A 57,330-nucleotide genomic window follows, 5' to 3' on the forward strand; every position below is an offset into this window, starting at 1 on the left:
CTCAGGCTGTCACTTTCCTGCAGGCGCACCTGGCCGATGGCTTGGCTCCAGGTGTCGGCGTACTCACTGAAATAACGCTGCTCGAGCTCCAGCATCAATTGGCGCAAATCCAGGCTGCTGAGGTCTGCGTCCTCCCCAAGTACCCAGTTGTCCTGAGCAATGGCATTCACCAGCCGAGAGCCCTGCCTTTCGAAATACTGCACATACCGCCGGGTATAGAAGCCGGGGATGGGCTGCTCGATCGCTGCGAACCCCCTCCCCTCGGCCAGGCGCAAGGGCTCAAGGTCACGCGCCTGGTCACGCAGCGCCCGATAGACCACGCCCGCCAACGATTCGCCGCGCAATTCCTGGCGGGCCTCGGCGACCAGCTCAACGTTCAAGGGCATCGCAAAGGGGCGCTCAAGCAGCCGTGCAAAATGTGCATTCAATCGTTTCTGCACCGAAGCATCACCGGCATAGCGCACAGCCCAATGAACGGCCACGCGTTGCGCCAGCCAAACCTTATCGCGCCGCTCGCGAAGACTGAGCATCAGGTAAGCCCGCAGGATGTCCAAAAGCCCCTCGCGGTCGCCAAGGCTGGCCCGTACCTGTTCTTCAAGCATCGTAGATACCAGCGGCAACAACTGCTGGTGCAGCAAGTCTTCATAGGCACTGACCAACAGTGGCCGACTCGCCTCCCCTTGATACAAGCCGCCCCGCTCCACCGCACGGGCATCCGCCAACGCTGGAAACACTTGGGTCGCAGCCAGGCGGTCGTCCAGCACACGCAGGAGCACCAGGGTATCGTCCAGACCGGGTGACGCGGGCGGCTGTGGCTTGAGCAGTTGCGCCAGTTGCACCAGCCGCTGGTGATTGATCGAATAACTGTGTGCCCACAGCCACCCCGCCGCGACAATGACCACGGAGGCGGCCAACGCCAGCAACCCTTGGTGTCGACGGATACGCTGTCGTTCCGGAGTCTGCAGCCCGGCGAGATTGGCCTCGGCAAAAATCACCCGGTTGAACAGGCCCTGGACGAAGTAGGAACGCCTGTCGGCAGTCTGCGCACTCGTCAGGTAAAAGCCACGCAATCCGTTAATACGCTGAAAGCGATGAGAGGAGAACGCAGACTCCACAAACAGGCACAAACGTTCACCGATTTGCGCAGCCTGCCGAGGAAAATCGAGCATCAGCCCGCGACGTTCGATATCGCGTTCCTGATGCAAACGCGCAATCAGCTCTGCTCCAAGGCGTTGCAGAAACGCCTCAAACGCTTCGCGAACCTGGGTGATCGCGGTACCGGCCGGACCTGTTGCCACGGGTTCTCCGAGCAGGGCTTCGGCGCCGTCGCCCTGGGACGCATCAAAGAATTCGACAAAGCCCGGCAACCGGTCAGCCTGGGTCAATACCAGATAGATCGGCACATCCACATGCAGCATCTGCTGTACGTCCTGCAACCGGGTGTGCACGTGGCGCGCATACAGGTCCAGGTCGCGATCATTGCTGCCAAGCAGCGTCTCCACCGCCAGCGTCACCACCACGCCATTGAGCGGGCGAACCCTGCGCCGCAATCTGAGCTGGCCCAGAAACGTCGCCCAGCCGGCCCCATCCACGGCACTGTCGGGTTGGGCCAGGTAGCGCCCTGCACTCTCGACAAGGACAGCTTCGTCGGCGAGATACCAATCAAAATACTGGGTTGCGCCCGGTGCCATCGCTTCCTCCCGATCCAGTGGGAACTGCGATCCGCAGGCGGCCAGCAGACAGGTTCTGCCGCTGCCCTGCTGGCCGAGCAACAGATACCACGGCAAGTCGTTGCGCCAGCGCTCATTGCGCTCGCCATAACGACGGGAGGTTTTCAGTGTGTGCAACGCCTCCTTGAAACGGCCCCGCACCTGCCTCCGCTCTTCGTCAATCAACCCCTTGCGTTGGTGGCGCTCCTGGTGCTCGCGCCGATTCAATCGTGCGGTACGGCGTGAGTCGACCATGACCATCGCTAACCCCCACAGCAGGAATAACCCGCTTATGGTCAACAGACGAGCTGGGGCGCCCTGCCAGAAACGGTGGTCGTCCACCGCCAGCAATGGCCCGAAAAACCACACCAGCAACGCGCTGGCGAACACCACAAACAGGCTCCAGACCCAAGTCTTGCGCAGCGCCGTGCCCACGCCCTTGAAGAATGCGTTCATTCATTGCTCCCAGCGTTACAACGGCGACCGTGTCTGATCCGACGCCAAAGATTGAAAAGGTTGCAGCACCGCCATGCGTTCATTGCCCAATGCCCAGGCAAAGCCCAGGTACATGGCCAGCAAACAGGCGAGCGTGAAGACGACGACCCCGGCAGGGGAAAAGATGCGCAGCCCGGCACCCGGTGCCTGTGCTGCGGCAGCGGGTACAGGCATCGGCGGGCGCTCACCGCGCACATGCCGGATCTGTCGATACAAGCCATCTCGTACCGCTTCCAACTGCGGCCCGCCCCGCTCCATGACGCGGTATTTACCTTCAAACCCCAGTGACAGGCACAGGTACATCAACTCCAGCATTGCCAGGTGCTTGACGGGGTCGCGGGATAAGCGCTCCAGCAGTTGGAAGAATTTTTCGCCACCGAAGGTTTCGTTGTGAAAGCGGCTCAACAGGCTGGATTTCGACCAGTCACTGCGACTGCCCCACGGGGTAGTGACCACGGCTTCGTCAATAACGCTGCACAGCACATAGCGCGCCGACATGACCTGCCTGTCCTCTGCACCCTGGTGCAAGGCATACGCTTCAAACGCCGTGATCCCCGACGACAACCGATCATTGAGGGCCTGCAAGCTTTCCCGGCCGGAACTGCGCTTGAGTCGAACGACCTGCGACAGGAGTTCCCAGGCGGCGGCCACCAGGACGTTGGGCCCGATCTTGAAACTCTGTGCCCCTTGCAGGCTGGCGGTGTAGATCATCCGGTCTTCCAACCGTTCGAAGCGCGGTGGCGATGGGAAGTCCGTCACCGGCGTCCCTGCGGGCGCGCGACCATCGAGGTCAAGCAGGATAGTTTTTTCGTCCTGCGGGTATTCGCTGTCCATTGTCATGGCATTCAGTTCCTGATGGCCCAGAAATTGAGTTTGAGTTCGGCAAACTCGCCACTGGCGTGGAAGGCAAAACCGCCCGATTGCTCCAGCTGCGTAATATCACGAGCACTGAGTTCGAGCATGAAATAGGTCTTGCCGGCATGGAACGGGATCTGTCGGGGCGCCACCGGCAATGGCTTGACCTTGATGCCGGCCAGATGCAGATTGACCAGCTCGCGGATGCGCTCCACGGAGCCGATTTTCAAGTGCGCCGGAAGACGGTGGCGCAGCTCCTCCGAATCGCACTGGGCAGTTGCCGCCAGAATGAATGTTGCGCTACCCAGCAGTTTGAGATCACTCACCGGACAGACCAGCACACCATACTGTCGCGGCTCCAATGGGAGCTCAGTGGCGTGTTGTTCCAGCACCAACGACAGCACGGTGCGAATGCCTTCCATCAACCCACGAAAACTCGCCCCCTGCTCACCATGCTGGTAACGAGTCTCCAGTTGCGCGCGTTTGTTGTCGGTGGCGAACGTCGACAACTCGCCGAGGATCGACAACAACTGCCTGTACAACACCTCCGGACGTACCTGGCTCTGACTCAGGAAGTGACGCAACACCAGCTCGGTTCGATTGATCAGCTGCAGCATCAGGAAATCGCCGACCTGGGCCCCCTCCGATCCACCACCTCCCCGGATCCTCGCGGCAATCGCATCGCCTCGGGTGCCTAGCAGACTCAGCACTTCCTTGATACATGACGCGACATAGCCTGAGCCCTGCACATGGATAAACGCCGGTACGAAATCCGCGTCCAGCCGCACGCCGCCCTCGCGAGTCGAATCCAGCACCCGGGCAACCTGGAGTTTCACCTGCAACGTGTCACTGGTTTGCTCCCCTAACAGCAATCGCAGGTCCGGGCGTGCACAGTTGATCCGGCAAAGGGAATCAAAGCCAGCATTCGAATCAGTGATCTCCGCTTCGCAGCTTACGTAGCGCGCCAGCACATCACTGTGCTCCTGCTGGCGCACTTCAACCTGATTGCCGATGGCCAACGGCAACGCCAGGTAAATGGCTTGCCCACTGGTGTGGGCAGGAACCTGCAACACCAGTGGCTCCATTACGCTGCTCAGCTCGAACAAGCTGCCATCGGGAAATACACCGCTGGCCTGGTTGACGACTACCTTACCCAGGTTGAGGTACTGCACGTCGACGTCAAGGGTCAGGAATCCCCAACCATCAATGCCCAGCAAACGGGTACGGTTGAGTTGCTGGTGGTAGTAACGGTCGTTGTGCTGCAAGTGTTGGGGGCGCAGCAGCATGCCCTCCTGCCACACGACTTTATGAACCTGCATGTCTATCCTCCGACCTCCGGGCTTGAGGGGTAACGACGCGAACCCCGGACTCGTCGAGCATCAGCTCGACACGCGTCAGGCGCTGCCGGGCGACGGGCAGCACAAGCCGCCATTGCACATGGGGCAGGTCCCGGTAGGCAGCCACCACCCCGACATAACGACTCTGTGGTTCGACACTGAGCTTCAGCGCCAACCGCTCACCGGGGCGCAGCTCCAACTCCTCGCTGTTGACCCAGTCCTTGGGCAGCGCCTGCTCCGCGCGGCTATAGAGGGTGAAGAAATCAGCGTTTTCGAAAGCCACCGGGTGCCGCAGCTCCAGCAGGCGCACCACGATGGGAGACGGGCGACCGTGAAGATCGCGGTTGACGCCTTCGCTGGCGCTCAACGCCAGGTCCAGCTTGGTCAGGGTTGAATACGGTGAGACGCTGGCACACCCGGTCAGCAAGCCGAGTACAAACAGCATTGACAGAACGGCAGCTCGATACATGACAGTCATCCCGGATAAGCCGCATGCAGCGTGGCGACCAGGCGCACCTGCTCCGCGTAGGCTTTGGAAAATTCGTTACGCAACAGCTGCTCGCCCAAGGGTTGCTCGTCGATAAGGTGTCGGTAATGGCGCTGGTAGGCCCGCCAGTGGGCTCCATCGGTAGAGAACCTGGCCGGCATGTCCTGGCGCTCGAAGCACAGCAATAGATGGCTTGGTGCAAATGCCTCCACAGCGCCACGTATTGCAGCACGGCAAGCCACGACCAAGGCCAGCTGGTGGATTTGCATTTCCCGGAATGCCTGGGCGACCGCTACCTCTGCAGGCAGCGGGCCCGGCTCAGCGAGGCCCAACAGTGAGGCCAGGGCAGACGGGGTATCGGTGCAATCCTTCAAAGGGTTGTGACTCTTAATGGCAGGCACGGTCCAACCGAGGTTCAACTCGCCGTTCAGCTCATCGCGAGTACGCAGACTCTGCTGCAGCCCTTCGATGGTTTGCCTGAACAGGCCAGCCACCTTGATCGCCAGGGCTTCACATGCCTGGGTATCGAGCGTATCCAGGGGCACGCCCATCGCGTCCGCGAACTGCGACCAGAATGGGGCACGACTGGCTGCAGTCACCTGGGCGGGTTGAGTCGAGGCCTCTTCCGTTACTGGCTCGGCCCATCTCGGCACGATCAAGTGATCCCGTTCCAGGGGGCAGTGGGACAGTGCGCAGGCCGCCCTCGCAGCCGAGAGTTTCAGCGCCTCCGGATCCCCGGGTGAGCTGCCATGCACCTGCTCGGTATCGAGTGCGTGCAAGGGGTCAAGCACCAAAAACGCGTCATCCGGAATCGTATCGTTGCCGAAAAACATCTGCCGGCCATTTTGTCTCCCGGGCGCCACAAGTCGTGCACGGATATCCACTGGCCCCAGTTGGTAGACATCACCCTCGCTGATCAGTCGTGCCTGCCCCTTGCACAAACGCTCCGCGCTGCCCGACACGCCAATGCCATTGCTGCTGATGTCGGTAAAAAAATACTGGTCATCCCGGTAACTGACCAGGCCATGATGACTGGAGAGCAAGCGACTGGCGTCGGGGATGACCCAGTCACAGCCGATCCCGCGGCCGATCACGCCGCCGACGCCGTCGAATGTCTTACAGGATGCAGGCTCACCGCTTCCGGTATTGCACACCTCTAACACTAGTTGCATGACAAGGCTCCGCTGTTCAATCGCTGCGACGTGTCGCCTGGGGGTCACCCAGCGGACGGTAGTCAGCGTCATCAAAAACGTAATTGGCGTTGCAGCCGCTCAACAAGCACAGGACAAGCCCCCAGGCTTTCCAAGTACGAAGTGGCATCAGGTATCTCCAATGAAAGTAAGGCCGGCGGCGAAGAGTGGAAGCCATACGTGCACCATTCAGCATCCCCCTCGGACATCGCCGCCAGGGATGTTCAAGCGTGTAAGTCGGTAAAGCAGGGTGCGGCGTGCGAGCCCCAACTCACGTGCCGTACGGGTCCGGTTGCCACGGTTCTTGTGCAGGCAGTCGATCAGGAATACCCGTTCAACCCGCTCCAGGCGCTGGCGCAACGTCGCGCCGACGGCTGCAGGGGTCGACCCGGGCGCCAGGGACAGGTGTTCAGGCAGCACCACTGCGTCGTCACACAGCAGTACCGCGCGCTCCACCAGACATTTGAGTTCACGGACATTCCCGGGAAAAGCGTGGCACGACAGTTGATCCAAGGCCGCAGCAGACCACTCCACCGGCGAGAGCCCCAGCGCAGCGCAGGCCGATTGCGAGAACTGTCGCGCCAACAGCAGCACATCTGCGTCGCGTTCGCGCAAGGCCGGCAATTCGATCGGGAACTGCGCCAGTCGGTAGTACAGGTCCTCGCGAAAACTACCCTCCGCCACCATTGCAGCCAGATCACGATGGGTCGCTGCGATAATTCGCACATCGACCTTATGGGCCGCATCGGCTCCCAACGGGCGAACCTCGCCTTCCTGCAACACCCGCAGCAGCTTGGCCTGGAGTGACAGCGGCATATCGCCGATTTCGTCGAGGAGCAACGTGCCGCCATCGGCGGCGTCAAATAGCCCCGCATGGTTACGTTCGGCGCCTGTAAAGGCGCCCCTGCGATAACCGAATAGCTCACTCTCCAGCAGACCCTCGGGAAAGGCCGCACAGTTCTGCACCACAAAGGCTTTGCTACGGCGCGCCCCGGCAGCATGGATGGCCCGTGCCACCACCTCCTTGCCGGTTCCGGTCTCCCCGCGCAGCAGCACCGTGCAGGGCGCATTCAGCACCTTGCCGATCAGCCGGTAGGTTTCTTCCATGGCTGCGCTGTTGCCGATCAGCCCATACTTCATACGCGCCGAGGGTAGACAAGGCCTGGCCTGGGAGCCGTTGTGCGGCGGACGCACACGTCGCAACAGCGCCAGTTGACTCAAGGCGAAGCTTGCCAGTTGGCTTAACGATGGTCCGTAGTCCAGGAGCAATTTCGGCCGCTGGCTGGCGCACAGCAATAGACCGGCAACGGCCTTGTGGCGACCGAACAGCGGCAGGCATATCAACGAGTGCCAGGGCGTAGCTGTCGCGGGTAGAAAACCGCTTTCGTACACACTGTCGTCCAGGTTCTCCACGCTCAGGATGCTGGGATGGCCGAGCACGTGACGCAACAGTTGCTGATGCTGAAAGTCGGCGCCGCAAGCACCCTCGCCGAGGGGCAATGCGCCAGGCAAATACTGGGCAATCAAGTCCAGCCGACCCGTGACCTCGTCCCGCCAATATAACTGGCCGAGTTCGCATTCACTCAGTTGCGCAGCCGCGGCAACACACAGGCCTGGCAGCGTTGTCTCGTCACCCTCGATGCCCATTCGGGTGAACCAGGCCAACAACGTCTCGGCGTATGCCAGGGGCTGGGGTAAAGGGGCAAGCACATCGTTCATCATTGGCTGAACTCACAGATCGGCAGCCCGTCACCATCCAGGCAGGCGTGGGCCCGCGACAGCGGCTCACCCGTCGCCACCGCCCCAAGCAGTCGATCGACCATCTGCGGCAACAGGTGGATCTCGATCCATTGGTCGATGTACCGCGCTCCGCTGTCGCTATGGACGCACCGCTCAGCCATATGCGTGACCAGTTCGGTCGTATAGCTCAAGGCCAGCTTGCGTGACTGCAACCTTCGCCCAAGACGGTCAAGCTTGAGTCTTGCCAGGTCATGCAACACAGCGCCCATCAACGGGTAATAGGGCACGACTCGCATCCGGGCGAGCAGTGCCGGTTTGAAATAGTCGCGCAGCAGAGGGTGAATTGCGTCCTGCAGCACCTGGGTGCCAGGTCGTCGGCCGCCTGCACATAAGTCGATAATGCAATCGCTGCCCAGGTTGGAAGTCATCAGGATCAGCGTATTGCGAAAATCGATTTCCCGGCCTTCGCCATCATTGACCAGCCCCTTGTCGAAGATCTGATAGAACAGGTTCAACACCTCCGGGTCGGCCTTTTCGACTTCGTCGAGCAGCACCACCGAATAGGGGCGCCGGCGCACGGCTTCCGTCAGCACCCCGCCCTCTCCATAGCCGACATAACCGGGAGGTGCGCCAATCAGCCGAGACAGGGCGTGTTTTTCCTGAAACTCCGACATGTTGAGGGTGGTGACAAAACGTTCGCCGCCATACAGCAAATCACCCAGGGCCAGCGCCGTTTCGGTCTTGCCCACACCACTTGGGCCCACCAACAGAAACACACCGACCGGCGCATCGGCCTTGTTCAGTCCGGCAGCCACCGCGCGCAGGTTGCGGTCAAGCGCCTGTATGGCAGGTTCCTGGCCGAGAATGCGCGACCGCAGCGCATCGGCAACCCCCAGCACCGATGCACTGTGCTCAAGGGACAGTTGTTCAACCGGAATGCCGGTCCAGGCGCTGATGACCTGTGCCACCAGGCGCGGGCATACGCGCACCGGCTCCTCCAGTGCGCGCTGTGCAAGCCAGCGCTGCTGCCGATGTTGACGTTCGCTCTCGACAGCCGCCAAGCGCAGGCCCAGCGCTTGCGCAGACTGCTCATCAACTGGCAGCCCCGCATCCCTGTCTCGATTCAGTGCCTCGCGCTGGCGCGAGCCTTCAGCCTGTTCGGTACACAGGCGTTCCAATGCCTCGGGCACCGTCAACTGGTTGATGCGCGCACGTGCGCAGGCGGTGTCCAGCACATCCACGGCCTTATCGGGCAACTGACGCCCTGCCAGGTAGCGGGCGCTCATCTGCGCCGCCGCGACGACGGCATCGTCACGTATATGCACGCCATGGCTGGATTCGTAGGCCGGGACCAGCCCGCGCAGGATCGAAGTCGCCTGTTCAACGCTGGGCTCGCCAACCAGCACAGGCTGGAAACGCCGCGCCAAGGCCGGGTCTTTTTCAAAGTATTTCTTGTATTCGCCCCAAGTCGTAGCCGCGACGGTCCGCAACTCACCGCGGGCCAGGGCCGGCTTGAGCAGGTTGGCGGCATCGCCGGCCCCCGCCCCCACCAGGGTATGCGCTTCATCGATAAACAGAATCACCGGTGTCGGCGCGGCATTCACCTCGTCAATCACGCCGTTGAGACGCCGCTCGAACTCGCCCTTGATGCTGGCACCGGCTTGCAGCAGTGCCATGTCCAGGGTCAGCACACGCACACCCTTGAGTGGCTCCGGCACCTGCGTGCTGGCGATGCGCAGGGCAAGGCCTTCGACAACCGCGGTCTTGCCCACCCCGGCCTCGCCGACAAGGATCGGATTGTTCTTGCGCCGCCGCATAAGGATGTCGATCAGTTGGCGGATCTCACCCTCGCGACACAGCACCGGGTCGATACGCCCTTCCTGGGCCTGGCGTGTCAGATCATGGGTAAAGCGCGCCAGCAGTGACTCGCCGCCTGCTGCCGGGCAGATGTCAGGCCCCTGGTCCAGCACAAACCCGTGTATACGCTGTGCATCCAAACGGCTCAACAACGCGTGATAGCCGGTGCCTGCGTGCTGCAGCGGGTGGCGCAACAACGCCAGTAACAGTGCACCGTGGTCCACGACGCTCTGGCGCAACTCCAGATGGGCAACCATCAACGCCTGTTGTAACCACTGCACGAGGGCCGGGGCGAACACCGGATTACGCGTGGCACTTGCCTGCCCCTTGGGCTGCAGCGTTGCTTGCAGCGTCTGCGCCTCGATCCCGGCGTCGGCCAAGGCTCGTATCAAAAGCCCCCTGGGACGTTCCAGCTGGGTCAGTAGCAGGTCTTCCACCAGGACCTCCCTGCCACCTCGCGTCACGCAACGTTCGGCCGAGCGCTCCAGGTCCTGACGGACTGCGGGCGTCAATGTCAGGATCAGCTGTTGCAGGTCTACATTCATCATGATCATTGTTCCCTAGTGAGCATTGCTGGCCACGATGACCGCACCATCGGCGCACTCGTGTGCCAGCCAAGTGGTCCACCCCAGCCTGCAGACATTGTGTTCACCCACGTGCAACGGCCTGATCGCCTCCTTGGCCAGCACCAGCCGCAGGTCATGCTCCAGCGGGTCTCGTGCAGCCAGTCGCACCAACGAACACAGCAGTGGATACTCCGACCCCGTCGGCAAGAAACCATGGAAGCGCTGCCAATCCAGATCCTGTATATGCACCCGGAACTTACCGTTGCAGTCGGTGATCCGGCTTCCCAGTACCTGGTCGAAGCCCAACAGGCTGTTGGCACAGCCAAGCTGGTTCAACTGCGGGGGAGCAATGGCAACCGTGCGTTCCACCCATTGCTCTATAAACACGCGCTCATGCTCGAAGTAGTAGCGCAGCACTGTCTCGATCACCGCCGCCGAGTGCGCCCGCAGGCCAAGCAACCCCAGGTAGGGCAACAGTCGCTTGCAGTCCAACTGCGCAGCGGTACGGATGCGCTGGCCCCTCAACCCGATCAACGCAAACATCTGCTCGGAAAAAGCATCACGCGCCTGCGCCTGGAAACACGCCTGGTAGCGGTATTTGCGCCAGATCGGCAGCATCAGCCGTTGCAGACGATGGTGAAACAGGTCCAGGAAGTCTCGGGTCGCGTGGCCGCCCGCTCCATCGGCACACGCCTGCTCACCGTAAAAGGCCGGCAAGGGTGAACCTGCGCCACAGAGGCCCAGGACATTGAGGCGAAGACGCGCACGCAATTGATCGTGTTCAACAAAAAACTCCAACCGGTCAATATCGTGACCGGGAAAACCAAGACCCGGGTTGGCCTGAAACTCCAGCCGCTCATAGAGTGCGTTGTCATCCAGTAGCGGATGGGCATCGCGCAGGCGCTTGATCACCTGCGAAATCGCCTGGAACAGCGAATATTCACGGATGGCACGGCACAGTTGCTTCAAAGCAGGGGCTGCTGCCCCATTTGAGGTGGCCATAGGTACACATCTCCTTGTGTGCTGATGACACGCAGCTCGTGGTAGGCATTAAGGCTGGCATAAAGCGCGAAGAACTCGTTGAGCACCGAGGCGAACAAAAACGCTTCGCCCGCCCCCAGAAAACCTTGGGAATCAATGCTCAGGTCGACCCGCAACCCTCGACGCGGCATGCCCCGGTGCAAGCGGTCGACGGCCGTATGGCTGATGGATCGCAAGGCCCCCAGCCTTCTCTGGCTGACCTTTTTCGCTTGCAGATCGTGGTAACGCGGCACGTCATAGGTTTCGAGGACCACCTTCAAGACATTGATGTCGCTCAGTGACAAATAGTTGAGCGACATGTTGCTGATAAGTCGCCAGAGAAAGTCCTGGTCCAGGGGCGGTGCAAAACTCGCAGTCGGCGCGCAGATATTGCGAAATGACAAGCCCTCCGGTGTCTGCTCACAGGGCTGATTGATCTCCCCTGCCTGCAATTGCCGAGGCAGGTTGTGATTGGTGCATGTCAGTTCGATCGACAGCGTTTCCTGGGTATGCCCCCGCCCGTTTCCGAACCCCAGCCAGGTATCGAGCCCGGCATGATGCGCCGAAGCACGCTGACGAATGCTGTAGCTGGTGGGCGCTGCCGATGCATCGATAACGCCGTCGTGCTCAAAGGATTCAAATGGTACGTACGCCTGATACCCCAGCCCGCCAGGGCGCCAGCCCGTGACCTTGTCGACGGAAAATACACAGGCGTTTGCGCGCGCATATTCCCCAGGAATCAACAGGTATTCGTCCTGCTTGCCATCCAGGCGAATCGGCACCGCATCATGTTTGAACAGGTTGACGATGGGCGTGCAGTACAGCCTCACGTTGTCCAGCGTGGGGCATCCGGTTGCCTGGCACCGGGTGCGTAACTTGAAGCACAGCCTGACGCTGCAGATTTGCTTGAGTACGTCCTGGGGCAACCGCTGCAACGCATCCAGGCCACGCACATCGACGAACAGGTACTTTTCAGGAAAGGCGAAATACTCCTGCAGATGGCGGTATCCACGAAAGGTATTCTGCGGGTAAGGCATCAGCGCATGCTCCTCCGCGAACCCCACCGGACTGACCTGATCGCCACCCAATTGCAACAGCAGGGGCTGGCCATCAGCCCCGCTGACCGCAAGCCCATCACCGCCCAATGGCAGCAACTCGATACCCTCAACCTCGCGCAACAGGCTCAGGTACAACGCTTGACTGATGTAGCGGTCTCCCGACAAATGCAGGCGCAATTGATCGAACGCACATTCGCTGAAATTGCCTTCGCCGCCCATGTCCAGGCGCAGGCTCAGCAACGCCTGCTCTCCCTGGACGCAGTACTCCAGCGCGCTCAGTTGCAGCGGCAAGATGCAGGTGGCGTAGCAGGTTCGAAAACGACAGCGTTCACCATTGACCGCAGCGCTTTCGACCGGTGTATCCCGTGCGACCATCACACCGGGCCCCGCATGTTTCAACGGATCGAACTGCAGGATACTGAACGCCGGTATGGGCCGCATGTAGTTGGGCCACAGCAGATGCATCAAGGAATGAGTCAGCTCAGGCAACTCGTCATCCAGCTTCTGGCGCAGGCGACCGGTGAGGAAAGCAAAGCCTTCCAGCAGTCTTTCCACATCCGGATCCTGACCGGCCTCCCCTAAAAAGGGCGCGAGAGCAGGATTGCGCTCGGAAAAGCGCCGCCCGAGCTGTCGCAACGCACTGAGTTCGCTCTGGTAATAGTGGTTAAAGGACATCAGGCAAGACCTCAACCTGTCCAGCATCCTGCAGGCGCGCGGTGAACACCACGGGCTGCGTCACACCGTCGACGCAGAGCGTGGCGTCAATGGCAAACGCCAGCGCCAGAGGATCGTCACCACAAGGCAACGCCCTCACGTGCGTATCCTTCAAGCGGGGCTCATAGGCCCGGATAAACCGCTCGATCAACAAGCGCGACTGGCTCAATGACTCATGCAGACTCTGGCTCGTGTCATTGAGATCCGGCATACCGTAATCCTCCAGTGTCTGCACACTGCCAGCGCGGATGCTGAGCATCTTTCCCAGATGAGCTGCGACGGACGTCACTGCACATGATGATTTCGCGGCCGGACTTTCAAGTCGCTCGAAGAGGCTTTGGTTACGGGTCATCCCTTGGCCCCTGCTCATTCTTTGTCGAGCTTGCCAACCAGGGACAGGGTGAAATCCGCCCCCATGTATTTGAAGTGCGGTCGCACACTCAGGTTGACGCGGTACCAGCCAGGCTCGCCCTCGACATCACTGACAACGATACGTGCCGCCCGCAATGGCCGCCGCCCACGCACTTCGGCACTGGGGTTTTCCTGGTCTGCCACGTACTGGCGAATCCACTTGTTGAGCTCCAGCTCCAGGTCAGTACGCTCCTTCCACGAGCCCAGTTGCTCCCGTTGCAGAACCTTGAGGTAATGGGCCAGGCGGTTGACCACCATCATGTAGGGCAACTGAGTGCCCAGGCGGTAATTCAGCTCGGCCTCCTTGCCCTCGGCACTGATGCCGAAACGCTTGGGCTGTTGCACCGAGCTGGCGGAGAAAAACGCGGCATTGTCACTGCCCTTGCGCATCGTCAAGGCAATGAAACCCTCTTGCGCCAGTTCGTATTCGCGACGGTCGGATACCAGCACTTCAGTGGGAATCTTGGTTTCGATTTCACCCATGCTGTGGAAGTGATGCAAGGGCAAGTCCTCCACTGCGCCGCCGCTTTGCGGACCGATAATGTTCGGGCACCAACGAAACCGCGCAAAACTGTCGGTCAATCGTGTGGCAAAGGCGTAGGCGGTATTACCCCAAAGGTAGTTCTCGTGGCTGTTCACCACGGTTTCCCGGTAGGCGAAGGTCTTGACCGGACATTCAAGGGGATCGTAAGGCGTGCGCAGCAGGAATCGCGGCACCGTCAGCCCGATATAACGGGCATCTTCGCTCTGGCGAAAGCTATGCCATTTGGCGAACTGCGGACCTTCGAAATGATCCCTGAGATCCTTCAAGTCAGGTAGATCGGTGAAGCTTTCCAAGCCGAAAAAAGTCGGCCCGGCGGCCGCGATAAACGGTGCATGGGCCATGCAGGCGACCTTGGAAGCGTATTGCATCAGCTTCACATCGGGGGCGCTGGGGGAAAGAAAGAAGTCAGCGATGATTGCGCCCACAGGTTGACCGCCGAACTGACCGTACTCCGCACTGTAGACGTGCTTATAGAGCCCGGACTGGGTCACCTCGGGTGAGTCTTCGAAGTCATCCAACAGGTCTTGCCGAGAGACATTCAGCAGTTCGATCTTGATGTTTTCTCTAAAGTTGGTGCGCTCGACCAACAACTGCAGGCCTTTCCATGAGGATTCCAGGGCCTGGAAGCGCGGGTGGTGCAGAATCTCATCCATTTGCCGACCGAGCTTCTCGTCAATCTCCGCAATCATCCGGTCAACCAGGTGTTTCTTGACCGGTTCCCCGCTGTTCTGCGGCTTGATCAGCTCTTCGATAAATGCCGAGACGCCACGCCTGGCTATGCCGTAGGCCTCATCATCCGCACTCAACAGAGTCTGGGCGATGATGTTGTCGAGAATGCTGTGCTCGTCAGTGATGAGTACGGGTATCGAGGTGTGTTGAGTCGTCATGGCGCCAGTGTCCTTTTACTGAAAAATGTCAGGCGGTCCGGCCGCTCAGGCCCAGCTCCGCCAATACTCGGGCACGGGATTCGTCGTCGGCCAGGGCCTGTTCGATGGCTTTGCGAAAGCTCGGCGTATTTCCCAGTGGTCCCTTGAGCGCCATCAGCGCCTCACGCAGGGCCATCAGCTTGTGCAACTCGGGGATCTGCTCCACCAGGTTCGCCGGGTTGAAATCCCTCATCGAATTGATTCGTAACTGGATGGCCAGGTCTTCGACCTCGGCGCCGTCCTGGAGGCGATTGGGGACATTCAGCGTCAGGCTCAGCGCCTGTTTGGCCAACACCTCATCGAGGGTGTTCTGGTTGAGGGTGATGGGCTTGCGATCTTCAAGCTTGCGCAGGTCCTCACGCTGGGTGAAGTCCCCCAGCACGAGGAGTTTCAACGGAAGCTCGACTTCTTCCCGCGCACCGCCGATGGCGGGTTTGAAGGTGATATTGATGCGTTCCTTGGGTGCTACCGAACATTCTTTGGCCATGGTAAATCTCCTTTTCAAGCGGCTCGTAAGCCTATTCAAGTACCGCTTCCAGATCGAAGAGGCACAGCCTGCGGTGGGTGTCTTCCTTGCGCTCGCGCACGGCATGGTTTTGTGGCAGCAGGTCGCAGCAGCGGTGCAAGAGGCGTGTCACTTGAAACGCCAGCTCCGGCTCCCAGCGCTCCAGGCCCGAGCGCTGCAGCTCGAGGTCCAGTTGTTCGAGCTGGATCTTCGCCAGTTCATGTTTGCCAGCGTGTGCACACAAGCGCGCCAGGGCCAACCGCCAATAAAAGCGGGCGCGATCGCTGCGAGCGGCATGCAGACCTTGATTGAGCTCATGTACCGCGGCTTTGAGCCCATCCTTGCGCAGCCGCGGTAGCACATCCTGCAAGGCGATCTCCCAGGGCTCGGCATCGCCCCCCACGCGGGGCGCCTCAGGGGTTTGCAGGTGATGGGAAACATGCAATGCGATCCAGCCGCGAGTGGCGTCGTCGGCAAAAGGAGCGCCCCCTTGAAAGCGAAACGCCGGCAAGTCCGGCAATCGTTGCAACAGCAGGGCGAAACTCACTTCCAACTCGCTCACGGCCAGTTCCGCCTGCTGGGCTTCCAGGCATTGCCAGAGCATGTACAGCCCGTCGAACCAGAACATCGCACCTGAGAGGCCGGCCTCAAGTTCAGGCAGCAGCTCGGCGTGATGGCCTTGGGCAAAACGTTGCTGGTAGTACTTGAGTCTGTCGGGGGCAGGCCCGCACAACGCGGTGACTCGCTCACCGTTGGCATCCGGATAGCGGACGATGGACAGCCAGGCCAGCGTTCGACTCAGGTGCAAGGCCCGTAGGTCGGCGGCGTCCTGGCGTAACCACCAGGCACACAACGGACGAGCTTGTTCCTGCAAGGCAAACAGCAAGTCATGCGCATCTTTTTCGTTGTTTACCGTCGGTTTGGCCGTTGAGGATGGCGTAGCAGCGGGTTGCACTTGCGCAACGGCGGCGTTCAACCCGGCGATAGGGGGATGGCCTTGCACAGCAAGCGCCAACCACTGCTCCAATTGTTTGCGAATCGGCAGCAACAGCGGCGCGTCGCCTCCCAAATGTGCAGTCCAGAGTTCATCAAGGCGCGTGAGGTGTTCAAGCATAGATTGGAACAAGGGTTGCGGGCCTTGAACCGAAAGGTCTTGGACAAGCAGTGTCTCAAGGCGCAGGACCAGCCAGCCGAACGCTGCGCTGCGGGTGCGCAGCTTTCCAGGGTATACCGCCGACCAATGGTGCTCACACAGATGGCGCAGCAACCCGAGGCCAGCCAGCAGTCCGGCAAAGGACTCGCGGTGGTAAAGCGCCCAGGTCAGCCAGACGGCCACGCGCAGATCCTTGGACTGCTCACGCAACAGGCATTCGCTGATTTCCAGGAGCTTTTGCCAGTCCGGCTGGCCGGCGCCATGCATGGACTGCAACTTTGCCAGTTCGGACTCCAGGGTTTCATATTCATTTGAATAGCGCATATCACTGCCGGCAAAGTTCGCTGGCAAACAGGGCTGCCGGGCAACCTCGAGGTAATAAGCGCAGAGTTTTTCTGAATGGACCATTTAGGAGCGCACTCGACTATCCAAGGCACGAGCGACAAACTAAGTGCATTTAACTTTCACACTAGATTGCCATCAACCTTCGCTTGAATCGCCGCGAAGTTCGTAAACCTTAGCCACGACAATAACATCCAGCAAGCAACAGACTCACACTTAAGACATTTCCTACACCACCCGTAAACCAAGGCATATGCAGGCTTTTGCGCAGCTACAGAGATATATTTCACCTAACCCCAGCGGAAAACCAACTACTGAGCGACGTTTCAACATGAGCAACTAAATGCGCACTTATGCGCAAACATTTTCCGCAAAACAGCAAAAAAAACCATAACACCCGTTTAAATCCAACGCCTATATCCACAGCATGCCAAGTCCGTATTGGTTCCCACACTTTCCGGCACGCTTCTTGTAATAGCCACATTCCCAACCGGTACGATTAACCGTTGGAACTACCTCATCAATCAGACAAGGAAACCCGTCATGCCAACACCCGCGTATCTTTCCGTCACTGGCTCCAAGCAAGGCTTGATTACGGCAGGCACATTTACCAAGGACTCGGTGGGCAATATTTACCAGGAAGGCCATGAAGACCAGATTCTGGTCCAGGCCTTCTCCCATCAGGTGATTGTTCCACGCGACCCGCAGTCCGGCCAGCCGACGGGCCAGAGGGTCCATAAGCCGCTGATGATCAGCAAGGTCTTCGATAAGTCATCGCCATTGCTGTTCAGCGCCTTGACCAGCGGTGAAGACGTCACCTGCCGACTCGAGTGGTTCCGTACGTCGCCAGCCGGCACCCAAGAGCACTACTTCACGATTGAACTGGAGAGGGCGAAGATCGTGGACATACAGTCACGCATGCCCCACTGCCAGGATCCGGACAATGCCCATTTCACTCACCTGGAGGACGTGCACTTCACCTATGGCAAGATCGTGTGGACCCACGAAGTGTCCGGCACATCCGGGTCCGATGACTGGCGCAGCCCGGTAGCGGGTTAGGTCGGACCTGAGCAGGAACAGGTGCCAGGGACGGCACCGTTTCTGCCAGGCAACTACACCATCGCCAAGGGATGCTTGCGCTTGGGTGCGCCGAACACCCGATCGATGGCATCCAGGTCGTGCTCATCGAGCACCATCTTGGCGGCGGCCGCATTGAGCCGTACATGCTCCGGGGTGACCGCCTTGGGGATGGCGATCACACCGTCCTGGCGCAGCACCCAGGCCAGGGCAACCTGGGCGGGCGTGACCTCGTGGCGGCGGGCGATCTGCTTGAGGGTCTGACTGGACAGCAACGCCCCACCCTGGGCAATCGGGCAGTACGCCATCAGCGGCAAATGGTGTTGTTGCCACCAGGGCAACAGGTCGAATTCGATCCCGCGTTCTTCGATGTTGTACAGCACCTGGTTAGTCGCGCAGGCCGGGGATGCGAGTTCCTGCAGGTCGGCCACATCGAAATTCGAGACGCCCCAGCGGCCGATCTTGCCAGCCTCACGCAGGCGCTCGAACGCTTCGACGGTTTCTTCAAGGGGGTACTGGCCACGCCAATGCAGCAGATACAGATCAATGTAGTCCGTGCCCAGGCGCCGGAGGCTGGCTTCACACGCACGGGGCACGCCCTTTTGGCTGGCGTTGTGCGGGTAGACCTTGCTCACCAGGAACACCTGGTCGCGCCTGCCGCTGATGGCTTCGCCGACGACTTCCTCGGCGCCACCCTCGCCATACATCTCGGCGGTGTCGATGAGGGTCATGCCCTCGTCGATCCCCAGTTGCAATGCCGCGACTTCGGCGCGACGCCGGTCCGGGTCTTCGCCCATGCGCCAGGTTCCCTGGCCGATGACAGGGACGGGAACGCCCGCCAGATCAATGGTGCGCATGACAACCTCCTGATGAGTTCGCGAATTAACAGTGTGGCATTGACCGGACAAAAGGGTTCAATCGAAGTATGGTTGCCCTTTGCCAAGTCGCCAGGAAGGACCTGCAATGCTGTTTGTCGTGATGCTCGGGGGCAAGCACCCACGAGCAAGAATTGAAGTGCACGATGTGGTGTTCGCCGTAGCAGACACCCTGGAAGACACCTACCCGCAACTGCGCGAGAGCTGGTTTGGCAGCCCAAAGGGCGTGCATATAGATTCGTGGATGGCGGTGGACGGCGTCGACGGCTGGAAAGTCGAACTCAGCCACCTGGCCCCCGCTGCCGACGCCCATCACCTGTACTTCATCAACCTTGGCGGTTATGAAGCCAACAGCTTTGGCGAAGCCCACCACTACCTGCTGGTGGTCGCCCGCAACAAACGGGAGGCGACCAGCAAGGGCAAGCAACAAATGCTGCGCCACTGGTCCCAGGCCCACACCGACGGCGTGATGGATATCGACGACTGCCTGCCCATCGACCTGGTGGACGGCCGCTACCTGCACCTGGTGCAAGGCGCCCATCGGCCGATCATTCAGCAGAATGACTATATCGTCTTGAATTGATGGGGGCTTATTCGACCTGACATCAGATGACTCCGGCAACGTCAGACGTAACACTGCTTTTGCTGTGGCTGTGGCTTTTGCTCTTGATCTCAGGCGCCCCGTCAAACACGCTGGCCGAACGCAGGCTTGAATCCGTGGGTAACCCGGCAGGACGCCGGGTTAGCCGTCCTGGGCCAGGGATGGCCCATGACGGCGGCCCACGGATTCAAGCCTGCGTTCGGGCACACCGAGCCTAGGCGAGGTGCCGAGTGTTGGGGCGAGGACCTTTGCTTTTGGGTCCCTCCAAAAGTGAGCCGCTGTAAGAGCGGAACCATAGGTGGCCGTTACCGCAGCAACGGATATGTACTCGATCTGATCCAACATCCTGGTCGGCTGTCAGGCCGCCATCGGGAGCAAGTCGAATCGTCGCACCGCCCCTCCCACATGTGATCTCTATACATCAGGTAGATACCAGCCTGCTCTGGATCTCACTCCATCACGCCAATACCCAAGCTCAGCGCCCCAACCTGACTGCCAGCGGAACTTTGCCAGGAAATAACCGCCTGAATCCGGTACGCTCACCGTTTTTACTCAAGGAGTTAATCCCCATGGCCAAAGCCACCGCCCGTCACATCCTCGTTGCCACCGAAGACAAGTGCAACGAACTCAAGGCCCAAATCGAAGGCGGCGCCGATTTCGCAGAAATCGCCAAAGCCAACTCCAGCTGCCCATCCAGCCGCCAGGGCGGTGACTTGGGTTCGTTCGGTCCAGGCCAGATGGTCAAGGAATTCGACACCGTCGTCTTCAGCGCCCCGGTCAACACCGTGCAAGGCCCGGTAAAAACCCAGTTCGGCTACCACCTGCTGGAAGTCACCAGCCGCCAGGACTGATCCCGTCCGCGCTGCTGCTTGAAACAACGGCCCGCCTCTTGGTGGGCCGTTGTGCATGTGACGACTGGCGACGCTGATGCCGTTAGCGTACAAATCCTTATTCTTCTCCACCCGGCGTTCAAGGCTGACAATGCGATTGGCTTTTTCCAGACTGTTCAGTACCTCCTTGGCCCTGCTGCTGGCCAGCAGCGCCGTGATCGCGGCGCCCCAACCGTCCATGACCGTGTACGGCGAACCGGCCAAGTATCCAGCCGGTTTCAGCCATTTCGACTACGCCAACCCCAACGCCCCCAAGGGCGGCAGCCTGCGGCGCTCGGCGCTGGAGATCGGGCGTTTCGACCATGTGCTGCCGTATATCGACAAAGGCATCGGCGTCTCCCAGGTCGACGGCTGGTTGTATGCGCCCCTGGCCCTGCGTTCCCTGGACGAGCCCTACACGGTGTATGGCCTGGTGGCCGAGAAGATGGAACGCGCGGAGGACGGCCTGTCCCTGCGTTTCTTCCTCAACCCCAAGGCGCGCTTTGCCGATGGCAAGCCGATCACCGCCGAAGACGTGCGCTACAGCTTCAACCTGCTGATGACCCAAGGCAGCCTGCGCTTTCGCACGCTGTTCGCCGACGTCAAGCACGTCGAAGTCGAAGGCCAGCGCCAGGTACGTTTTGATTTCTCCAGCAATGAAAACCGCACCCTGCCCCTGGATATCGCCACCCTGCCGGTGTTTCCCGAGCACTGGTGGAAAACTCGCGACTTCGCCAACGGCGGTGGCTACGAAGCCCCCCTGGGCAGCGGCCCGTACAAGGTCGGCAAGATTGACTCGGGCAGCACTATCACCTTTACCCGCGACCCCGACTGGTGGGGCAAGGACCTGCCCGTCAGCCGCGGCCTGTACAACTTCGATCACCTGAGCCTGGAGTACTTCGGTGACACCGAAGTGGCCCGCCAGGTACTGCGCGGTGGCGCCTACGACTTCAACCGTGAGTTTTCCGCCACCGGCTATTCCATCGGCTACAACGGCCCGGCCCTGGACGATGGCCGCCTGCAACGTGCGCACCTGGCCAAGGACATGCCGCAACCGGCCCAGGGTTATGTGTTCAACGTGCAAAAACCGATGTTCAAGGACCGTCGCGTGCGCCAGGCCCTGGCGATGCTGTGGGACTTCGAATGGGCCAACCGGCAGATGATGCGCAACCTGTACATCCGCCAGCAAAGCTACTTCTCCAACAGCCCGTTGGCCGCCACCCAGCTGCCCACCCCGGAAGAACTGGCGATTCTCGAACCCTTGCGCGGGCAGATTCCCGACGAGGTATTCACCCAGGTGTTCAAGGCCCCGGTCACCGATGGCAGCGGCATGATCCGCGACAAACAGTTGCAAGCCCTGGCCCTGCTGGAAGAAGCCGGCTGGAAGCCAGACGGCGACAAACTGGTCAATGCCGAGGGCGAGCCGCTGGAGTTCACCTTCCTCAATGCCCAGAACGGCCTGGAACGCCTGTTGTTGCCGTACAAACGCAACCTCGCACAGATCGGCATTACCTTGAACATCCGCCGCATCGACTCTTCGCAATACGTCAACCGCCTGATGGCCCGCGACTACGACATGATCGTCACCGGCTTCCCGGTGACCACCTCGCCCGGCATGGAGCTGTACAACTACTTCGGCTCGACCGCCGCATTCGATCCGGGCGCCAACAACTACATGGTGCTCAAGGACCCGGCCGTCGACAGCCTGATCAAGGGCCTGGTCAAGGCCGACACCCAGGCGCAGATGCTCACCTATGCCCATGCCCTGGATCGGGTGCTGCAATGGAATTACCTGTGGATCCCCAATTACTACCCGCCCGGCACCTCCGCTGCGTGGTGGAACCGCTTCGGCCGTCCGGCCATCGAGGCCAGGAATGATGAGGCCCTGGAAACCTGGTGGGAAATCAGCCCTACCCCGCTGACCAATGAACAAATGAATGCCGAGTTGAAAAAACGCGCGGGAGCTCGCTGATGTTTGCCTATATCGTGCGGCGCCTGCTGCTGATCATCCCGACGCTGGTGATCATCCTGCTGGTCAACTTCGTGATCGTCCAGGCCGCCCCCGGCGGGCCGGTGGAACAAGCCATCGCCCACTTGCAGGGCATCGGCGGCGGCGCGGTCGGCGGCTCATCCGGCGACGCTGTCAGCAGCGGCTCCCGTGCCAGCCGCGGGCTGGACCCGAAACTGATCAAGGACATCGAAAAACAATACGGCTTCGACAAGCCCGCGCCGGAACGCCTGTGGCTGATGCTCAAGAGCTACGCCCAGCTGGATTTCGGCAACAGCTTCTTTCGCGGCGCCACCGTGACCGACCTGATCCTGGAAAAAATGCCGGTGACCATTTCCCTCGGCCTGTGGGCCACGCTGATCACTTACCTGGTGTCGATCCCCCTGGGCATTCGCAAGGCGGTGCGCCATGGCAGCAGCTTTGATGTGTGGAGCAGCACCGCCATTGTGATTGGCTACGCGATGCCGGCGTTTCTGTTCGCGATGTTCCTGATCGTGATGTTCGCCGGAGGCACGTCATTGAACTGGTTCCCGGTGCGCGGGCTGGTCTCGGAAAACTTCGCCGAACTGAGCACCGTGGGCAAGATCGCCGACTACTTCTGGCACCTGGTGCTGCCGGTCAGCGCGCTGGTAATCGGCGGTTTCGCCACCCTGACCATCCTGACCAAAAACTCGTTCCTCAATGAAATCACGCGCCAGTACGTAGTGACCGCCCGCGCCAAGGGCCTGAGCGAACGCCGGGTGCTGTACGGCCATGTGTTTCGCAACGCCATGCTGCTGGTGATCTCGGGGATTCCCCAGGCGTTCATCAGTGTGTTCTTTGCCGGTTCGCTGTTGATCGAGGTGATCTTTTCCCTCGATGGCCTCGGCCGCATGAGCTACGAAGCGGCCGTGTCCCGGGACTACCCGGTGGTGTTTGGCTCGCTGTTTATCTTCACCTTGTTTGGCCTGCTGATAAAACTGATCGGCGACCTCTGCTACACCCTGGTGGACCCGCGTATCGACTTCGCCGCGAGGAACGCCTGATGCTTAACCTGTCTCCCGTGGCCCGTCGGCGTTTCGAACGCTTCAAGAAAAACCGGCGCGGCTGGTGGTCGCTGTGGTTGTTTATCGGCCTGTTTATCCTGACCCTGGGCGGCGAGTTGATCGCCAATGACAAACCCTTGGTGCTCAGTTACAAGAACGAGCTGTATTTCCCCGTCTTCAAGCGCTACACCGAGCAGCAGTTCGGCGGGCAACTGCCGTTCCAGGCCGATTACCGCAGTGACTACGTGCAAAAGCTGATCAAGCAGGACGGCGGCTGGATGCTGTTCCCGCCGATCCCGTTCAGCGACGACACGCCCAACTACGAACTGACCCGCCCGGCCCCCAGCCCGCCCTCGACGGTGAACTGGCTGGGTACCGATGACCAGTCGCGGGATGTGCTGGCGCGGGTGATCTTCGGCGCGCGGGTGTCGATCCTGTTTGCCCTGGCACTCACCGCGATCAGCGCCACCATCGGCATCGCCGCCGGGGCCTTGCAGGGCTATTACGGCGGCTGGGTGGATCTGCTCGGCCAACGCATCCTTGAAGTGTGGTCCGGGCTGCCGGTGCTGTACCTGCTGATCATCCTGTCGGGGTTTGTCGAGCCGAACTTCTGGTGGTTGCTGGGGATCATGGCGCTGTTTTCCTGGCTGGCCCTGGTGGATGTGGTGCGCGCCGAGTTCCTGCGCGGGCGCAACCTGGAGTACGTCAAGGCCGCACGGGCCCTGGGCCTGGGCGACGGCAAGATCATTCGCCGGCACATCCTGCCCAACGCCATGACCGCCACCTTGAGCTACCTGCCGTTTATCCTCACCGGGGCGATTTCCACCCTGAGCGCCCTGGATTTCCTCGGTTTCGGCATGCCTGCGGGCAGTGCGTCACTGGGCGAGTTGATTGCCCAGGGCAAGCAGAACCTGCAAGCGCCGTGGCTGGGCCTGACGGCGTTTTTCACCTTGGCGCTGATCCTGTCGCTGCTGGTCTTTATCGGCGAGGCATTGCGTGATGCCTTCGACCCACGCTCATGAGTGACTGCGTATGAACCTGATCGAAATCCGCGACCTCAGCGTCGCCTTCAGCGGCCAGACCGTGGTACGCAACCTGAGCCTGGATGTACGCCCCGGCGAGTGCCTGGCGCTGGTGGGTGAGTCCGGCTCCGGCAAGTCGGTGACCGCCCATTCGATTCTGCAACTGCTGCCCGAAGCCGGTACTGAAACCCGTGGCTCCGTGAAATATCGCGGCCAGGAACTGGTCGGCGCCTCGGCGTCGACCTTGCAGAAACTGCGCGGCAACCGCATTGCGATGATCTTCCAGGAGCCGATGACCTCCCTCAACCCGCTGCACAGCATCGAAAAACAGATCGGCGAAACCTTGCTGCTGCACAAGGGCCTGGGCGGCAAGGCGGCGCAGGCGCGCATCCTCGAGTTGCTGCAGTTGGTGGGCATCCAGAAACCCCAGGAACGCCTCAAGGCCTATCCGCACCAACTCTCCGGGGGCCAACGCCAACGGGTGATGATCGCCATGGCCCTGGCCTGTGAGCCGGAACTGCTGATCGCCGACGAGCCCACCACCGCCCTTGACGTGACCGTGCAGCGCAAGATCCTGCTGCTGCTCAAGTCCCTGCAACACCGCCTGGGCATGTCGCTGCTGCTGATCAGCCATGACCTCAACCTGGTGCGCAGCATCGCCCAGCGGGTGTGCGTGATGCACGCCGGCGAGATTGTCGAGCAGGCTGACTGCGAGACCTTGTTCACGGCACCACAACATCCCTACAGCCGCCTGTTGCTGGACGCCGAGCCGTCCGGCGATGTGCTGTGCAGCGAGCCACGGGAGACCGTGCTGGACGTGCACGACCTGAGCGTGCAATTCCCCCTGGGCGGCGGTCTGTTCCGGCGCAAGACCTACCTGCGCGCGGTGGATGGCATCAGCCTCAGCGTGCAGCGCGGCAAGACCCTGGGGATTGTCGGCGAGTCCGGTTCGGGCAAGTCCACCCTTGGCCAGGCGATCCTGCGCCTGCTGGATTCCACCGGCAGCATCCGCTTCCAGGGCAAGGCCCTCGACCCGCTCAACCACAAGCAGATGCGCCCGTGGCGCAAGCAGATGCAAGTGGTCTTCCAAGACCCCTACGGCAGCCTCAGCCCGCGCATGTCGGTGCAGCAGATCATCAGCGAAGGCCTGGAGGTGCATGCGCCGTGCAGCCTGGCCGACCGCGATGCGCAAGTGATCCAGGTGCTCAAGGACGTGGGCCTCGACCCCGCCAGCCGCCATCGCTTCCCCCATGAATTCTCCGGCGGCCAGCGCCAACGCATCGCCATCGCCCGCGCGCTGGTGCTCAAGCCGGCGCTGATGCTGCTGGATGAACCGACCTCGGCACTGGACCGTACGGTGCAGAAGCAGGTCGTAGCGTTGCTGCGTGAATTGCAGGAAAAGTACGGCCTGACCTACCTGTTTATCAGCCATGACCTCGCCGTGGTACGCGCCATGGCCCATGACATGATCGTGATCAAGGACGGCAAGGTGGTCGAGCGCGGGCCGAGCCATGACGTTTTCGAAGCGCCGCAGCACCCGTATACCAAAGAACTCCTGGCGGCGGCCGGCGGGCTGTCGTCATGAGTACCAGCCTGACGGACTACCAACAGGTTCGCGGCCTGGCGATCCAGTCGCTGTTCGAGATCATCGAGCAGTCCAGCGAAGGCACGGTGATTGTCGACCGCGACGCCAATATCGTCTGGATGAATGAGCGCTACGCCAAGCGCTTCGGCCTCAAGAGTGCCGATGAAGCCATCGGCCAGCCGTGCGAGCGGGTGATTTCCAACAGCCTGTTGCGCCAGGTGGTGCGCACCGACCGGCCGATTCTGCTGGACATCCAGGACACCCCCAAAGGCCCTTTGGTGGTGATGCGCCTGCCGATCCACAACGACGCCGGTGCAGTGATCGGTGCGATTGGCTTTGCCTTGTTCGATGAGCTGCGCAACCTGTCGCCGCTGATCGAACGCTACCTGAGCATGCAGCAGGAACTGGCCTCCACCCGCTCGTTGCTGCGCTCACGCCAGAGCAAGTACAACTTCGCGCACTTTATCGGCACCAGCGCCGCCAGCCTGGAAGTCAAACGCCGTGCACGACGCAGCGCAAGCGCCGAATCGCCGGTGCTGCTGCTGGGCGAGACCGGTACCGGCAAGGAATTGCTCGCCCAGGCGATCCACGGTGCCTCACCGCGTGCGCACAAGGCGTTTGTCAGCATCAACAGTGCGGCGATTCCCCATGACCTGCTGGAAGCCGAGTTCTTCGGCACCGCGCCGGGCGCCTTTACCGGTGCCGATCGCAAGGGCCGTCCAGGCAAGTTCCAGATTGCCCAGGGCGGCACGCTGTTCCTCGATGAAATCGGCGATATGCCGCTGCCGCTGCAAAGCAAGCTGCTGCGGGTGTTGCAGGAAAAGGAATTCGAACCGGTGGGTTCCAACGAAATGCTGCACAGCGATGTACGGGTGATCGCGGCCACCTCCATGGACCTGGAAGCGGCGATCAAGCGCGGTGAGTTCCGTGCGGACCTGTATTACCGCCTGAACGTATTGCCGATCCAGGTGCCGCAGCTGCGTGAACGGCTGGAGGACATTCCGGCGCTGAGCGAAGCGATCCTCGAGGAACTGCGCAGCCAGCATGAACTGGACCGCGAGGCCCTGGCGCTGTTGGCGCAGCATGCGTGGCCGGGGAACATCCGCGAACTGCGCAACGTGCTGGAGCGCGCGGCGTTGCTGAGCGATGACCTGGTGCTGAACGCTAGGGACATTCGCGCGGCGATTGGCACGTTCAGCCCGGTGACGCGCGGCGCAGTGGACACGGTTGAGGGTGAGACGTTTGCGGCGGCGCGGGAGCGGTTTGATCGGCAGGTGATTGCGGCGGCACTCCAGGCGTGTGACGGGAATGTGGTGGAGGCGGCCAGGCGATTGGGGCTGGGGCGGTCGACGTTGTACAAGAAGATGGTGGCACTTGGAATCGCCTGATCTCCAAACAGAGACAAAATTCTCCATAGAAAGACACTCCCTGTGGGAGGGGGCTTGCTTCCGATAGAATCAGGCCAGTCAACACATTTACTGGCTGATGCACCGCTATCGGGGCAAGCCCCCTCCCACATTTTGTCTTCATTTGTCTCAAAATCGAGACAGCAGTCAAAAACACTCGAAAGAATTTAAAAAATATCCATATATTTCAATAGCTTGAAAATATGGCACACATCTCGCTATAGCCCTCCCCACTGCTTCACCCACAACAATAACAATCCGATGGAGACACACCATGAGTGTGATCATTGCCCTGGCAGCGCTCGCGTTGCTGATGCTGGCTGCCTACCGTGGCTATAGCGTTATCCTGTTTGCCCCCATCGCCGCCCTCGGCGCCGTGCTACTCACCGACCCGTCCGCCGTCGCCCCTGCCTTTACCGGGGTGTTCATGGAGAAAATGGTCGGCTTTATCAAACTGTATTTCCCGGTATTCCTGCTCGGTGCGGTGTTCGGCAAGCTGATCGAGCTGTCGGGTTTCTCGCGCTCTATCGTGGCGGCGGCGATCCGTTTGCTCGGCACGCGCCAGGCGATGCTGGTGATCGTGCTGGTCTGCGCCCTGCTCACCTATGGTGGCGTGTCGCTGTTTGTGGTGGTGTTTGCGGTGTACCCGTTTGCGGCGGAGATGTTCCGCCAAAGCAATATCCCCAAGCGCCTGATCCCGGCGACCATCGCCCTCGGTGCGTTTTCGTTCACCATGGACGCCCTGCCCGGCACGCCGCAGATCCAGAACATCATCCCCAGCACCTTCTTCAACACCACCGCCTGGGCAGCGCCGTGGCTGGGGCTGATCGGCACGATTTTCGTGTTCTGCGCCGGCATGCTCTACCTGGCGCGCCAGCGCAACAGGGCCCAGCGCGCCGGTGAAGGCTACGGCACCGAGCTGCGCAACGAGCCGGAAACCGCCGAGAACCTCACGCTGCCCAACCCGTGGATCGCACTGTCGCCGCTGATCCTGGTGGGCGTGATGAACCTGCTGTTCACCCATTGGATCCCACAATGGTATGGCAAGACCCACAGCCTCAGCCTGCCGGGCATGAGCGCACCGGTGACCACCGAAATCGCCAAGCTCACGGCGATCTGGGCGGTGCAGGCGGCGTTGCTGGTGGGCATCATCATGGTGCTGGTATTCGGCTGGTCGGCGATCAAAAGTAAGCTCGCCGACGGCAGCAAGAGCGCGGTCAGCGGCGCATTGCTGGCGGCGATGAACACCGCTTCCGAATATGGTTTCGGCGCGGTGATCGCTTCGCTGCCGGGCTTCCTGGTGCTGGCGGACTGGCTCAAGGGCATCCCCAACCCGCTGGTCAACGAAGCGATTACCGTGACCCTGCTGGCCGGTATCACCGGATCCGCGTCCGGTGGCATGAGCATCGCCCTGGCGGCCATGTCCGAGAGCTTTATTGCGGCGGCCCATGCGGCCAATATTCCCCTTGAAGTGCTGCACCGGGTCGCGGCCATGGCCAGCGGCGGCATGGACACCCTGCCCCACAACGGCGCGGTGATCACCCTGCTGGCGGTGACCGGCCTGACCCACCGCGAAGCCTACAAGGACATTTTCGGCATCACGATCATCAAGACCCTCGCGGTGTTCGTGGTGATCGGTACTTTCTACGCCACCGGCATTGTGTGAGGTTTTCATGACGAGATTGAACGGCAAGACCGCCCTGGTCACCGGTTCCACCAGCGGCATCGGCCTGGGTATCGCCCTGAGCCTGGCCAAGGCCGGTGCCAACCTGATCCTCAACGGCTTCGGCGACGCCAGCGCGGTGGTCGCCCAGGTGCAGGCGTTTGGCGGCAAGGTCGGCCACCACCCGGCGGACGTCAGCGACCCGGCGCAGATCGCCGACATGCTGGCCTACGCCGAGCGTGAGTTCGGCGGTGTCGACATCCTGGTCAACAACGCTGGCATCCAGCATGTGGCGGCGGTGGAGGACTTCCCGGTGGAACGCTGGGACGCGATCATCGCGATCAACCTGTCCTCGGTGTTCCACAGCACGCGCTTGAGCCTGCCGGGCATGAAGGCCAAGGGCTGGGGGCGTATCGTCAACATCGCCTCGGTGCACGGCCAGGTCGGCTCGGTGGGCAAGGCCGCTTATGTGGCAGCCAAGCACGGCGTGATCGGCTTGACCAAGGTGGTGGGCCTGGAGACCGCCACCAGCAACGTGACCTGCAACGCGATCTGCCCCGGCTGGGTGCTGACGCCGCTGGTGCAGAAGCAGATTGATGATCGCGTGGCCAACGGCGTCGATCCGCAGCAGGCGCAACATGATCTGCTGGCGGAGAAACAGCCGTCCCTGGAGTTCGTGACGCCGTCGCAGCTGGGAGAGCTGGTGCTGTTCTTGTGCAGCGAGGCCGGTGCCCAGGTGCGGGGGGCGGCGTGGAACATTGATGGCGGCTGGCTGGCCCAATAAGGCCAGACACATTAGAACGCTATAGTTTGGAAAACCTGCATAAGAACAAGAGACCGTGCTGATGTCCGAAATCCTCTGGCAACCTTCCCCCGAACGCATCCGCACCACGCGAATGGACCAGTTCCGGCGCTTTATCAATGATCGCCACGGCGTGCAGCTCAGCGACTATCCGGCCCTGCACCAGTGGAGCATCGACCAGCGCCCGGACTTCTGGCAGGCGATCGTCACGTTCTTCGATGTGCAGTTTCGCAGCCCGCCCAGTGCAGTGCTGATCGAAGACGTCGAGATGCCCAGCGCCCAGTGGTTTCCCGGCGCGACCCTGAATTTTGCCGAACACCTGTTGCGCCGCCGCGACGATCACCCGGCGGTGGTCGCGATCAGCGAAGACGGCCAGCGCGAACAACTGACCTACGCCGAACTGGCCGCCCACGTCGCCGGCCTGCAGGACAGCCTGCGGGCGGCCGGTGTCGGCCGCGGTGACCGGGTCGCCGCGTGCATGCCCAATACCTGGCAAACCCTGGTCGGCATGCTGGCCACCACCAGCCTCGGCGCGATCTGGTCGTGCTCCTCGCCAGACTTCGGCACCCAAGGCGTCATCGACCGCTTCGGCCAGATCGAGCCCAAGGTGCTGATCACCTGCGCCGGCTACCGCTACGCCGGTAAAACCATCGACCAAAGCGTCAAGCTCAATGAAATCCTCGAACGCCTGCCGTCCCTGGAACAATTGATCATCGTCCCGTATGCACGGCCCCAGGCCTGCGTCGAGGACTATCAGACCCAGGCCCGCGTCGCCCTGTGGAACGACTTCTACCAACCCGGCGGCGCGCCTGAATTCGTCGCGGTGCCGTTCGACCATCCGCTGTATATCCTCTATTCCAGCGGCACCACCGGCGTGCCCAAATGCATCATCCATGGCACCGGCGGCGTGCTGCTCACCCACCTCAAGGAACACGGCCTGCACGCGGATATCTACCGCGAGGACTGCCTGTTCTACTACACCACCTGCGGCTGGATGATGTGGAACTGGCTGGTTTCGGTGCTGGCGATCGGGGCCACGGCGGTGCTGTATGACGGCTCGCCGTTTCACCCCGGCCCGGAACGCTTGATCGACCTGATCGACGCGGAAAAGATCAGCGTGTTCGGCACCAGCCCCAAGTTCCTCGCCACCCTGGAAAAGGCCAGGCTGCAACCGCGCCTGAGCCACGACCTGGGCAGCCTCAAGGGCCTGATTTCGACCGGCTCGCCCTTGTCGCCCCAGAGCTACGACTACGTGTACCGCGAGATCAAGGCCGAGTTGTGCCTGTCCTCGATGTCCGGCGGCACCGATATCGTCTCCTGCTTTGTGATCGGCAATCCGGTGTTGCCGGTGCGGCGCGGGGAAATGCAATGCAAGAGCCTGGCGATGGCCATCGAGGTGTGGGACGACCAGGGCCGGCCGGTGGTCGGGGGAAAAGGCGAGCTGGTGTGCACCCGGCACTTCCCGGCGATGCCCATCGGCTTGTGGAACGACCCGCACCAGAAGAAGCTGCGCGCCTCGTATTTCAGTCAGTTCCCCGGCATATGGGCCCAGGGCGACTACGCCGAGCAACGCGCCAACGGCAGCCTGCTGATTCACGGCCGCTCCGACGCGGTGCTCAACCCGGGCGGCGTGCGCATCGGCACTGCGGAGATTTATCGACAGGTGGAAAAAGTCCCGCAGGTGCTGGAAAGCCTGGCCATCGGCCAACGCTGGCAGGACGATGTGCGGGTCGTGCTGTTTGTGCGCCTGGATGACGGGATCGAACTGGATGAGGACCTGGAGCAGCAGATCCGCCAGGTGATCCGCGCCAACACCACGCCGCGCCATGTGCCGGCGAAGATCCTCGCCGTCAGCGATATCCCGCGCACCATCAGCGGCAAGATCGTCGAACTGGCGGTGCGTAACGTGGTGCACGGCGAGCCGGTGAAGAATACCGACGCACTGGCCAACCCGCAGGCCCTGGAGCAATTTCGCGACCGCCCCGAACTGGCGGAAAGATGAAAGGTTTCAGCCCTGCCGCACTCATTTGAAGACAAACCCTCAATGCATGCTATTTTTCGAGGGTAGTCACCCATCGGTGTCCCACGGGATAATGGGTGTTGTCATTTTTCAAAGCGTTACGCTCAGGGCTTTTTATGAAGGGAACAACCACCGGCAGCGAAGCCGCTGCATTGATTGCGCGGCTGGACTGGGCGCACAGCCCCCTCGGTGAGGCCAATGATTGGCCGCAAAGCCTGCGCACAGCCGTGGACATCGTCATCCACTCACCGATGCCGATGCTCCTGCTGTGGGGCAGCGAACTCACCCAACTCTACAACGACGGCTTCGCCCTGCTGGCGGGCAATAAACACCCGGAGGCCATGGGCCAGCCGGCGCATCAGACCTGGCCGGAACTCGAAAGCTTCACTGCGCCGATCTACGACGCTGTGCTGAGCGGCCAGGTGCGCACCTTCAGCGAGCAGCGTTTTGTCCTGCAACGTAACAATCGCGACACCGAAATCTGGCTGGACCTGACCTACAGCCCGATCCGCGATGAAAGCGCCAATGTGGCCGGCATCCTGGTCACGGCCATCGAAACCAACGAACGGCGCAAGGCCCAGCACAACACCGAACAACGCCTGCAACTGGCACTGGCCGCCACCGATGCGGTGGGCACCTGGGACTGGGACATTGGCGAAGACCGCTTTATCGCCGACGCGCACTTCGCCTACCTGCACGGGGTTGATCCAAGCGACGCCAGCCGGTTGCCGATCAGCGACTACCTGCAAGGCGTACATCCCGAAGATCGCGGCATGGTGGCGCGCAGCATCAAGCACTGCATCACCTACGGCACTGAATACGCCGAGGAATATCGCCTGCAACAAGCCGACGGCCAGGTGCGCTGGGTGTTCGCCCGGGGGCGTTGCTACAAGGATCATCAAGGCCGCCCCGCGCGCTTCCTCGGCGCGGCACTGGACCTCACCGAGCGCAAAAACACCGAGCAGGCCCTGCGCCAGAGCCAGACCGAACTGCAGTTGATCATCAACGCCATGCCGGTGCTGATCGGCTACGTCGACCACGAGCAGCGCTTTCGCCTGAACAACAGTGCCTACCTCGACTGGTACGGCATGACGCCCCAGGAGCTGTACGGCAAGACCATCCGCGAGGTGCTCGGCGACGATGTGTACGCCGGGCGCGAGGACAAGATCACCGCTGCGCTCAGGGGCAAGGCCTGCAGTTTCATGACCGTCACCCCCCATCGCGATGGCCGCCCGCGCCATGCGTTGATGAAATACCTGCCGCGCTTCAGCAATGACGGCTCGGTGAACGGTTTCTACATCTTTGTCATCGATGAAACCGAACGCAAACTCACCGAAGAAGCCCTGCGCCACCTCAACGAAAACCTCGAGGAGCGCGTGGCCCAGCGCACCCAGGCGCTGGCCGAAGCCAACGAACGCCTGCAAAACGAGATGTTCGAGCGCGAGCGCGCCGAAGATGCCCTGCGCCATGCGCAGAAGATGGAAGCGGTGGGCCAGCTCACCGGCGGTATCGCCCACGATTTCAATAATATGCTCACCGGCATCATCGGCAGCCTGGACCTGATGCAGCGCTACATCGCCGCCGGGCGCAGCGACGAGATCGGGCGCTTTACCGACGCCGCCGTGTCCTCGGCCCATCGCGCGGCCGCCCTCACCCACCGCCTGCTGGCGTTTTCGCGGCGCCAGTCGCTGGACCTTCGCCCGCTGGATCCGAACCAGTTGGTAGCGTCCCTGGAGGAGTTGTTCCAGCGCACCAAGGGCGCGCATATCACGCTCAAGGTGCAACTGGGCCGCGACATCTGGCCGGTCAACACCGACGCCAGCCAACTGGAAAACGCCCTGCTCAACCTGGTGATCAACGCACGCGACGCCATGCCCGATGGCGGCGAACTGCTGATCGAAACCGCCAACAGTTACCTGGACGGCACCGACATCACCACCCTCGAACCGGTCAGGGCCGGCGACTACGTGATGCTCGGCGTGTGTGACAACGGCAGCGGCATGGCGCCGAAGATTCTCGCCAAGGCGTTCGACCCGTTCTTCACCACCAAGCCCATCGGCCAGGGCACTGGCCTGGGGCTGTCGATGATCTATGGGTTTGCCCAGCAGTCCGGTGGCCACGTGACCATCCAGAGCGAACCGGGCCAGGGCACCTGCGTGCGCCTGTATCTGCCGCGCCTGCACGGCACCTCCCTGGAAAGCAGCCAGCCCGCCCATCTGGGCGAAGTCCCGCTGGCCCTTGCCGGCGAAGCGGTGGTGGTGGTCGAGGATGACCCGGCGGTGCGCATGCTGGTGGTCAATGTGCTCGACGAATTGGGCTATACCGCACACCAGGCGGCGGATGCCCGTGCAGCGCTGCCGTTGCTGGAGTCGGACTTGCGCGTGGACCTACTGGTGACCGACGTCGGCCTGCCCGGCATGAACGGCCGCCAACTGGCGGAGATCGCCCGCCAGCATCGGCCGGGGCTCAAGGTGCTGTTCATGACCGGCTACGCGGAGAAAGCCGCCGAGCGCCAGGGCTTCCTGGAGGACGGCATGGACATGGTCGCCAAGCCGTTTTCCATCGACCTGCTGGCGACCAAAATCCGCAGCATGATCAGCGTCGATGATTCAGTTCAGGCATAATCGCGCGCCGTCGCACACCTGGTAGAGACCGATGAAAGCCCAAGCCCGCCATATCCTGGTGAAAACCAGCGAAGAAGCCGAACAACTCAAGCAGCGCATTGCCAAGGGCGAAGCCTTTGATGTGCTGGCCAAGAAGTACTCCACGTGCCCCTCCGGCAAGCGCGGCGGCGACTTGGGTGAAGTGCGGCCGGGGCAGATGGTCGGGGTGATCGATGCGGTGATCTTCAAGAAACCGGTGAAGGTGGTGCACGGGCCGATCAAGAGCAAGTTCGGGTATCACCTGGTGCAGGTGTTTTACCGGGATTGAGGCTTTGGCTTAAGACCGCTATCGGGGGCAAGCCCCCTCCCACAGGGGGTTTGCTCCCGATCCGCCGCAGGCGGCCATTCACCTACTCCCTGGGGATCAGCGCCCCCGGCACCTGGATGACCCGGCTCGCCAATCGATGCCCGGCCAACGCCGCCTCCTGGGGCGAACCACCCTTGAGCCGACTGGCCAGGTACGCCGCACTGAACGAATCCCCCGCCGCCGTGGTGTCCACCACCTTCTCCACCTTCAGCGCCGGCACGGCAAGGCGCTCACCGTCGCAACGGATCAAACACGCATCGGCACCGCGCTTGAGCACCACTTCCGCAATCGCCGGGTACGCCGCGAATACCTGTTCGCTGTCGGCATAACCAAACAACGCGCGTTCGTCATCCTCGGTCAGCAAGGCAATATCCACCTCGGCCAGTACGCTGCGATAAGCCTCGCGGGCAACGTCCACCGTGGCCCAGAGTCGCGGCCGGTAGTTGTTGTCGAACACCACTGCACCGCCACGTCGGCGGGTTTCGATCAGGACTTCGAGCAGGCGCTGGCGCCCGACTTCACCCAGCACCGCCAGGGTAATGCCGCTGAAATACACCACGTTGTAGTCCGGCAATGCCGCCAGGATCGGTTCGGCCGCCGGCGTGGTAAAGCAGTCGCGCACGGCCGCTTCGTTGCGCCAGTAGAGGAATTTGCGCTCGCCGTTGGCATCGGTCTGGATGCAGTACAAGCCGGGCAAACGTCCGGGCAGGCGCTGGACCCGCTCCAGCCCCAGGCCTTCTTCGGCCCAGTGCGCACACATGGCGTCGCTGAAGCTGTCATCGCCCAAGGCGGTGACATAGTCCACCGTGCCGATATCCCCCAGCTCACGGCGCAGGTACACCGCCGCATTCAGGGTATCGCCGCCGAAGCTCTGTTGCAGGCTGCCATCGGCGCGGTGTTGCAATTCGATCATGCATTCGCCGATCAGGGCGATGCTGGGATGGGTGGTGGTCATGGCTTTACACTCAGAAACGGGTTTCCAGGGACTCGATCACCCGCAACTGCTCATCCACCAGGCAGCCGACCTGCCACTTGTCGAAGGTCAGGCAAGGGTGCGAGGTGCCGAAGGAAATGATGTCGCCGATGCGCAGCTCGACACCTGCCGCGACGGTCATGAAGGCGTGCTGGTCCATCACGGCGGTGACGGTGCAGGCGCTCACATCATCGCCTTCCGCCGGCAGGATCCCGGCGCGATAGCGTTTGAGCGGCACCGGCAAACCGGCGTCGTAGGCCACGTCGCGCTTGCCCAGGGCGATCACCGCAAACCCCGGCTCAGGCAACGATTGCACATGGGCCCAGACTTCCAGGGCCGGGCGCAGGCCTTCCTGGAGGTCGCCGCGGCGGTCGAGCACGCAGCACTGCGCCTCTTTGTAGATGCCATGGTCGTGGGCCACATAGCTGCCGGGGCGCAGCACGCTGAGGAAACGACCAGCTGCGTTTTGGGTTTCGAAGGACTCGGCGATCAGGTCGTACCAGGCCGACCCCGACGCCGTGATAATAGGCTTGGGCAGGTCGAAGGCCCCGTTGTCTTGCAGGTCCACGGCCAGGCGCACCAGGCTCGCGGCGAAGTCGCGGATGCCATTGATGGCGTGCTCGCCGTGGATCACCCCTTCGTAGCCTTCGATACCGGTGAGGGCCAGGGCCGGCTGGGCCTTGATCGCCTTGGCCAGGTCGCGCACTTCCTGCTCGCTGCGGCAACCGCAACGGCCGCCGACCACGCCGTATTCGATCATCACGTTGAGGCGCAGGCCACGGGCGGCGAAGAACAGGCCCAGGTCGGCGACGTTGTCCGGGTGGTCGACCATGCAGTGGAAGTCAAAATCCTTGTCGGCCAGCAGGTCGGCGATCAACGCCATGTTCGGTGCGCCCACCAACTGGTTGGCCATCAGCACCCGGCGCACGCCACCGGCATAGGCGGCGCGGGTCTGCACCGCGTTGGCCAGGGTGATGCCCCAGGCGCCCGCGGCAAGCTGGCGCTGGAACAATGCCGGCATCATGCTGGTCTTGCCGTGGGGCGCCAGTTCCGCGCCGCTGTTGCTGACGAAATCCTGCATCCAGCGAATGTTGTGTTCCAGGGCGTCGCGGTGCAGCACCAGGGCGGGCAGGCTGACGTCACGGACCAGGTGGGCACCGACGGCGGCGGCGCCCTTTTCAACGGCATTGATGGCAGACATGAAGTACTCCTATTCGTTGATGCGACGGGCCAGGTTGTTGGCGCTGTCGATCAACACCCGGCGGTAGTCGTTGTAGTTTTTGCTCGCATCGGCCCGAGGGGCGACGATGCACAGCGTCGCAATGCTGATGCCCTGCGCGTCCCGGACCGGGGCGGCAAAGCAGTGGGTAAAGGTGTCGGCCACGCTGTCGAAGGAAAAGAACCCATCGAGGGTGGCCTGGCGGATTTGCGCGAGAAAGGTCTCCAGCGGCAGGCGCTGGCCGTCCGGCAGGATAAAGTCGTCGTGGTCGATCAGGTCGATGATCTGCTGGTCGCTCAAGTGCCCCAGCAACAGGCGCCCGGAGGCGGTCCATGGGATCGGCGCGTCTTCACCGATGTCCGAGGAAATGCGGAAATGCCGCTCGCCTTCGCGCATCAGCGCCACCGTGTATTTGCGCCCGTTGAGCAGGCACATCTGCGCGGTTTCGTGGGTTTGGCTGACGATCTCCTGCAAGGCGTGGTCGGCCTCGCGGGTCAGGTCGAAATGGCGTAGATGCGCCTGGCCGAGGAAGTACAACTGACGGCCGAGGTAGACGTGACCGTCCTTGCCCACGGTTTCGAGGATGCGCCGCTCCAACAAGGAGGCGACCAATTCGTAGACCGTGGATTTGGGGCTGCCGATGCCGCTGGCAATATCATTCGGGCGCAGGGGCTGGCCGATTTCCTTGAGAAAATCGAGGATATCGAATGCACGGTCCAGGCCTTTGGCGCGGCGTTTGATGGTGTCTTCGGTCATGGCAATTTCGGTCCGGTCGAAATGGTAGGGCTGGCGCAGGTCCACTGTGGGAGGGGGCTTGCCCTAATGCCAGTCAGTTAAGCGTACATCGCCTCCTGTAGGAGCGAGCTTGCTCGCGAAAAACGGCAACGATAACGCGTGCTTCCTGAATGAACGCGGCGCCTGTGAGTTTTTCGCGAGCAAGCTCGCTCCTACAAAAAGCCTTAACTGACTGGCATTAGGGCTTGCCCCCGATGGCGGCGTGTCAATCAACACATCTGTTACTGATACACCGCTATCGGGTTCAAGCCCCCTCCCACATTTGATCTCTGGTGGGCTTAAGAGTGAGGGCAATTTAGCCCTTTTTCTTGTAGGCCACGCAATCAATCTCGACCTTGCAGTCCACCATCATGTTGGCCTGCACACAGGCCCGCGCCGGGGCGTGTTCCGGGGTGAAGTATTCGCCGAAGACCTTGTTGAAACTCCAGAAGTCCCGCGGATCTTCCAGCCACACGCCGACCCGCACCACGTCTTTCAACTCGTAGCCGGCTTCTTCGAGGATTGCCACCACATTGCGCAGGGTCTGCCGGGTTTGCTCGATGATCCCGCCGGTGATGATTTCGCCGTCCACCGCAGGCACTTGGCCCGAGACGTACAACCAACCGTCCGCTTCCACCGCGCGGGCGAAGGGACGCGGCTGGCCACCGCCGGCCGTACTGCCGGCTCCGTAACGAGTGATGCTCATAAAACGATGCTCCTGATTAAAAACGAATGTTCTTGAGAAATTCCGCCAGGCGCGGCGATTGCGGCCGTTCGAAGATGTCCTTCGACGAGCCCTGCTCTTCAATCCGGCCCTGGTTCATGAAGACGATCTTGTCCGAGACTTCATAGGCAAAGCGCATTTCGTGGGTGACCAGCAACATGGTCATGCCCTCTTCCGCCAGGCCCTTGATCACACTGAGCACCTCGCCCACCAATTCCGGGTCGAGGGCCGAAGTGACTTCGTCGAACAGCATCAGGCTCGGGTTCATGGCAATGGCACGGGCTATCGCCACACGCTGTTGCTGGCCGCCGGACAGCTGGCCGGGGAAGTGATCGCGGCGCTGCAGAAGTCCTACACGGTCCAACCATTTTTCCGCGAGTGCCACCGCCTCGTCCTTAGGCATTTTCTTAACTTTCAACAGGCCGAGGGTGACGTTCTGCAACGCGCTCAGATGGGGAAACAGGTTGAACTGCTGGAACGCCATGCCGGTCATCGCCCGGTGCTGGGCGATCACCCGTTCAGGGTGACGCACACGCTTGCCGCCGATGTCGCTGTAGCCGATGGACTCGCCATCGAGGGTGATCTGCCCGCCCTGGAATTCTTCCAGCAGGTTGACGCAACGCAGCAAGGTGGTCTTGCCCGAGCCGCTGGAGCCGATCAACGTCACCACGTTGCCGCGCTCCATGGACAGGTCGACGCCCTTGAGCACTTCGACCTCGCCGTATTGTTTACGCAGGCCGCGGATGTCCAGCAGCGGCTCGGTTGTTTGAGGTTGGTTCATGGCAAGGCCACCCGCTTTTCAATGTAGCGCCCGAATAACTCGATGGCGTAGTTGATGACAAAGAACAGAAACCCGGCGAACAGGTAGAACTCCAGGGTCATGAAGGTACGCGCGATCACTTGTTGGGTACTCAGCAGCAATTCGGCCACGCCGATCACCGAGAGCAAGGTCGAGGCCTTGACGATTTCCGTCGAGGAATTGACCCAGGTCGGCAGGATCTGCCGCAGCGCCTGGGGCAGCAGCACGTAGGCCAGGGACTGCTGGAACGTCAGGCCAATCGCCTTGCCTGCTTCCAGCTGCCCACGGGGAATGGCTTGCAGTGCACCGCGCACGATTTCCGACACGTGGGAGCCGCAGAACAGCGTGAGCCCGACGGCGCCGGCCTGGAACGCGGTGATTTTCCAGCCAAGCGCCGGCAGCATGTAGAAACACGCCAACACCAGCACAAACACCGGCGTGCCACGGATCAGGTCGACATACAGGCGAAACGGTGCGCGCATCCAGAATTTGCCGTAGGTCAGGATCAACCCGGCGACGATACCGATCAGCGTGCCAAAGATAATCGCCAGCGCCGACACCGCGACACTGGCCTGAAACCCCGCCCAGAGCGTATCCCGGGCGATCCACAACTCATGCAGCCAGCTGGGGGACTCGTACATGGACACCCTCCTTAACGACGGATCGCCAGACGCTGTTCCAGGTAACGGAGCAGCATGGCAATGAGGTAACAGGCCGCCACGTAGAGCGCGGTCGTGACCAGCCAGGTTTCAATCACCCGGTAGCTTTCGACGTTGATCTTGCGGGCGTAATAGGTCAGCTCGGGCACTGCGATGGCGGCGGCCAGGGAAGTGTCCTTGAACAGCGAAATGAAGTTGTTCGACAGCGCGGGCAGTACGTTGCGCAGCATCACTGGCACGGTGATATAGGCGCGGATCCGCCATTCGCCGAGGCCGATGGCCAGTCCGGCTTCACGCAAGCCCTTGGGAATATTCAACAGCCCGGCGCGGAACACTTCGGTCAGGTAGGCACCGGCGTACAGCGACAGGGTGATGATGAACGAGGGGATCTTGTCCAGGCGGATACCCAGGCTAGGCAAGGCGAAGTAGATCAACAGGATCAGCACCAGGATCGGCGTATTGCGGATCACCGTCACATACACCGAGGCCAGGATTCGCAACGCACGATGTCTGGACAGCATGGCAAACGCCATCAACAGGCCGATCACGCAGCCGATGGCGATCGACAGCAATGCCAGTTGCAGGCCCAGGCCGAGCCCCGCCAGCAAGGTGTCGAAATCGCGCCACACGGCGGCAAAGTTCAACTGATAGTTCATGGTCAGCAGTACCTGATGGGGGCGCCGTTGGCGGCGCCCCGGTTTTCACGAATCACTTGAACTCGACGGGGAAGCCGATGGCAGGTTCCGGCAGGTCCACACCGAACCACTGCTTGAACGACGCCTTGTAGGTGGGGAATTCCACACCGGTCATGGCTTCATGCAGCGCGGTGTTGACGAAGTTCAGCCAGTCCTGGTCGCCACGCTTGACCGCACACGCGTAGGTCTGCGGACTCCAGGCATAGGCCGGGCTGCGGTAGCGGCCAGGGTTCTGCACCATCAGGTACTTGACCGAGGACTGGTCGGTGGCGGCAGCATCGGCGCGACCGGAGTTCACCGCCTGGTACATCAGGTCGACGCTGTCGTACTGGTCGACCTTGGCCTTGGGCAGCGCCTGGTGCACCAGTTCTTCGGCATACACGTTCTGCAGCACCGCCACGGTGACGCCATCGCCCGCCGCCTGCAGGTCTTCGATTTCCTTGTACTTGCTGTTGTTCGGCAGCAGCAGGCCCACGCCTTCGCGGTAGTACGGCAGCGTGAACGCCACTTGCTGGGCACGGCTGGCGGTGACGGTGATGAACTGGCAGCTCATGTCGACCTTGTCGGTCAGCAGGTTGGGAATGCGTGCGTCGGACGACTGCACCACAAACTCGACCTTGCTCGGGTCGTTGAACAAGCCCTTGGCCACAATACGGCCGATGTCGATATCAAACCCCTGCAACTTGCCATCCGCTCCCTGGAAGTGCCACGGCGCATTGGTACTGCCTGTACCCACGATCAGGTGCCCACGCTTGAGCACATCATCGAGCTTGCTGTCCGCCGCCTGCACGATGCCTGCGAGGGAAGCCGATGCGGCGAAGAGAAAAACACACGCTTTAAACACGGAAGGTCGGTGATGCATGACAAGCACTCCAGGAGTTGTGTATTCCGCTATACCGGAACATAGTATGTAACAACGGAATAGACAGCAGAAAGTGTGCCACACGCCCTCAAAGAAAAACATGCCTGCAATAAAGGCTTTTTAAATCAGATAGATAAATATTTCGGGGAGACAAGGCGCTACGCCAGCATCTGCAATCACTTTGCTACCCAGGGCCCCATATGGCGGTGACAGGTCCCTTTGGACGCACTGCGACAGCGTTACCGCGCACCGTTGCAGTGCGCGCGCAGCGTGGAAAAATCCCCACGCTGGACTAGCCTTGGCACATCCCTGCCGACAAGGACCCTGCCCTGATGAAGTCATGCCTTACCCTGGTGATGCTCACCTTGCTGGCAGCCGGCAACGCGTCGGCCAGCAACGACCGCCGCGACTGCAAGGAAGAACTGCGCAGGCTCAAGGAAGCCTTCGACACCAACTACACCAGCCAGAACCACCACGACTACCGCCGGGCCAAGGCCTCCCGGGACAATGAGGAATACCGCAAGTGCGCAAACCAGGCGCGCAAGGCCCGGGAACGGGTGGAGCGTGAGGCAGACCTGTGAAGGTTGACAGTAGACGGTGACGGTCCCCGGGCCTAGCGTTGGTAAAAAACCTGCACGGTCCAAAGGGAGATCATCATGGGGATTGCCACTGCAACCATTGCCACTACCGACGACTACCGGCGCGTGCTGAGCAGTTCGCGCCCGGTGTTCATGCTGTTCATCTCAGCTCACTGCCCAGCCTGCGGGGTAGCCGGGCCGCTGTTCGAGCAGATTGCCGCCCAGTACCGATCAGTAGTGAGCCTGGTGCTCGATTGCGCGAAAACGCCGAGGCACCCGCAGGTTACAGGCACCCCGACGCTGCTGGTCTTCCAGAACGGCACCTTGATGGAAACATTCAAGGGTTTCGGACCCGAGGAGCAGCAAGCGCAGTTTGTGGAGGACACCTTCAGGCGTTATGCACGCCGCAAGGCTGCAATAACACCTGCGTCACCCGCCGCTCCTCTACCGCCGCCACCGTCAGGCGCCAGCCCTCATGCTCCAGGCTATCGCCCACCACAGGCAGGCGGTCGAGCAGGCTCATCACCAGGCCGGCCAGGGTCTGGTAGTCCTCGGTCGCGACGGCCTTGAAGCCGGTACGCTGACGAATCTGGGTGAGGTTGAGGGCGCCATTGGCACGGAAGCCCGCGCCCTCCTCGACAATATCCGGCCCTTCGATCTCACTGGCGTCCGGCAACTCACCGGCAATGGATTCAAGAATGTCGGTCATGCTCAATACGCCCATGAAGTCACCGAATTCGTTGATCACGAAGGCGATATGGGTGGATTCCTGGCGCATCTGTTCCAGGGCGTTGAGGATCGAAAAGCTCTCCAGCAGGTTGATCGCCCGGCGTGCGAGGTGCTCCAGGTTCGGCTCGTTGCCGGCCAGGTACTCCTTGAGCAATTCCTTCTTATGCACAAAGCCCAACGGTTCATCCACCGCGCCATTGCGGATCAACGGCAGGCGCGAATAGGACGAATGCATCAGCTTCAGGCGAATCGTGTCGGGGTCGTCCGCCAGGTCGATAAAGTCGACGTTGGCCCGCGGCGTCATCAAGCTGCGAATCGGCCTCTCGGCCAGTTGCAGCACACCGCTGATCATCACCCGCTCGCGTCGGTCGAACAGCGGCCCCTGGGCGGCATCCGTCTCGCCCAACAGGTCAGCCACCTCTTCCCCCACCTCCTCCACCGCCAGGCTGCGACCGCCGAGCAAGCGCATCACCGCATGGGCCGTGCGCTCACGCACCGGCAACACGCCCTGGGCCGACTTCTTGCGACGCGCGCGGGCAATCTGGTTGAACACCTCGATCAGGATCGAGAAACCAATCGCCGCGTACAGGTAGCCCTTGGGAATATGGAAACCCAGGCCTTCAGCGGTCAGGGCAAAACCGATCATCATCAGGAAGCCCAGGCACAGCATGATCACCGTCGGGTGGGCGTTGACGAAGCGTGTAAGCGGCTTGCTCGCGACGATCATCAGGCCGATGGAAATGATCACGGCGATCATCATCACCGCCAGCTCATCCACCATGCCCACGGCCGTGATCACCGCATCCAGGGAGAACACCGCGTCGAGCACCACGATCTGCGCCACAATCGGCCAGAACATCGCGTATGCCACGTTGCCGGTGCGCTGGGCCACATGGCCTTCCAGGCGTTCATGCAGTTCCATGGTGGCCTTGAACAACAGGAACACACCGCCGAACAGCATGATCAGGTCACGGCCGGAGAAGCTCTTGTCGAACACCTCGAACAGCGGCTGGGTCAGGGTTACCAACCAGGAAATACTCGCCAGCAAGCCCAGGCGCATCAGCAACGCCAGGGACAAACCGATCAAGCGCGCTCGGTCGCGCTGCTCCGGCGGCAGCTTATCCGCCAGGATCGCAATAAACACCAGGTTGTCGATGCCCAGCACCAGTTCCAGCACAATCAAGGTCAACAGGCCGAGCCAGGCCGTTGGATCCGCTAACCATTCCATTTATACAAGTCTCTCTACAGGTTTCAGAATGCCGGGCACGGCAAGGCGCGGTCAGTGGACCGGGACACGGCTGGCAGTCGGGATACGGGGTGTTTCAGCGGGAACAGCGGCGGCGGATGTCTTGGGGAAAGACGACTGGGAGGCTCCGAGAGGATGTTCATGCAGGTCCTGAAATAACAAAAGGACTTGAATCCTACAGGCGAAATACAAATTTCCTGCAACGCAAAACTATTACAAAACCTGTCTTCGAACCCCACACAAAATCATGTGGGAAGGGGCTTGCCCCCGATGAGCATGAGTATTTTCAGATCCTGCCCAATCTCTGTGGTGAGCGGGCTTGCCCCGCGCCGGGCTGCGAAGCAGCCCCAGTAAAGAAGAACGCGGTGTATCAGGCGCTCTGTAGAGGCTGGTTTTGGGGCTGCTTCGCAGCCCGGCGCGGGACAAGCCCGCTCACCACAACAGCCCTGTCTGCCGGGCGTCCGGCGTTGAGCCAACGATACCCATGTCCCGATGAGGGTGTGTCAGGTTTTACGGGTTGCGTCGTCCAGCGCCAGGATGGTGTGGGCATTAGTGACGGTGGTTGCGAGGGTATTGATCACCCCCGAACGCAACGCCCCCAGCGTTGCCGCCGCCTTGGTGTTCTCGCTGGCAATCGCCACCACGTCCGGGATGCGAAACAACTCCTGCACCGTCAACCCGATCACTCGCCCCTGGATCGCGTTGACCGCCGGCTGGCCGTGGATGTCGATGAAGTCATAGCCCATCATGTCGCCCACGGTACCGGACAGGCGAGCCTGGGCGATTTCCTGGGGCGAGAACCAGCCCATGCGCACCATATTGCTGTTTTCGCTCATGTCGCCGATGCCGATCAGCGCCATATCAGCCCGCCGCGCACGGTCGAGGGTCGAGCGCACCGTGTCGTTGTTGATCAACACCCCGCGCAACTCCGGGTTGGCCACCAGGGCCGGGGCGTACAGGCTTTCACTCTCGCCGCCAAAGCGCAGGGCCAGGCGCCGGCAGATGTGATCGGGGTTCATGTATTCGCCGGCCTTGAGCGAACCGCCAATGGCGCAGACAAATGTGCAGTTGCGCGTCACCGGCAGGAACACGTTATCGGCCACGGCGCCGACGTTGCGGCCCATGCCCACGGCGACGATCATGCCGTCACTCAAGGTCTTGTTCAGGTAGTTGGCCACCAGGCTGGCGACCGCCGAGCGCTGGGTATCGGGGTCGCTGTGGTCCACCGCGATCAACGCGCGATCCAGCTTGAAGCGCGCCACCAAGGCCTGTTCCAGCTCGTTGTTCATCGCCGGATGCTGCAAGACGCGCACCTCGACAATGCCCTCATCCCGCGCGCGCTTGAGCAATCGGCTGACTTTGGCCCGGGACAGGTCGAAGCGCTTGGCGATGGCTTCCTGAGTGACGTTCTCGAGGTAATAGAGCATCGCCACTTCGGTCATCTGATCAATATCGCTGGCCATGCGCTGGGTACTGTCACTCATGGGGACGGGCTTCCGTTTCGGCGTCAAAGGCGCATTCTCCCGACTCTTGCCCTGCTACGTCCACTATTGATGCCCATCGCGCTCGATCGCATTGATGCGCTCGACCTTGGCCCCGGAACGTGCCGCCTCGAACTCCGACTCCAGGAACGACTTGACGATGCTTTTCGCCAGTTCGGCGCCGATCACCCGCGCGCCGATAGAGAGGATCTGCGCATCGTTGCTCTTGCGCGCCCGCTCTGCCGAGTACGTGTCATGGGCCTGGGCCGCGCGAATCCCGAGCACCTTGTTGGCCGAGATCGCCATGCCGATCCCCGTGCCGCACACCAGCACGCCCAGGCGCTGCTGCCCGGCGTTGATGGCGGTGGCCACGGCCAGGGCGATGTCCGGGTACAACACCGGCGCGGTGGAATGGGTGCCGAAGTCGGTCACCGGATAGCCCAGCGCCTCGATATGGCGCTTTAACAGCTCCTTGAGCTCAAAACCCGCTTCATCGCATCCGATAGCCACCGGGAAAGGTGTGTTCATGGTGTCTGGCTCCGCTGCCGTGAGGGTGCTTACGACTGATCAATTGATCACTCAATGAAATTTCTCTCATTCATTTCGCAGGCGTTACCCCTCTTCTGTCAAGCGGGATTTAACTGACCTGTCAGTCAAAGCGCTCTAAAAAAGGGTAATTGGCGAAAAAGATCAGAATCGCAGCATTTACATGAAAGAGATTGACTGATCAGAATTTCATTTGATACACATATGATCACAGCGAAACATGACTGTGCGACCTAATAAGAATTCACAGCACGAGGACACGCCGATGGCCACGCCATTACTGCTCCAGGCTGAACACGTCGCCAAGGCTTACGCCGGGATCCCTGCCCTGCGTGACGGGCGCCTCTCTCTGCGGGCCGGCAGCGTCCACGCCCTGTGCGGCGGCAATGGCGCAGGCAAGTCGACTTTCCTGAGCATCCTGATGGGCATCACCCCGCGTGATGCCGGCAGCATTCTGCTCAACGGCACCGCCGTACAGTTCAATCGCCCCAGCGAAGCCCTCGCGGCGGGGATCGCGATGATCACCCAGGAACTGGAACCGATCCCCTACATGACCGTCGCCGAAAACATCTGGCTGGGCCGCGAACCGCGCCGCGCCGGCTGCATCGTCGACAACAAGGCCTTGAACCGCCGCACCCGCGAGCTGCTGGAAAGCCTTGAATTCGATGTCGACGCCAGCAGCCCCATGCACCGCCTGAGCGTGGCGCAGATCCAGCTGGTGGAAATCGCCAAGGCGTTCAGCCATGACTGCCAGGTGATGATCATGGACGAGCCAACGTCGGCCATTGGCGAGCGCGAAGCCGAAACCCTGTTCAAGGCGATTCGCCGCCTCACCGCGCGGGGCGCCGGCATCGTCTATGTATCGCACCGCTTGAGCGAACTGGCGCAGATCGCCGATGACTACAGCATCTTCCGCGACGGCGCCTTTGTGGAAAGCGGACGCATGGCCGATATCGACCGCGACCACCTGGTGCGCGGCATCGTTGGCCAGGAACTGACCCGCATCGACCACAAGGTCGGCCGCGAATGCGCCGCCGACACCTGCCTGCAAGTCGACAACCTCAGCCGCGCCGGTGAGTTCCACGACATCAGCCTGCAACTGCGCCAGGGTGAAATCCTCGGCATCTACGGCCTGATGGGCTCGGGGCGCAGTGAATTCCTCAACTGCATCTATGGCCTGACCGTGGCGGACTCCGGCAGCGTCACCCTGCAAGGCAAGCCCATGCCCGTGGGCCTGCCCAAGGCGACCATCAATGCCGGCATGTCGCTGGTCACCGAAGACCGCAAGGACAGCGGCCTGGTGCTTACCGGCAGCATTCTTTCCAACATTGCGCTGTCGGCCTACAAGCGCCTGTCGAGTTGGTCGCTGATCAATGCGCACAAGGAAACCCAACTGGCCCAGGACATGGTCAAGCGCCTGCAGATCAAAACCACCTCACTGGAACTGCCGGTGGCGTCCATGAGCGGCGGCAACCAACAGAAAGTGGTGCTCGCCAAATGCCTGTCGACCGAACCGGTGTGCCTGCTGTGCGATGAGCCGACACGGGGTATCGATGAGGGCGCCAAGCAGGAGATCTACCACCTGCTGGATCAATTCGTGCGCGCCGGTGGCGCCGCCATCGTGGTGTCGTCGGAAGCCCCGGAACTGTTGCACCTGAGTGACCGCATCGCCGTCTTCAAGGGCGGCCGCCTGGTGACCATCAGCACCGACACCGCCCTTTCCCAGGAAGCCCTGTTGAGTCTTGCCTCATGAATGCCAAAACCATTGCCGCCCCCATCACCACAGCGCCACGCAACCGCCTGCGCCTGTCCCTAGACCGTTTCGGCCTGCCGCTGGTGTTTATCCTGCTGTGCGTGGTGATGGCGTTTTCCAGCGAGTACTTCATGACCTGGCGCAACTGGATGGACATCCTGCGCCAGACCTCCATCAACGGCATCCTCGCGGTGGGCATGACCTACGTGATCCTGACCAAGGGCATCGACCTTTCCGTCGGCTCGATCCTGGCCTTTGCCGGATTGTGCAGCGCCATGGTCGCGACCCAGGGCTACGGGCTGCTGGCGGCAGTGAGTGCGGGGATGTTTGCCGGGGCGATGCTCGGCGTGGTCAACGGCTTTATGGTCGCCAACCTGTCGATCCCGCCGTTTGTGGCCACCCTCGGCATGCTCAGCATTGCCCGCGGCATGACCTTCATCCTCAACGACGGCAGCCCGATCACCGACCTGCCCGACGCCTACCTGGCCCTGGGCATCGGCAAGATCGGCCCGATTGGCGTGCCGATCATCATCTTCGCCGTGGTCGCGCTGATCTTCTGGATGGTGCTGCGCTACACCACCTACGGCCGCTATGTGTACGCGGTGGGCGGCAATGAAAAGAGCGCGCGCACCTCCGGGATCGGCGTGCGCAAGGTGATGTTTTCGGTGTACGTGGTGTCCGGCCTGCTCGCCGGGTTGGCGGGCGTGGTGTTGTCGGCACGCACCACCTCCGCCCTGCCCCAGGCCGGGGTGTCCTATGAGTTGGACGCGATAGCCGCCGTGGTCATCGGCGGCACCAGCCTGTCGGGCGGCACCGGCAGCATTGTCGGCACGCTGTTCGGCGCGTTGTTGATCGGCGTGATCAACAACGGCCTGAACCTGCTCGGCGTGTCCTCCTATTACCAGCAGGTCGCCAAGGGCCTGATCATCGTGTTTGCAGTACTGATCGACGTGTGGCGCAAGAAAAAACGCTAGAGAACGACCACTACAACAATAACCGGAGTTCCCCCATGAAACTTGGTACCACCCTGGCCGCCGCGGCGGCTCTCTCCCTGCTCGCCGGCAGTATCGCAATGGCCGCCGACGGCAAGACCTACAAGGTCGGCGCGGCCGTCTATGGCCTCAAAGGCCAGTTCATGCAGAACTGGGTCCGCGAGCTCAAGGAGCACCCGGCGGTCAAGGATGGCACCGTGCAGTTGACCGTGTTCGACGGCAACTACGACGCCCTGACCCAGAACAACCAGATCGAAAACATGGTGACCCAGCGCTATGACGCAATCCTGTTCGTGCCGATCGACACCAAGGCCGGCGTCGGCACGATCAAGCAAGCCATGAGCAACGACGTGGTGGTTATCGCCTCCAACACCAAGGTCGCCGACGCCTCGGTGCCCTACGTCGGTAACGATGACGTCGAAGGCGGCCGCCTGCAGGCCCAGGCCATGGTCGACAAGCTCAACGGCAAGGGCAACGTGGTGATCATCCAGGGCCCGATTGGCCAGTCGGCGCAGATCGACCGCGAGAAAGGCGAGCTGGAAGTGCTGGGCAAGCACCCTGGCATCAAGATCATCGAGAAAAAGACCGCCAACTGGGACCGCGCCCAGGCGCTGGCGCTGACCGAAGACTGGTTGAACGCCCACCCCAAAGGCATCAACGGCGTGATCGCGCAGAACGACGACATGGCCCTCGGCGCCGTGCAGGCCCTCAAATCCCACGGCCTGACCTCCAAGGATGTGCCCGTCACGTCCATCGACGGCATGCCGGACGCGATCCAGGCGGCGAAAAAAGACGAAGTCACCACCTTCCTCCAGGACGCCCAGGCCCAGTCCCAGGGCGCACTGGACGTGGCGTTGCGCGCACTGGCCGGCAAGGACTACAAACCGCAGTCGGTGATCTGGGAGCGCTATGCCAAGGACGTGAAATGGGGCGATGGCACGGCCAAGACCTACATCCTGCCGTGGGTGCCCGTGACTAACGCCAACGCCGATGCGCTGTACAAACAGGTCAGTGGCGGTAAGTAGTTATTGGCTTGAAATACAGTCAAGTGTGGGAGAGAGCTTGCCCCCTCCCACATTGGATCTCGATCGTTATTGAAAGAGGAGTCATGCATGTCTGGATTCTGGAACCAAGCCTTCGACCTCAACGGCCGTTGCGCGGTGATCACCGGCGGCGCCGCCGGTATCGGCCTGGCCTGTGCCAGCCTGCTGGTGGAGCGCGGCGCCCGCGTGGCTTTGCTCGACCGCGACCCGGCGGTGGTTGAAGTGGCAGCGGGCCTGGGTGCCGGGCATCTGGGCATTGCCGTCGACCTCAGCCAGATCAACCAGGTGCAACACACCATCGACCAAGTCTTCGCACACTTCCAACGCTTGGATTACCTGATCAACAGCGCCGGCGTGGCCCTGCTGGACAAGGCCGTCGATGTCAGCGAAAGCGCCTGGGACACCACCTTGGACATCAACCTCAAGGCCAGCTTTTTCGTGGCCCAGGCCTGCGCCCGGCACATGCTCGCCCAGGGCAGCGGGCGCATCGTCAACCTCGCGTCCCAGGCCGCGGTGATCGGCCTCGACCGCCACGTCGCCTACTGCGCCAGCAAGGCGGCCATCGTCGGCATGACCAAGGTATTGGCCATGGAATGGGCGCCGCACATCAATGTCAACGCCATTTCCCCCACCATCGTCGAGACCGCGCTGGGCAAGAAGGCCTGGGCCGGTGAAGTCGGCGAACGGGCCAAATTGCAGATCCCGGCGGGCCGCTTTGCGCAGCCGGAGGAAATCGCCGGGCTGGCGCTGTACCTGCTCAGCGATGCCGCGCAGATGATCACCGGCGCCAACCTGGTGATCGACGGCGGCTACAGCATTCAGTAATTCATTTATCTGTCGTGAGGTTTTGTCATGTCCACTGTCACCGAACGCACACCCGAACAACTCTCGCCGGCCATCCCGAAAACCATGCAGGCCGTGGTTTGCCACGGCCCGGAAGACTATCGCCTGGAAACCGTCGACGTACCCACGCCCGGCCCCGATGAGATCCTCACCAAGGTCGAGTTGTGCGGCATTTGCATGGGCGACATCAAGACCTATCGCGGCGCGCCGTCGTTCTGGGGCGATGCCGAGCAACCGCGCTACGTCAAGCCGCCGATGATCCCCGGCCATGAGTTCGTGTGTCGCGTGGTGGCCCTGGGCCCGGGCGCGGAAAAGCGCGGCGTGAAGGTCGGTGACCGGGTGATCTCGGAGCAGATCGTGCCGTGCTGGGGCTGTCGCTTCTGCAACCACGGCCAGTACTGGATGTGCCAGAAACACGACCTCTATGGTTTCCAGAACAATGTGCAGGGTGCCATGGCCCAGTACATGATCTTCACCAAGGAAGGCATCATTCACAAAGTGCCGGAATCCATCGCCCCCGACGAAGCGATCCTGATCGAACCCCTGGCCTGCTCACTGCATGCGGCGGAACGCGCCAACGTCGACCATGACGACATTGTGGTGGTCGCCGGCGCCGGCACCCTGGGCCTGGGCATCATCGGCGCCGTGCGTTTGCGCAACCCGAAAAAACTCATCGTGCTCGACATGAAACCCGAACGCGCCGCCCTCGCCCTGCGCATGGGCGCCGACGAAGTGTGGAACCCGGCCGAAGTGGACGTACTGGCCAACATCCGCGCGATCACCGACGGCTATGGCTGCGACATCTATATCGAGGCCACCGGGCACCACAAGGCGGTGAACCAGGGCCTGGCGATGCTGCGCAAGCTGGGGCGCTTCGTGGAGTTCAGCGTATTCAACGACGAGGCCACGGTGGACTGGTCGATCATCGGCGACCGCAAGGAGCTGGACATCCTCGGCTCGCACCTGGGGCCGTACATGTACCCGCGGGCCATCGACTTTATCGGCAACCGCAAGATCGATATGCGCGATGTAGTCACCCACAAGTTCGCCCTGGCGGACTTCAAGGAAGCGTTTGCGGTGATGGAACGTGGCGACAAGTCGCTCAAGGTTGTACTCGAACCCTAGGAACACACAACCGCTTTACTGCAGGAGCCGAGCTTGCTCGCGAAGGTCGACAACGATAACGCGGGGCTTCTGGATAAACGCGGTGTCTTCACGCTTTTCGCGAGCAAGCTCGCCCCTACAAAAAGAACACAGGAACCCGCGTTATGAATCGAGTCATCAACGATCCGGACCAAGTGGTCGAGGACATGCTGCGCGGCATCCTGGTCGCGCACCCCGAACTGCGCCAGTACGAAAGCAACCCACGGGTGATCGTCAAGGCCAGGCCTTCCGGGCCAGGGCGTGTCGGCATTGTCACGGGGGGCGGCTCCGGCCATGAGCCGGCCTTTCTCGGCTATGTCGGCCCCGGCCTGGTCGACGCGGTGGCCGTCGGCGAGATTTTCTCCTCGCCCACCGCCAAGAGCTTTTTCGACGCCTTCCGCGCTGCCGACCATGGCGCCGGCGTGGCCTGCCTGTACGGCAACTATGCCGGCGACAATATGAACGTGAAGCTGGCGATGAAAATGGCCGCCAGCAAAGACATGCGCATCCGCACCGTGGTCGCCAACGACGACGTGGCCTCCGCGCCCAAGGCCGAGATCGCCAAACGTCGAGGCGTGGCCGGGGAAATCTTCATGTGGAAGATCGGCGGTGCCGCAGCCGCCCAGCACTACGACCTCGACGGCGTGATTCGCGTCGCGCAGAAAACCGTCGACCAGTGCCGCTCGATTGGCATCGGCCTCACGCCCTGCACCATTGCCGCCGTGGGCAAGCCCAACTTCCAGATCCCCGACGGCCAGATGGAACTGGGCATCGGCCATCACGGCGAACCGGGCATTGAGGTCATCCCGATCGAATCCGCCGCCGCCATGGCCGAGCGCATGCTCGCGCCGATCCTCGCCGACCGCGACTTCAGCCAGGATGACAGCGTGGTGGTGCTGGTCTCCGGTCTTGGCGCCACGCCGGTGATGGAGCTGTATATTTTCTATGCCGAGGTCGAACGCCAACTCAAGGCCAAGGGCTTGAAGATTCACCGCTGCTACGTCGGCAACTACTTCACCTCCCTGGAAATGATGGGCGTGACCCTGACCCTGCTCGGCCTCGACGCCGAGCTGAAAACCCTGATCGACCAACCCTGCCGCTCCATCGGCATGACCCAGGCGGACTGAACCATGAGCCAGCATTTTTCCAGCCACCACGGCAGCGCCATCGTCACCGACCTGGTCAGCGTGATCGTGGCCAACCGTGAATACCTCAGCGAAGTCGACGGCGCGATTGGCGACGGCGACCATGGCATCAACATGGCCAAGGGCTTCGCCCATTGCGGGCGCACGATCGAAGGTCGCCAACTGACCCTCGCCGAAGCCCTGGATGAACTGACCCTAAGCCTGATGGAAGGCATCGGCGGCTCCATGGGGCCGTTGTATGGCAGCCTGTTTATCGGCATGGCCGACGAAGTGCGTGGCCGTGACGACATCGACGCGGCCACCTTCGCCCACCTGTTGCGCGGCGGCCTGACCTCGTTGCAGGACATCACCGAAGCGGGCGTGGGCGACAAGTGCCTGATGGACACATTGATCCCGGCGGTGGAAGCCTTCGAGCGCGCGCACGCCTCGGGGGCGTCCTTCAGTGATGCACTGGAGGCGATGAAAACCGCCGCCTCCCAGGGGCGCGACTCCACCAAGGACCTGGTGGCGAAGATCGGCCGCGCCAGTCGCCTGGGCGAGCGCTCACTCGGCGTGCTGGATGCGGGGGCGGTGTCGTGCTGCCTGATCCTTACGCGCCTGGCGGATTCGGTGCAGCCGCGCCTGAGTGCTTGACCTGCTGGATATACCGCGCCACCGCCGGCGCTTTCTCGAAGCGCCGGTGAATCAGCGACAGCCACGAGGATGCATCGCAGCCCTGAATGCTGCGGTACACCACGCCCGGCAACTGCACATGCCCGACCATTGACGCGGGCACCACCGCCACGCCCTGCCCCATCGACACCAGCGCCACTACCGCGACCAGCCCGCCCGGCTGTGGCCCCAGGCGCGGAGCATAACCGCCTTGCGCGGCGATATGCAGGGTGCCGCTGATTTGCTCCGGCAGGATAAATGTCTCGTTTTGCAGGTGTTCGCAGCCTATGGCCGCGAGCCCCAACAGCCAGGAATCCTGGGGCAGCGCCAGGACAAAACCTTCGCCGTCCAGGCGCACCGCCTCCACCCCCTCGGGCAAGGTCATCGGCGAGCGGATGTAGCCGATGTCATAGCGCCCGTCCGCCACCGCACTCGGCAGCGTGGCCATGGCGCATTCGCGCACCGTCACGCTGACGTCGGGAAATGCCTGGCCGAACGCACGCATCTGCCGCTGCAACAGCCCGGCGTACAGCGCCGAAGCCACGTAACCCAATTCGATATGGCCGATCTCGCCACGCCCGGCACGCTGGGCATGGCGTTGGGCGAATTCAAACTGGCGCACGGTGGCTTCGGCCTCGACCAGCAAGGCGGCGCCGGCTTCGGTGAGGCTGACTTCGCGTTGCCGGCGGATAAACAAGCGCGTGCCCAGGCTGGTTTCCATGTCCTGGATCTGCCGGCTCAGGGTCGGTGGCGCAATGCCCAATTGCTCGGCGGCACGGGTGAAGTTGCGCTGCCGGGCCACGGCGAGGAAGTAGCGAAAATGGCGGATATCCATAACAGGATTAGCTCAAAGGTAATGAAGTGCTCCACAGTGGCTAACAATACCAGCAGTGGCCAGGGATAAGCTCGAAGCACCTCACCACTGGAGCGCCCTTGCGATGCCCATCAACTGCATTTCCCCTATTGCCTGTAAGGTAATCCAATCATGAGCCGAGTCAACCCGCGCCTGACGTTGCTGACCGCGTCCGGCGTCTGCTCGCTGATCGTGCTCGACACCAATATCGTCGCCGTGACCCTGCCGAGCATCGCTCGCGACCTGGGGGCGAACTTTGCCGATATCGAGTGGGTGGTCAGCGCCTACATGCTGGCGTTTGCCGCCTTGCTGCTGCCGGCCGGTAGCCTTGCCGACCGGTTCGGGCGCAAGAAATCCCTGGTCTGGGGCCTGAGTATTTTTATCCTCGCCTCCCTTGGCTGCGGGGCGGCGCCGAGTGCGTTGTGGCTGGATATCGCCCGCGCGGTAAAGGGCGTCGGCGCAGCGTTACTGCTCACGTCAGCCCTGGCCTCCATTGGCCATACCTTCCACGATGAAGTCGAGCGGGCCAAGGCCTGGGCGTTCTGGGGCGCATGCATGGGCGTGGCGATGACGGCCGCACCGACCCTGGGCGGCGTGATCACCGAGTACCTGGGCTGGCGCTGGATTTTCTACCTCAACCTGCCCGTGGGCCTGGCGCTGATGAGCCTGGTGCTGCACGCCATTGCGGAATCCCGCGATAGCCAATCCGCCCGCCTCGACCCGTGGGGCAGCCTGGCCTTCAGCGCGAGCCTGTTGTGCCTGATTTGGGGCCTGATCGAGGCCAACCGTATCGGCTGGGATAACCCGCTGACCTATGCACGCCTGATCGGCGGTGCGGTGTTGCTGGGTGTATTTGTAGGGGTCGAACGTGTGCAGCGGCGGCCCATGGTGGACCTGCAACTGTTTCGCCACCCGCGTTTTATCGGCGCCTTGCTCGGGATGTTTGCCTACGCCGGCTGTGCCCAAGTGATGATGACGCTGCTGCCGTTCTATCTGCAGAACGGCCTGGGCTTCTCCGCGATTGCCTCGGGCCTGGGCATGCTGCCGTTCGCCCTGACCATGCTGGTCTGTCCCCGGATCGGCGCGCGGCTGGCGGGGCGCTTCGCACCGGCAACGATGATGGCAACCGGGTTGACCCTGGTGGGCTGCGGCAACCTGCTAAGTGCCTGGGCGGTGAATATCGGCGGCTACCTGCCCTTCGCCCTGGCGATTGCCGTCACCGGTGCCGGTGCCGGTTTGCTCAATGGTGATACGCAAAAAAACATCATGGCCTGCGTGCCACGGGACCGTGCGGGGATGGCGTCGGGCATGAGCACCACCATGCGGTTCAGCGCGATCATGTTGGCGATTGGCGTGTATGGCGCACTGCTGAGCAGCCACAGCGAGCACGTGTTGCGCGCACGTATCGACACGCAATGGCAGGCGCAGGTGGCGGGGATTGCTTCACGGGTGGTGGCCGGGGATATGCCGGCGGCAATGGGCTTGTTGCCCGAGCCGGCACGGGCGATGGTGCAACCGCTGGCGCGGCAGGCGTTTGTGGGTGGATTCAGTTACGTATTGTGGGTGGCGGGTGTGCTGGGATTGCTCGGAGCGCTGGTGGTGGGGAGGCTGATGCGCAAGCCGATACCCACACCGAACTGAATGTGGGAGGGACGGTGCGCCGATTCGACTTGCCCCCGATGAGCATAGGTATCTACAAAACTTTGTAGCAGCCAACGCTAACCACGATGCGAAGCGAGCGGCTCTTGATCTTGATCTCAGGCGCCCCGTTAAACCACGCTGGCCGGAATTCGATAGTGATTTGGGGGGTAAACCGGCAGGGATGCCGGTTTAGCCGCCCCGCGCCATGGATGGCGCGTGGCGGCGGCCCCCCAAATCACTGTCGGATTACGGGCACACCGAGCGTAGGCGAGGTGCCGAGTGGTGGGGCGAAGCGTTTTGCTTACTTTTGCGCTTTTCAAAAGTGAGCCGCCGTAAGGGCGGAACCAATAGCCGCCGTTACCGAAGCAACGGATATGTACTCGGTCTGATCCAACATCCTGGTCGGCCTGGTCGGCTGTCAGGCCGCCATCGGGGGCAAGTCGAATCGTCGCACCGTCCCTCCCACAGGTATTACCTATACCTCAAAGGGCCTTACCAGAAGCGTTGCTGGGTCAGGCGACTCCACCAGGTCAGCAGCACCCGATCTACCGAGCCGCTGGCCGCCAGGCCCACCCGTTCCTGCAGGCTTTTACGCTCGGCATAGTGCAGGTGGAACACTTCGGCGGTCTTGGCCTTGGTGGCCAGGTATTCGTCGCTGGTTTGCAGTTCGTCGACCAGTTGCTTATCCAGCGCGGCAACACCCAGCCACACCTCTCCGGTCGCTACGTCATCAATCGCCAGCTGTGGGCGATAACGCGAGACGAAGTTCTTGAACAGCTGATGGGTGATGTCCAGGTCTTCCTGGAACTTCTCGCGGCCTTTCTCGGTGTTTTCGCCAAACACCGTGAGGGTGCGCTTGTACTCGCCGGCGGTCAGCACTTCAAAGTCGATGTCGTGCTTTTTCAGCAGGCGGTTGACGTTGGGTAACTGCGCCACCACGCCAATGGAGCCGAGGATGGCAAACGGTGCGCTGATGATCTTCTCGCCGATGCACGCCATCATGTAGCCGCCGCTGGCCGCGACCTTGTCGATGCACACGGTCAACGGCACGCCCGCCTGGCGGATACGCGCCAGTTGCGACGACGCCAGGCCGTAGCTGTGGACCATGCCGCCGCCGCTTTCCAGGCGCAGCACCACTTCGTCCTTGGG

At 61.8% G+C, this 57,330-nt stretch carries 50 protein-coding genes and 1 pseudogene (2 of these 51 cut by a window edge); 23 read left to right on the plus strand and 28 right to left on the minus strand.

The window, feature by feature from the left end:
- The 14 genes in view from tssM to tssA are tightly spaced (at most 59 nt apart) and all read right to left on the minus strand, a layout consistent with a single transcriptional unit that may run on beyond the window.
- A protein-coding gene (gene tssM / locus V3W40_RS05490; protein ID WP_330214593.1) for a type VI secretion system membrane subunit TssM crosses the window boundary here: on the minus strand, positions 1 to 2,165 show its 5' portion. 1,210 nt of this gene lie to the left of the window's left edge; only the first 2,165 of its 3,375 coding nucleotides appear in the window; its start codon is at positions 2,163 to 2,165; its stop codon lies off the left edge, out of view.
- Positions 2,166 to 2,180: 15 nt separating this feature from the next.
- On the minus strand, positions 2,181 to 3,044 hold the full coding sequence (gene icmH, locus V3W40_RS05495; RefSeq protein ID WP_330214594.1) for a type IVB secretion system protein IcmH/DotU: 864 nt from the start codon (positions 3,042 to 3,044) through the stop codon (positions 2,181 to 2,183).
- Positions 3,045 to 3,049: 5 nt separating this feature from the next.
- Positions 3,050 to 4,378 (minus strand): type VI secretion system baseplate subunit TssK, encoded by a 1,329-nt coding sequence (tssK, locus tag V3W40_RS05500; RefSeq protein ID WP_065948209.1) that lies wholly within the window; start codon positions 4,376 to 4,378, stop codon positions 3,050 to 3,052.
- Complete coding sequence (tssJ, locus tag V3W40_RS05505) at positions 4,365 to 4,865, minus strand: type VI secretion system lipoprotein TssJ (protein WP_074846996.1); 501 nt, start codon at positions 4,863 to 4,865, stop codon at positions 4,365 to 4,367. Before tssJ ends, tssK begins: the two co-directional genes overlap by 14 nt.
- 5 nt (positions 4,866 to 4,870) lie before the next feature.
- Positions 4,871 to 6,055 (minus strand): type VI secretion system-associated FHA domain protein TagH, encoded by a 1,185-nt coding sequence (gene tagH / locus V3W40_RS05510; RefSeq protein ID WP_330214595.1) that lies wholly within the window; start codon positions 6,053 to 6,055, stop codon positions 4,871 to 4,873.
- Positions 6,056 to 6,071: 16 nt separating this feature from the next.
- The gene (locus tag V3W40_RS05515; protein ID WP_074846997.1) at positions 6,072 to 6,203 is read right to left on the minus strand and encodes a type VI secretion protein; all 132 of its coding nucleotides are present in this window, start codon (positions 6,201 to 6,203) and stop codon (positions 6,072 to 6,074) included.
- Positions 6,204 to 6,262: 59 nt separating this feature from the next.
- The gene (locus V3W40_RS05520; RefSeq protein ID WP_137212511.1) at positions 6,263 to 7,795 is read right to left on the minus strand and encodes a sigma-54 interaction domain-containing protein; all 1,533 of its coding nucleotides are present in this window, start codon (positions 7,793 to 7,795) and stop codon (positions 6,263 to 6,265) included.
- On the minus strand, positions 7,792 to 10,218 hold the full coding sequence (locus V3W40_RS05525; RefSeq protein ID WP_330214596.1) for an AAA family ATPase: 2,427 nt from the start codon (positions 10,216 to 10,218) through the stop codon (positions 7,792 to 7,794). The genes V3W40_RS05520 and V3W40_RS05525 overlap by 4 nt, the downstream gene beginning before the upstream one ends.
- Positions 10,219 to 10,230: 12 nt before the next feature.
- Positions 10,231 to 11,238, minus strand: a complete 1,008-nt coding sequence (gene tssG / locus V3W40_RS05530; protein WP_323146015.1) for a type VI secretion system baseplate subunit TssG — start codon at positions 11,236 to 11,238, stop codon at positions 10,231 to 10,233.
- Positions 11,202 to 12,989: a type VI secretion system baseplate subunit TssF gene (tssF, locus tag V3W40_RS05535; RefSeq protein ID WP_330214597.1), complete on the minus strand. Its 1,788-nt coding sequence runs from the start codon at positions 12,987 to 12,989 to the stop codon at positions 11,202 to 11,204. Before tssF ends, tssG begins: the two co-directional genes overlap by 37 nt.
- A complete protein-coding gene (tssE, locus tag V3W40_RS05540) occupies positions 12,979 to 13,380 on the minus strand; it encodes a type VI secretion system baseplate subunit TssE (RefSeq protein WP_065927190.1) in 402 nt (133 codons plus the stop codon). The genes tssF and tssE overlap by 11 nt, the downstream gene beginning before the upstream one ends.
- Positions 13,381 to 13,394: 14 nt before the next feature.
- A complete protein-coding gene (gene tssC, locus V3W40_RS05545; RefSeq protein WP_330214598.1) occupies positions 13,395 to 14,870 on the minus strand; it encodes a type VI secretion system contractile sheath large subunit in 1,476 nt (491 codons plus the stop codon).
- A 28-nt stretch (positions 14,871 to 14,898) separates the two neighbouring features.
- Positions 14,899 to 15,396 carry a type VI secretion system contractile sheath small subunit gene (gene tssB / locus V3W40_RS05550; RefSeq protein ID WP_065927150.1) on the minus strand — a complete coding sequence of 166 codons (498 nt, stop codon included), beginning with the start codon at positions 15,394 to 15,396 and terminating at the stop codon, positions 14,899 to 14,901.
- A 31-nt stretch (positions 15,397 to 15,427) separates the two neighbouring features.
- The gene (gene tssA / locus V3W40_RS05555; RefSeq protein WP_074847002.1) at positions 15,428 to 16,975 is read right to left on the minus strand and encodes a type VI secretion system protein TssA; all 1,548 of its coding nucleotides are present in this window, start codon (positions 16,973 to 16,975) and stop codon (positions 15,428 to 15,430) included.
- 477 nt (positions 16,976 to 17,452) lie between these two features.
- Here tssA and V3W40_RS05560 point away from each other — a divergent pair, with 477 nt between their 5' ends.
- Positions 17,453 to 17,968, plus strand: a complete 516-nt coding sequence (locus V3W40_RS05560; RefSeq protein WP_065927152.1) for an Hcp family type VI secretion system effector — start codon at positions 17,453 to 17,455, stop codon at positions 17,966 to 17,968.
- 53 nt (positions 17,969 to 18,021) lie between these two features.
- On the opposite strand, the gene V3W40_RS05565 is transcribed toward V3W40_RS05560, so the two are convergent.
- Positions 18,022 to 18,843 (minus strand): aldo/keto reductase, encoded by an 822-nt coding sequence (locus V3W40_RS05565; RefSeq protein ID WP_065927153.1) that lies wholly within the window; start codon positions 18,841 to 18,843, stop codon positions 18,022 to 18,024.
- A gap of 106 nt (positions 18,844 to 18,949) precedes the next feature.
- On the opposite strand from V3W40_RS05565, the gene V3W40_RS05570 reads away from it, so the two are divergent.
- The 12 genes from V3W40_RS05570 (at position 18,950) to V3W40_RS05625 (ending at position 34,793) form a co-directional block, all read left to right on the plus strand.
- Positions 18,950 to 19,444 (plus strand): DUF1543 domain-containing protein, encoded by a 495-nt coding sequence (locus V3W40_RS05570; protein ID WP_074847003.1) that lies wholly within the window; start codon positions 18,950 to 18,952, stop codon positions 19,442 to 19,444.
- Between the two features lie 587 nt (positions 19,445 to 20,031).
- On the plus strand, positions 20,032 to 20,313 hold the full coding sequence (locus V3W40_RS05575) for a peptidylprolyl isomerase (RefSeq protein ID WP_044274278.1): 282 nt from the start codon (positions 20,032 to 20,034) through the stop codon (positions 20,311 to 20,313).
- A gap of 130 nt (positions 20,314 to 20,443) precedes the next feature.
- The gene (locus V3W40_RS05580; RefSeq protein ID WP_065927155.1) at positions 20,444 to 22,303 is read left to right on the plus strand and encodes an extracellular solute-binding protein; all 1,860 of its coding nucleotides are present in this window, start codon (positions 20,444 to 20,446) and stop codon (positions 22,301 to 22,303) included.
- Positions 22,303 to 23,364: a microcin C ABC transporter permease YejB gene (locus V3W40_RS05585; protein WP_323146018.1), complete on the plus strand. Its 1,062-nt coding sequence runs from the start codon at positions 22,303 to 22,305 to the stop codon at positions 23,362 to 23,364. The genes V3W40_RS05580 and V3W40_RS05585 overlap by 1 nt, the downstream gene beginning before the upstream one ends.
- Complete coding sequence (locus tag V3W40_RS05590) at positions 23,364 to 24,386, plus strand: ABC transporter permease (protein WP_175539029.1); 1,023 nt, start codon at positions 23,364 to 23,366, stop codon at positions 24,384 to 24,386. The genes V3W40_RS05585 and V3W40_RS05590 overlap by 1 nt, the downstream gene beginning before the upstream one ends.
- 10 nt (positions 24,387 to 24,396) lie before the next feature.
- Positions 24,397 to 25,971 carry an ABC transporter ATP-binding protein gene (locus V3W40_RS05595; protein WP_330214599.1) on the plus strand — a complete coding sequence of 525 codons (1,575 nt, stop codon included), beginning with the start codon at positions 24,397 to 24,399 and terminating at the stop codon, positions 25,969 to 25,971.
- Positions 25,968 to 27,359, plus strand: coding sequence for a sigma-54 interaction domain-containing protein (locus tag V3W40_RS05600; protein WP_330214600.1), 1,392 nt, complete (start codon positions 25,968 to 25,970; stop codon positions 27,357 to 27,359). The genes V3W40_RS05595 and V3W40_RS05600 overlap by 4 nt, the downstream gene beginning before the upstream one ends.
- Positions 27,360 to 27,651: 292 nt before the next feature.
- On the plus strand, positions 27,652 to 29,043 hold the full coding sequence (locus V3W40_RS05605) for a GntP family permease (RefSeq protein WP_330214601.1): 1,392 nt from the start codon (positions 27,652 to 27,654) through the stop codon (positions 29,041 to 29,043).
- Positions 29,044 to 29,050: 7 nt separating this feature from the next.
- Positions 29,051 to 29,824, plus strand: coding sequence for a 3-hydroxybutyrate dehydrogenase (locus V3W40_RS05610; protein ID WP_092356753.1), 774 nt, complete (start codon positions 29,051 to 29,053; stop codon positions 29,822 to 29,824).
- A 61-nt stretch (positions 29,825 to 29,885) separates the two neighbouring features.
- Positions 29,886 to 31,844, plus strand: coding sequence for an acetoacetate--CoA ligase (locus tag V3W40_RS05615; protein WP_330214602.1), 1,959 nt, complete (start codon positions 29,886 to 29,888; stop codon positions 31,842 to 31,844).
- A 134-nt stretch (positions 31,845 to 31,978) separates the two neighbouring features.
- Positions 31,979 to 34,486, plus strand: coding sequence for a PAS domain-containing hybrid sensor histidine kinase/response regulator (locus V3W40_RS05620; RefSeq protein ID WP_330214603.1), 2,508 nt, complete (start codon positions 31,979 to 31,981; stop codon positions 34,484 to 34,486).
- Positions 34,487 to 34,517: 31 nt separating this feature from the next.
- On the plus strand, positions 34,518 to 34,793 hold the full coding sequence (locus V3W40_RS05625) for a peptidylprolyl isomerase (RefSeq protein WP_010564624.1): 276 nt from the start codon (positions 34,518 to 34,520) through the stop codon (positions 34,791 to 34,793).
- 82 nt (positions 34,794 to 34,875) lie between these two features.
- Here V3W40_RS05625 and V3W40_RS05630 read toward each other — a convergent pair whose 3' ends face one another.
- The 8 genes from V3W40_RS05630 to V3W40_RS05665 form a co-directional block, all read right to left on the minus strand.
- Positions 34,876 to 35,787 carry a sugar kinase gene (locus tag V3W40_RS05630; protein ID WP_330214604.1) on the minus strand — a complete coding sequence of 304 codons (912 nt, stop codon included), beginning with the start codon at positions 35,785 to 35,787 and terminating at the stop codon, positions 34,876 to 34,878.
- 10 nt (positions 35,788 to 35,797) lie between these two features.
- Positions 35,798 to 37,006, minus strand: a complete 1,209-nt coding sequence (locus tag V3W40_RS05635; protein WP_330214605.1) for an amino acid deaminase — start codon at positions 37,004 to 37,006, stop codon at positions 35,798 to 35,800.
- 9 nt (positions 37,007 to 37,015) lie between these two features.
- On the minus strand, positions 37,016 to 37,780 hold the full coding sequence (locus V3W40_RS05640; protein ID WP_065927191.1) for an IclR family transcriptional regulator: 765 nt from the start codon (positions 37,778 to 37,780) through the stop codon (positions 37,016 to 37,018).
- Between the two features lie 334 nt (positions 37,781 to 38,114).
- A complete protein-coding gene (locus V3W40_RS05645) occupies positions 38,115 to 38,504 on the minus strand; it encodes a RidA family protein (protein WP_012723821.1) in 390 nt (129 codons plus the stop codon).
- A gap of 16 nt (positions 38,505 to 38,520) precedes the next feature.
- Positions 38,521 to 39,303: an amino acid ABC transporter ATP-binding protein gene (locus V3W40_RS05650; RefSeq protein WP_065941974.1), complete on the minus strand. Its 783-nt coding sequence runs from the start codon at positions 39,301 to 39,303 to the stop codon at positions 38,521 to 38,523.
- Positions 39,300 to 39,962, minus strand: a complete 663-nt coding sequence (locus V3W40_RS05655; protein ID WP_027608631.1) for an amino acid ABC transporter permease — start codon at positions 39,960 to 39,962, stop codon at positions 39,300 to 39,302. Before V3W40_RS05655 ends, V3W40_RS05650 begins: the two co-directional genes overlap by 4 nt.
- Before the next feature lie 11 nt (positions 39,963 to 39,973).
- Positions 39,974 to 40,636, minus strand: coding sequence for an amino acid ABC transporter permease (locus V3W40_RS05660; RefSeq protein ID WP_027608632.1), 663 nt, complete (start codon positions 40,634 to 40,636; stop codon positions 39,974 to 39,976).
- 52 nt (positions 40,637 to 40,688) lie between these two features.
- Complete coding sequence (locus tag V3W40_RS05665; RefSeq protein WP_027608633.1) at positions 40,689 to 41,537, minus strand: transporter substrate-binding domain-containing protein; 849 nt, start codon at positions 41,535 to 41,537, stop codon at positions 40,689 to 40,691.
- A 332-nt stretch (positions 41,538 to 41,869) separates the two neighbouring features.
- Here V3W40_RS05665 and V3W40_RS05670 point away from each other — a divergent pair, with 332 nt between their 5' ends.
- Together V3W40_RS05670 and V3W40_RS05675 are read left to right on the plus strand one after the other, a co-directional pair.
- A complete protein-coding gene (locus tag V3W40_RS05670) occupies positions 41,870 to 42,118 on the plus strand; it encodes a hypothetical protein (protein ID WP_065927168.1) in 249 nt (82 codons plus the stop codon).
- Positions 42,119 to 42,193: 75 nt separating this feature from the next.
- A pseudogene (locus V3W40_RS05675) lies at positions 42,194 to 42,484 on the plus strand (thioredoxin family protein); the annotation flags it as partial.
- A 19-nt stretch (positions 42,485 to 42,503) separates the two neighbouring features.
- Here the strand turns inward: V3W40_RS05675 and V3W40_RS05680 are convergent.
- The 3 genes from V3W40_RS05680 to rpiB form a co-directional block, all read right to left on the minus strand.
- Positions 42,504 to 44,072 carry a TerC family protein gene (locus V3W40_RS05680; RefSeq protein WP_027608635.1) on the minus strand — a complete coding sequence of 523 codons (1,569 nt, stop codon included), beginning with the start codon at positions 44,070 to 44,072 and terminating at the stop codon, positions 42,504 to 42,506.
- 521 nt (positions 44,073 to 44,593) lie between these two features.
- On the minus strand, positions 44,594 to 45,574 hold the full coding sequence (locus V3W40_RS05685; RefSeq protein ID WP_027608636.1) for a sugar-binding transcriptional regulator: 981 nt from the start codon (positions 45,572 to 45,574) through the stop codon (positions 44,594 to 44,596).
- Between the two features lie 63 nt (positions 45,575 to 45,637).
- Positions 45,638 to 46,099, minus strand: a complete 462-nt coding sequence (gene rpiB, locus V3W40_RS05690; protein WP_016969738.1) for a ribose 5-phosphate isomerase B — start codon at positions 46,097 to 46,099, stop codon at positions 45,638 to 45,640.
- 283 nt (positions 46,100 to 46,382) lie between these two features.
- Here rpiB and V3W40_RS05695 point away from each other — a divergent pair, with 283 nt between their 5' ends.
- From V3W40_RS05695 to dhaL, 7 genes are all read left to right on the plus strand, one after another.
- Positions 46,383 to 47,870, plus strand: a complete 1,488-nt coding sequence (locus tag V3W40_RS05695) for a sugar ABC transporter ATP-binding protein (protein ID WP_330214606.1) — start codon at positions 46,383 to 46,385, stop codon at positions 47,868 to 47,870.
- Positions 47,867 to 48,844, plus strand: a complete 978-nt coding sequence (locus V3W40_RS05700) for an ABC transporter permease (protein WP_027608638.1) — start codon at positions 47,867 to 47,869, stop codon at positions 48,842 to 48,844. The genes V3W40_RS05695 and V3W40_RS05700 overlap by 4 nt, the downstream gene beginning before the upstream one ends.
- Before the next feature lie 35 nt (positions 48,845 to 48,879).
- Complete coding sequence (locus V3W40_RS05705) at positions 48,880 to 49,887, plus strand: substrate-binding domain-containing protein (RefSeq protein WP_330214607.1); 1,008 nt, start codon at positions 48,880 to 48,882, stop codon at positions 49,885 to 49,887.
- An 87-nt stretch (positions 49,888 to 49,974) separates the two neighbouring features.
- Positions 49,975 to 50,730 carry an SDR family oxidoreductase gene (locus V3W40_RS05710; protein WP_065927170.1) on the plus strand — a complete coding sequence of 252 codons (756 nt, stop codon included), beginning with the start codon at positions 49,975 to 49,977 and terminating at the stop codon, positions 50,728 to 50,730.
- A 27-nt stretch (positions 50,731 to 50,757) separates the two neighbouring features.
- Positions 50,758 to 51,873, plus strand: coding sequence for an MDR/zinc-dependent alcohol dehydrogenase-like family protein (locus tag V3W40_RS05715; RefSeq protein ID WP_065948191.1), 1,116 nt, complete (start codon positions 50,758 to 50,760; stop codon positions 51,871 to 51,873).
- Positions 51,874 to 52,016: 143 nt separating this feature from the next.
- The gene (locus V3W40_RS05720; protein ID WP_065948190.1) at positions 52,017 to 53,018 is read left to right on the plus strand and encodes a dihydroxyacetone kinase subunit DhaK; all 1,002 of its coding nucleotides are present in this window, start codon (positions 52,017 to 52,019) and stop codon (positions 53,016 to 53,018) included.
- Positions 53,019 to 53,021: 3 nt separating this feature from the next.
- Positions 53,022 to 53,669 (plus strand): dihydroxyacetone kinase subunit DhaL, encoded by a 648-nt coding sequence (gene dhaL / locus V3W40_RS05725; RefSeq protein ID WP_065927173.1) that lies wholly within the window; start codon positions 53,022 to 53,024, stop codon positions 53,667 to 53,669.
- On the opposite strand, the gene V3W40_RS05730 is transcribed toward dhaL, so the two are convergent.
- Positions 53,626 to 54,522 (minus strand): LysR family transcriptional regulator, encoded by an 897-nt coding sequence (locus V3W40_RS05730; protein ID WP_065927174.1) that lies wholly within the window; start codon positions 54,520 to 54,522, stop codon positions 53,626 to 53,628. The two genes, dhaL and V3W40_RS05730, sit on opposite strands and share 44 nt — an antisense overlap.
- A gap of 150 nt (positions 54,523 to 54,672) precedes the next feature.
- Here V3W40_RS05730 and V3W40_RS05735 point away from each other — a divergent pair, with 150 nt between their 5' ends.
- Complete coding sequence (locus tag V3W40_RS05735; protein WP_330214608.1) at positions 54,673 to 56,181, plus strand: MFS transporter; 1,509 nt, start codon at positions 54,673 to 54,675, stop codon at positions 56,179 to 56,181.
- 492 nt (positions 56,182 to 56,673) lie between these two features.
- Here V3W40_RS05735 and sohB read toward each other — a convergent pair whose 3' ends face one another.
- Positions 56,674 to 57,330 carry the 3' portion of a protease SohB gene (gene sohB, locus V3W40_RS05740; RefSeq protein WP_065927176.1) on the minus strand. It continues 369 nt past the right edge of the window, so 657 of the gene's 1,026 nt are visible here — the last part of the coding sequence; the start codon falls outside the window, past its right edge — the gene reads right to left on this strand; its stop codon occupies positions 56,674 to 56,676.

Origin of the sequence: Pseudomonas sp. AM8, assembly GCF_036346475.1 — a bacterium.
GTDB lineage: Bacteria > Pseudomonadota > Gammaproteobacteria > Pseudomonadales > Pseudomonadaceae > Aquipseudomonas > Aquipseudomonas marginalis.

Excerpts from the sequence above, each read along its gene's own strand:
- icmH (WP_330214594.1), bottom strand. The coding sequence starts at position 3,044 with ATGACAATGGACAGCGAATACCCGCAGGACGAAAAAACTATCCTGCTT.
- tssK (WP_065948209.1), bottom strand. The coding sequence starts at position 4,378 with ATGCAGGTTCATAAAGTCGTGTGGCAGGAGGGCATGCTGCTGCGCCCC.
- tssJ (WP_074846996.1), bottom strand. The coding sequence starts at position 4,865 with ATGTATCGAGCTGCCGTTCTGTCAATGCTGTTTGTACTCGGCTTGCTG.
- tagH (WP_330214595.1), bottom strand. The coding sequence starts at position 6,055 with ATGCAACTAGTGTTAGAGGTGTGCAATACCGGAAGCGGTGAGCCTGCA.
- V3W40_RS05515 (WP_074846997.1), bottom strand. The coding sequence starts at position 6,203 with ATGCCACTTCGTACTTGGAAAGCCTGGGGGCTTGTCCTGTGCTTGTTG.
- V3W40_RS05520 (WP_137212511.1), bottom strand. The coding sequence starts at position 7,795 with ATGATGAACGATGTGCTTGCCCCTTTACCCCAGCCCCTGGCATACGCC.
- V3W40_RS05525 (WP_330214596.1), bottom strand. The coding sequence starts at position 10,218 with ATGATGAATGTAGACCTGCAACAGCTGATCCTGACATTGACGCCCGCA.
- tssG (WP_323146015.1), bottom strand. The coding sequence starts at position 11,238 with ATGGCCACCTCAAATGGGGCAGCAGCCCCTGCTTTGAAGCAACTGTGC.
- tssF (WP_330214597.1), bottom strand. The coding sequence starts at position 12,989 with ATGTCCTTTAACCACTATTACCAGAGCGAACTCAGTGCGTTGCGACAG.
- tssE (WP_065927190.1), bottom strand. The coding sequence starts at position 13,380 with ATGACCCGTAACCAAAGCCTCTTCGAGCGACTTGAAAGTCCGGCCGCG.
- tssC (WP_330214598.1), bottom strand. The coding sequence starts at position 14,870 with ATGACGACTCAACACACCTCGATACCCGTACTCATCACTGACGAGCAC.
- tssB (WP_065927150.1), bottom strand. The coding sequence starts at position 15,396 with ATGGCCAAAGAATGTTCGGTAGCACCCAAGGAACGCATCAATATCACC.
- tssA (WP_074847002.1), bottom strand. The coding sequence starts at position 16,975 with ATGGTCCATTCAGAAAAACTCTGCGCTTATTACCTCGAGGTTGCCCGG.
- V3W40_RS05560 (WP_065927152.1), top strand. The coding sequence starts at position 17,453 with ATGCCAACACCCGCGTATCTTTCCGTCACTGGCTCCAAGCAAGGCTTG.
- V3W40_RS05565 (WP_065927153.1), bottom strand. The coding sequence starts at position 18,843 with ATGCGCACCATTGATCTGGCGGGCGTTCCCGTCCCTGTCATCGGCCAG.
- V3W40_RS05570 (WP_074847003.1), top strand. The coding sequence starts at position 18,950 with ATGCTGTTTGTCGTGATGCTCGGGGGCAAGCACCCACGAGCAAGAATT.
- V3W40_RS05575 (WP_044274278.1), top strand. The coding sequence starts at position 20,032 with ATGGCCAAAGCCACCGCCCGTCACATCCTCGTTGCCACCGAAGACAAG.
- V3W40_RS05580 (WP_065927155.1), top strand. The coding sequence starts at position 20,444 with ATGCGATTGGCTTTTTCCAGACTGTTCAGTACCTCCTTGGCCCTGCTG.
- V3W40_RS05585 (WP_323146018.1), top strand. The coding sequence starts at position 22,303 with ATGTTTGCCTATATCGTGCGGCGCCTGCTGCTGATCATCCCGACGCTG.
- V3W40_RS05590 (WP_175539029.1), top strand. The coding sequence starts at position 23,364 with ATGCTTAACCTGTCTCCCGTGGCCCGTCGGCGTTTCGAACGCTTCAAG.
- V3W40_RS05595 (WP_330214599.1), top strand. The coding sequence starts at position 24,397 with ATGAACCTGATCGAAATCCGCGACCTCAGCGTCGCCTTCAGCGGCCAG.
- V3W40_RS05600 (WP_330214600.1), top strand. The coding sequence starts at position 25,968 with ATGAGTACCAGCCTGACGGACTACCAACAGGTTCGCGGCCTGGCGATC.
- V3W40_RS05605 (WP_330214601.1), top strand. The coding sequence starts at position 27,652 with ATGAGTGTGATCATTGCCCTGGCAGCGCTCGCGTTGCTGATGCTGGCT.
- V3W40_RS05610 (WP_092356753.1), top strand. The coding sequence starts at position 29,051 with ATGACGAGATTGAACGGCAAGACCGCCCTGGTCACCGGTTCCACCAGC.
- V3W40_RS05615 (WP_330214602.1), top strand. The coding sequence starts at position 29,886 with ATGTCCGAAATCCTCTGGCAACCTTCCCCCGAACGCATCCGCACCACG.
- V3W40_RS05620 (WP_330214603.1), top strand. The coding sequence starts at position 31,979 with ATGAAGGGAACAACCACCGGCAGCGAAGCCGCTGCATTGATTGCGCGG.
- V3W40_RS05625 (WP_010564624.1), top strand. The coding sequence starts at position 34,518 with ATGAAAGCCCAAGCCCGCCATATCCTGGTGAAAACCAGCGAAGAAGCC.
- V3W40_RS05630 (WP_330214604.1), bottom strand. The coding sequence starts at position 35,787 with ATGACCACCACCCATCCCAGCATCGCCCTGATCGGCGAATGCATGATC.
- V3W40_RS05635 (WP_330214605.1), bottom strand. The coding sequence starts at position 37,006 with ATGTCTGCCATCAATGCCGTTGAAAAGGGCGCCGCCGCCGTCGGTGCC.
- V3W40_RS05640 (WP_065927191.1), bottom strand. The coding sequence starts at position 37,780 with ATGACCGAAGACACCATCAAACGCCGCGCCAAAGGCCTGGACCGTGCA.
- V3W40_RS05645 (WP_012723821.1), bottom strand. The coding sequence starts at position 38,504 with ATGAGCATCACTCGTTACGGAGCCGGCAGTACGGCCGGCGGTGGCCAG.
- V3W40_RS05650 (WP_065941974.1), bottom strand. The coding sequence starts at position 39,303 with ATGAACCAACCTCAAACAACCGAGCCGCTGCTGGACATCCGCGGCCTG.
- V3W40_RS05655 (WP_027608631.1), bottom strand. The coding sequence starts at position 39,962 with ATGTACGAGTCCCCCAGCTGGCTGCATGAGTTGTGGATCGCCCGGGAT.
- V3W40_RS05660 (WP_027608632.1), bottom strand. The coding sequence starts at position 40,636 with ATGAACTATCAGTTGAACTTTGCCGCCGTGTGGCGCGATTTCGACACC.
- V3W40_RS05665 (WP_027608633.1), bottom strand. The coding sequence starts at position 41,537 with ATGCATCACCGACCTTCCGTGTTTAAAGCGTGTGTTTTTCTCTTCGCC.
- V3W40_RS05670 (WP_065927168.1), top strand. The coding sequence starts at position 41,870 with ATGAAGTCATGCCTTACCCTGGTGATGCTCACCTTGCTGGCAGCCGGC.
- V3W40_RS05680 (WP_027608635.1), bottom strand. The coding sequence starts at position 44,072 with ATGGAATGGTTAGCGGATCCAACGGCCTGGCTCGGCCTGTTGACCTTG.
- V3W40_RS05685 (WP_027608636.1), bottom strand. The coding sequence starts at position 45,574 with ATGAGTGACAGTACCCAGCGCATGGCCAGCGATATTGATCAGATGACC.
- rpiB (WP_016969738.1), bottom strand. The coding sequence starts at position 46,099 with ATGAACACACCTTTCCCGGTGGCTATCGGATGCGATGAAGCGGGTTTT.
- V3W40_RS05695 (WP_330214606.1), top strand. The coding sequence starts at position 46,383 with ATGGCCACGCCATTACTGCTCCAGGCTGAACACGTCGCCAAGGCTTAC.
- V3W40_RS05700 (WP_027608638.1), top strand. The coding sequence starts at position 47,867 with ATGAATGCCAAAACCATTGCCGCCCCCATCACCACAGCGCCACGCAAC.
- V3W40_RS05705 (WP_330214607.1), top strand. The coding sequence starts at position 48,880 with ATGAAACTTGGTACCACCCTGGCCGCCGCGGCGGCTCTCTCCCTGCTC.
- V3W40_RS05710 (WP_065927170.1), top strand. The coding sequence starts at position 49,975 with ATGTCTGGATTCTGGAACCAAGCCTTCGACCTCAACGGCCGTTGCGCG.
- V3W40_RS05715 (WP_065948191.1), top strand. The coding sequence starts at position 50,758 with ATGTCCACTGTCACCGAACGCACACCCGAACAACTCTCGCCGGCCATC.
- V3W40_RS05720 (WP_065948190.1), top strand. The coding sequence starts at position 52,017 with ATGAATCGAGTCATCAACGATCCGGACCAAGTGGTCGAGGACATGCTG.
- dhaL (WP_065927173.1), top strand. The coding sequence starts at position 53,022 with ATGAGCCAGCATTTTTCCAGCCACCACGGCAGCGCCATCGTCACCGAC.
- V3W40_RS05730 (WP_065927174.1), bottom strand. The coding sequence starts at position 54,522 with ATGGATATCCGCCATTTTCGCTACTTCCTCGCCGTGGCCCGGCAGCGC.
- V3W40_RS05735 (WP_330214608.1), top strand. The coding sequence starts at position 54,673 with ATGAGCCGAGTCAACCCGCGCCTGACGTTGCTGACCGCGTCCGGCGTC.